Origin of the sequence: Shewanella saliphila (assembly GCF_014648295.1) — a bacterium.
Classification (GTDB): domain Bacteria; phylum Pseudomonadota; class Gammaproteobacteria; order Enterobacterales; family Shewanellaceae; genus Shewanella; species Shewanella saliphila.
This window is the reverse complement of record NZ_BMQV01000039.1, coordinates 1-49,883: the sequence shown is the minus strand read 5'-3', so window position 1 is coordinate 49,883 and position 49,883 is coordinate 1. Positions and strand designations below refer to the sequence as shown.

General features: G+C 41.9%; 40 protein-coding genes. 23 read left to right on the top strand and 17 right to left on the bottom strand.

Annotated features, from left to right (window positions below):
• Positions 1-275: 275 nt before the first annotated feature.
• A complete protein-coding gene (locus tag IEY48_RS15890; RefSeq protein WP_188922062.1) occupies positions 276-1,856 on the bottom strand; it encodes an isocitrate lyase in 1,581 nt (526 codons plus the stop codon).
• Positions 1,857-1,965: 109 nt separating this feature from the next.
• Between IEY48_RS15890 and IEY48_RS15885 the strand changes: the two genes are divergently transcribed.
• From IEY48_RS15885 to IEY48_RS15865, 5 genes are all read left to right on the top strand, one after another.
• On the top strand, positions 1,966-2,916 hold the full coding sequence (locus tag IEY48_RS15885; protein ID WP_188922061.1) for a LysR family transcriptional regulator: 951 nt from the start codon (positions 1,966-1,968) through the stop codon (positions 2,914-2,916).
• A gap of 286 nt (positions 2,917-3,202) precedes the next feature.
• Complete coding sequence (locus tag IEY48_RS15880; protein ID WP_188922059.1) at positions 3,203-5,383, top strand: malate synthase G; 2,181 nt, start codon at positions 3,203-3,205, stop codon at positions 5,381-5,383.
• Positions 5,384-5,642: 259 nt separating this feature from the next.
• Positions 5,643-6,368: a CBM9 family sugar-binding protein gene (locus IEY48_RS15875; protein ID WP_188922057.1), complete on the top strand. Its 726-nt coding sequence runs from the start codon at positions 5,643-5,645 to the stop codon at positions 6,366-6,368.
• Between the two features lie 73 nt (positions 6,369-6,441).
• A complete protein-coding gene (locus IEY48_RS15870; protein ID WP_188922055.1) occupies positions 6,442-6,912 on the top strand; it encodes an acyl-CoA thioesterase in 471 nt (156 codons plus the stop codon).
• Between the two features lie 346 nt (positions 6,913-7,258).
• A complete protein-coding gene (locus IEY48_RS15865; RefSeq protein ID WP_373293744.1) occupies positions 7,259-7,684 on the top strand; it encodes a CBS domain-containing protein in 426 nt (141 codons plus the stop codon).
• Positions 7,685-7,756: 72 nt separating this feature from the next.
• On the opposite strand, the gene IEY48_RS15860 is transcribed toward IEY48_RS15865, so the two are convergent.
• On the bottom strand, positions 7,757-8,326 hold the full coding sequence (locus IEY48_RS15860; RefSeq protein ID WP_188922053.1) for a MarR family winged helix-turn-helix transcriptional regulator: 570 nt from the start codon (positions 8,324-8,326) through the stop codon (positions 7,757-7,759).
• 48 nt (positions 8,327-8,374) lie between these two features.
• On the opposite strand from IEY48_RS15860, the gene IEY48_RS15855 reads away from it, so the two are divergent.
• Positions 8,375-9,562 carry a multidrug effflux MFS transporter gene (locus tag IEY48_RS15855; protein WP_188922050.1) on the top strand — a complete coding sequence of 396 codons (1,188 nt, stop codon included), beginning with the start codon at positions 8,375-8,377 and terminating at the stop codon, positions 9,560-9,562.
• A 144-nt stretch (positions 9,563-9,706) separates the two neighbouring features.
• Here IEY48_RS15855 and IEY48_RS15850 read toward each other — a convergent pair whose 3' ends face one another.
• Complete coding sequence (locus IEY48_RS15850) at positions 9,707-10,900, bottom strand: serine hydrolase domain-containing protein (protein ID WP_188922048.1); 1,194 nt, start codon at positions 10,898-10,900, stop codon at positions 9,707-9,709.
• Positions 10,901-11,087: 187 nt separating this feature from the next.
• Between IEY48_RS15850 and IEY48_RS15845 the strand changes: the two genes are divergently transcribed.
• A complete protein-coding gene (locus IEY48_RS15845) occupies positions 11,088-11,336 on the top strand; it encodes a DUF3297 family protein (protein ID WP_188922046.1) in 249 nt (82 codons plus the stop codon).
• Positions 11,337-11,606: 270 nt separating this feature from the next.
• The gene (locus tag IEY48_RS15840) at positions 11,607-12,245 is read left to right on the top strand and encodes a LysE family translocator (protein ID WP_188922044.1); all 639 of its coding nucleotides are present in this window, start codon (positions 11,607-11,609) and stop codon (positions 12,243-12,245) included.
• 60 nt (positions 12,246-12,305) lie between these two features.
• On the opposite strand, the gene IEY48_RS15835 is transcribed toward IEY48_RS15840, so the two are convergent.
• Positions 12,306-12,929 carry a DsbA family protein gene (locus IEY48_RS15835; protein ID WP_188922043.1) on the bottom strand — a complete coding sequence of 208 codons (624 nt, stop codon included), beginning with the start codon at positions 12,927-12,929 and terminating at the stop codon, positions 12,306-12,308.
• Between the two features lie 135 nt (positions 12,930-13,064).
• On the bottom strand, positions 13,065-13,262 hold the full coding sequence (nqrM, locus tag IEY48_RS15830) for a (Na+)-NQR maturation NqrM (RefSeq protein ID WP_188922042.1): 198 nt from the start codon (positions 13,260-13,262) through the stop codon (positions 13,065-13,067).
• A gap of 147 nt (positions 13,263-13,409) precedes the next feature.
• On the opposite strand from nqrM, the gene IEY48_RS15825 reads away from it, so the two are divergent.
• Entirely contained in the window at positions 13,410-13,907 is a 498-nt protein-coding gene (locus IEY48_RS15825) for a PaaI family thioesterase (RefSeq protein ID WP_188922041.1), read from the top strand.
• A gap of 101 nt (positions 13,908-14,008) precedes the next feature.
• Here the strand turns inward: IEY48_RS15825 and trmH are convergent, their stop codons facing one another.
• Complete coding sequence (gene trmH / locus IEY48_RS15820) at positions 14,009-14,719, bottom strand: tRNA (guanosine(18)-2'-O)-methyltransferase TrmH (RefSeq protein WP_188922040.1); 711 nt, start codon at positions 14,717-14,719, stop codon at positions 14,009-14,011.
• A gap of 323 nt (positions 14,720-15,042) precedes the next feature.
• On the opposite strand from trmH, the gene IEY48_RS15815 reads away from it, so the two are divergent.
• The 4 genes from IEY48_RS15815 to IEY48_RS15800 all read left to right on the top strand — a co-directional run bounded on the left by IEY48_RS15815 (position 15,043) and on the right by IEY48_RS15800 (position 19,871).
• Positions 15,043-15,429: a ribosome recycling factor family protein gene (locus IEY48_RS15815; RefSeq protein ID WP_188922039.1), complete on the top strand. Its 387-nt coding sequence runs from the start codon at positions 15,043-15,045 to the stop codon at positions 15,427-15,429.
• A gap of 296 nt (positions 15,430-15,725) precedes the next feature.
• Positions 15,726-15,935, top strand: coding sequence for a transcription antiterminator/RNA stability regulator CspE (cspE, locus tag IEY48_RS15810; RefSeq protein WP_188922038.1), 210 nt, complete (start codon positions 15,726-15,728; stop codon positions 15,933-15,935).
• Positions 15,936-16,423: 488 nt separating this feature from the next.
• Complete coding sequence (locus IEY48_RS15805) at positions 16,424-17,440, top strand: hypothetical protein (RefSeq protein WP_188922037.1); 1,017 nt, start codon at positions 16,424-16,426, stop codon at positions 17,438-17,440.
• 244 nt (positions 17,441-17,684) lie between these two features.
• Positions 17,685-19,871, top strand: a complete 2,187-nt coding sequence (locus tag IEY48_RS15800) for an OsmC domain/YcaO domain-containing protein (RefSeq protein WP_188922036.1) — start codon at positions 17,685-17,687, stop codon at positions 19,869-19,871.
• Positions 19,872-20,159: 288 nt separating this feature from the next.
• Here IEY48_RS15800 and IEY48_RS15795 read toward each other — a convergent pair whose 3' ends face one another.
• Both IEY48_RS15795 and IEY48_RS15790 read right to left on the bottom strand, forming a co-directional pair.
• Positions 20,160-22,640 (bottom strand): bifunctional diguanylate cyclase/phosphodiesterase, encoded by a 2,481-nt coding sequence (locus IEY48_RS15795; protein ID WP_188922035.1) that lies wholly within the window; start codon positions 22,638-22,640, stop codon positions 20,160-20,162.
• Positions 22,641-22,957: 317 nt separating this feature from the next.
• Complete coding sequence (locus IEY48_RS15790) at positions 22,958-24,448, bottom strand: CotH kinase family protein (RefSeq protein WP_229786521.1); 1,491 nt, start codon at positions 24,446-24,448, stop codon at positions 22,958-22,960.
• Positions 24,449-24,747: 299 nt separating this feature from the next.
• On the opposite strand from IEY48_RS15790, the gene IEY48_RS15785 reads away from it, so the two are divergent.
• Entirely contained in the window at positions 24,748-26,151 is a 1,404-nt protein-coding gene (locus tag IEY48_RS15785) for a hypothetical protein (protein WP_188922034.1), read from the top strand.
• Positions 26,152-26,276: 125 nt separating this feature from the next.
• Positions 26,277-26,525 (top strand): hypothetical protein, encoded by a 249-nt coding sequence (locus IEY48_RS15780; RefSeq protein WP_188922033.1) that lies wholly within the window; start codon positions 26,277-26,279, stop codon positions 26,523-26,525.
• A gap of 118 nt (positions 26,526-26,643) precedes the next feature.
• On the opposite strand, the gene IEY48_RS15775 is transcribed toward IEY48_RS15780, so the two are convergent.
• Positions 26,644-30,234 (bottom strand): FG-GAP repeat domain-containing protein, encoded by a 3,591-nt coding sequence (locus tag IEY48_RS15775; RefSeq protein ID WP_188922032.1) that lies wholly within the window; start codon positions 30,232-30,234, stop codon positions 26,644-26,646.
• Between the two features lie 359 nt (positions 30,235-30,593).
• Positions 30,594-31,796, bottom strand: a complete 1,203-nt coding sequence (locus tag IEY48_RS15770; protein ID WP_188922031.1) for an ammonium transporter — start codon at positions 31,794-31,796, stop codon at positions 30,594-30,596.
• Between the two features lie 351 nt (positions 31,797-32,147).
• Between IEY48_RS15770 and IEY48_RS15765 the strand changes: the two genes are divergently transcribed.
• The gene (locus IEY48_RS15765; protein WP_188922030.1) at positions 32,148-33,317 is read left to right on the top strand and encodes a lipid-transfer protein; all 1,170 of its coding nucleotides are present in this window, start codon (positions 32,148-32,150) and stop codon (positions 33,315-33,317) included.
• A 77-nt stretch (positions 33,318-33,394) separates the two neighbouring features.
• On the opposite strand, the gene IEY48_RS15760 is transcribed toward IEY48_RS15765, so the two are convergent.
• A complete protein-coding gene (locus IEY48_RS15760; RefSeq protein WP_188922029.1) occupies positions 33,395-34,489 on the bottom strand; it encodes a PepSY-associated TM helix domain-containing protein in 1,095 nt (364 codons plus the stop codon).
• 390 nt (positions 34,490-34,879) lie between these two features.
• On the opposite strand from IEY48_RS15760, the gene IEY48_RS15755 reads away from it, so the two are divergent.
• Both IEY48_RS15755 and IEY48_RS15750 read left to right on the top strand, forming a co-directional pair.
• Positions 34,880-35,425, top strand: a complete 546-nt coding sequence (locus tag IEY48_RS15755; RefSeq protein ID WP_188922028.1) for a carboxymuconolactone decarboxylase family protein — start codon at positions 34,880-34,882, stop codon at positions 35,423-35,425.
• Between the two features lie 213 nt (positions 35,426-35,638).
• Positions 35,639-36,286 carry a DsbA family oxidoreductase gene (locus IEY48_RS15750; protein ID WP_188922027.1) on the top strand — a complete coding sequence of 216 codons (648 nt, stop codon included), beginning with the start codon at positions 35,639-35,641 and terminating at the stop codon, positions 36,284-36,286.
• Positions 36,287-36,398: 112 nt separating this feature from the next.
• Here IEY48_RS15750 and IEY48_RS15745 read toward each other — a convergent pair whose 3' ends face one another.
• Together IEY48_RS15745 and fdhD are read right to left on the bottom strand one after the other, a co-directional pair.
• Positions 36,399-38,759, bottom strand: coding sequence for an FdhF/YdeP family oxidoreductase (locus tag IEY48_RS15745; RefSeq protein ID WP_188922025.1), 2,361 nt, complete (start codon positions 38,757-38,759; stop codon positions 36,399-36,401).
• Positions 38,752-39,561 (bottom strand): formate dehydrogenase accessory sulfurtransferase FdhD, encoded by an 810-nt coding sequence (gene fdhD / locus IEY48_RS15740; RefSeq protein WP_188922023.1) that lies wholly within the window; start codon positions 39,559-39,561, stop codon positions 38,752-38,754. The genes IEY48_RS15745 and fdhD overlap by 8 nt, the downstream gene beginning before the upstream one ends.
• A 147-nt stretch (positions 39,562-39,708) precedes the next feature.
• Between fdhD and IEY48_RS15735 the strand changes: the two genes are divergently transcribed.
• The 3 genes from IEY48_RS15735 (at position 39,709) to IEY48_RS15725 (ending at position 42,403) form a co-directional block, all read left to right on the top strand.
• Positions 39,709-40,623, top strand: a complete 915-nt coding sequence (locus tag IEY48_RS15735; RefSeq protein ID WP_188922021.1) for a LysR family transcriptional regulator — start codon at positions 39,709-39,711, stop codon at positions 40,621-40,623.
• Positions 40,624-40,778: 155 nt separating this feature from the next.
• A complete protein-coding gene (locus IEY48_RS15730) occupies positions 40,779-41,069 on the top strand; it encodes a VOC family protein (RefSeq protein ID WP_188922019.1) in 291 nt (96 codons plus the stop codon).
• 98 nt (positions 41,070-41,167) lie between these two features.
• Positions 41,168-42,403: a dicarboxylate/amino acid:cation symporter gene (locus IEY48_RS15725; RefSeq protein ID WP_188922017.1), complete on the top strand. Its 1,236-nt coding sequence runs from the start codon at positions 41,168-41,170 to the stop codon at positions 42,401-42,403.
• Between the two features lie 54 nt (positions 42,404-42,457).
• Here IEY48_RS15725 and IEY48_RS15720 read toward each other — a convergent pair whose 3' ends face one another.
• Positions 42,458-43,639, bottom strand: a complete 1,182-nt coding sequence (locus IEY48_RS15720; protein ID WP_188922015.1) for a GGDEF domain-containing protein — start codon at positions 43,637-43,639, stop codon at positions 42,458-42,460.
• Between the two features lie 260 nt (positions 43,640-43,899).
• Here IEY48_RS15720 and IEY48_RS15715 point away from each other — a divergent pair, with 260 nt between their 5' ends.
• A complete protein-coding gene (locus IEY48_RS15715) occupies positions 43,900-44,046 on the top strand; it encodes a hypothetical protein (protein ID WP_188922013.1) in 147 nt (48 codons plus the stop codon).
• Between the two features lie 604 nt (positions 44,047-44,650).
• Positions 44,651-44,971: an NUDIX hydrolase gene (locus IEY48_RS15705; RefSeq protein ID WP_188922011.1), complete on the top strand. Its 321-nt coding sequence runs from the start codon at positions 44,651-44,653 to the stop codon at positions 44,969-44,971.
• A 64-nt stretch (positions 44,972-45,035) separates the two neighbouring features.
• On the opposite strand, the gene IEY48_RS15700 is transcribed toward IEY48_RS15705, so the two are convergent.
• The 3 genes from IEY48_RS15700 to putP are packed head-to-tail and all read right to left on the bottom strand — an operon-like array spanning position 45,036 to position 48,896.
• Positions 45,036-46,283 carry a glutamate-5-semialdehyde dehydrogenase gene (locus IEY48_RS15700; protein ID WP_188922009.1) on the bottom strand — a complete coding sequence of 416 codons (1,248 nt, stop codon included), beginning with the start codon at positions 46,281-46,283 and terminating at the stop codon, positions 45,036-45,038.
• A complete protein-coding gene (proB, locus tag IEY48_RS15695) occupies positions 46,280-47,386 on the bottom strand; it encodes a glutamate 5-kinase (protein ID WP_188922064.1) in 1,107 nt (368 codons plus the stop codon). Before proB ends, IEY48_RS15700 begins: the two co-directional genes overlap by 4 nt.
• A gap of 13 nt (positions 47,387-47,399) precedes the next feature.
• Positions 47,400-48,896 (bottom strand): sodium/proline symporter PutP, encoded by a 1,497-nt coding sequence (gene putP, locus IEY48_RS15690; RefSeq protein ID WP_188922007.1) that lies wholly within the window; start codon positions 48,894-48,896, stop codon positions 47,400-47,402.
• Positions 48,897-49,883 lie beyond the last annotated feature (987 nt).

Sequence of the window (49,883 nt, the reverse complement as noted above, 5' to 3'; positions counted from 1 at the left end):
ATTCAGCAGTCGCTTGTAACTCTAGAGAAAATTCAGACATAAAAAAATCGGCCTCAGAAATAAATCTAAGACCGATTATGAAGCCTAGAAAAGATCGTTCAAGTCGCTTAAACGATCGGCATTAGCTTATTTTAAGCAGGCCTTTTGGGTTTAGTTTTCGCTGTTAGTCATGTTCACTTCAAAAACATCGCTTAAGCTAGTCACTATTTGGGTAAGTCACTTTCTACAAAAGTTATTTACAAGATCAGTCTACACAAGCAGTTATAAAAGCTGCCTTAGAACTGGTTCATTGTGTTGTCTTTACCAGACGCTTTAAGCGCTTGGTCACCAGAGAAGTACTCTTTATGTGCATCCCCCATGTCTGAACCTGCCATGTTTTGATGTTTAACACAGGCGATACCTTCACGGATTTCCTTACGTTGTACATTGGCAACATAACCCAACATACCTTGGTCACCGAAGTATTCTTTAGCCAAGTTATCGGTAGACAGTGCTGCAGTATGGTAAGTCGGTAGTGTAATAAGGTGATGGAAAATACCTGCTTCACGTGACGAGTCAGCTTGGAAGGTACGAATTTTTTCATCAGCTTGGATAGCAAGCTCAGTGCCATCGTAGTCAACACTCATTAATTGAGCGCGGTCGTAAGCTGATACGTCTTGTCCTGCTTGTTGCATCGCATCAAATACTTGCTGACGGAAGTTAAGCGTCCAGTTAAACGATGGCGAGTTGTTATACACAAGCTTAGCGTTAGGGATCACTTTACGGATTTCGTTAACCATGCCACCGATTTGAGATACATGAGGCTTTTCAGTTTCAATCCACAATAAATCAGCGCCATTTTGCAATGAGGTAATACAGTCAAGTACACAACGCTCTTCACCGGTACCAGAACGGAACTTAAATAAGCCATTTGGTAGGCGAGCAGGTTTGACTAATTCGCCACCTTGCTTGAATACCACATCACCGTTTTCAAGTGTTGCAGCATCAACGGCTTCAACTTCTAGGAAGCTATTGTATAAATCGCCGATATCGCCTTCTTCTTTAGTGACAGCAATTTTTTGCGTTAAGCCAGCACCTAATGAATCGGTACGCGCAACAATGACACCATCATCAATACCTAGCTCTAAAAATGCATAACGGACCGCATTAATTTTTGCTAAAAATTCAACATGTGGCACGGTGACTTTACCGTCCTGGTGGCCACACTGTTTTACGTCTGACACTTGGTTTTCTAATTGAATACAACAAGCACCAGCTTCAATCATTTGTTTTGCCATTAAGTAAGTGGCTTCTTCGTTACCAAAACCAGCATCAATGTCGGCAATAATAGGCACAACGTGGGTTTCGAAGTTTTCAATTTTTTGTTGAATCGCGGCTTTATCTGACTCTTTAGCATTATCTAGTTCGCGGAAAAGGCCACCTAGTTCACGTGCATCAGCTTGACGTAAGAAGGTGTATAGCTCTTTAATCAACGCAGCAACAGAGGTTTTTTCATGCATAGATTGGTCAGGTAATGGACCAAACTCACTACGCAGTGCGGCTACCATCCAACCTGAAAGGTATAAGTAACGACGCTTAGTAGTTAAAAGATGTTTTTTAATCGAGATCATTTTTTGTTGGGCGATAAAACCATGCCAGCAACCTAAAGACTGAGTGTACTGTGACGAGTCTTTGTCGTAGTTGTCCATGTCTTCACGCATGATCTTGGCAGTGTATTTTGCTATGTCTAACCCAGTTTTAAAGCGATTTTGTAGACGCATACGAGCGACTGACTCTGGGTTGATGGCATTCCATGCACTACCTTCTGAATTAATCAAGGTGGCAGCTTCATCGATATTATTTCTGTAGTGAGTCATGTGTTTATTCCTTAACAAATAGATTAGCGGCAATTGATTACGTTGAAAATAATAGTCAGATTTGGTTAAATAAACCTAATTTATGCTTACTATCTTCGGTATTCACCATATGAATGTATCTCGTATCGACTTGAACCTCCTTGTTTATTTAGATGTTTTACTACGTGAAAGAAATGTTACTAAAGCGGCAGATCAGCTTGGGATCAGCCAGCCTGCAATGAGTAACGGCCTAAAACGCTTACGAAACTTGTTTGATGATCCCTTACTTATTCGCACGAGTCAGGGGATGACGCCGACCGAACGCGCAAATGAATTACAACCCATTATTAGTGAGTTGATTATTGGGCTGGAAAAAGCCGTGCAACCGCGTGCCCATTTTGATCCACTCGAAAGCGATAAAGTCTTTCGTGTGATGGCAAGTGATTATGCTGAAGCGACGTTAATTCCGCCGCTTATTGCCAAGCTTCGTACTCAAGCACCTAACATTATTTTAGATATCATGACCCCAAGTGATGTCAGTTTCCCTGATGTAGAACAAGGAAGAGTCGATATGGTGATCAACCGTTTCGACAGTATTCCGCAATCATTTCATCAAAAAGTATTGTGGAGTGACGATTTTAGTTGCCTGATTAGTAAGGGTAATCCTGTTTTGAAGAAGTTTTCTTTAGACAGTTATTTAAAAGCTAAGCATGTGTGGGTGAGTAAAACGGGTATGGGTGTTGGGGTAGGGATGAACCCAGATGATGTTCAGCGTTTGGGGTGGGTAGATGAAGCGTTAACGCGAATGGGTGTAAAACGCCAGATCACCGTTTTTACACGCCATTATCAAGCCGCCTGTTTGTTGGCTGAGCAACAAGATTTGATCGCAACCATACCAAGTAAGATGGCACGTCATCATATCAATAATGAACAGGTGAGCATTATTCCGCCGCCTTTTGTTATTCAACCCATTGCCCTGACTATGGCTTGGAGCCCTTTGCTTCAACATAATCCTGCGCATCAATGGATGCGTCAACTGATCACTAAAACCGCAGAAGAGATAAATAGAGGCGATGTGTAATCGTACTGTTATTGTGACTTTTAATTACATATACGTTGTAAATTGACCAAAAAACGTCATTTTGCCATATCTTTGGTGAATAGTGGTGATAATAAGCATAAATTGGATAAATAAGATAACTTTGATATAGAGTAAAGTATTACTGCGTATGAAGAGTAAGCTGTTAACAGTGGAATGAGTTTGCGCTAGTGATTTGGGGCTAATGATTTATGTTTAATGATTTGGGGCTAATGATTTGGGACTGAGTTTTACAGTCAACGCACAGAAATTAAGGTAGGGATTAAAAATGACAGCACGTATTCAAGAAGGTGGATTACAAATAGCGCAAGCATTGTGGCAATTGGTCGACAGTGACATTTGCCCAGGTACTGGCATTGATTCAGCAACCTTTTGGGCAAAATTTGAGGACATTATTAATGAATTCTCTCCGGTTAATGTGAAGCTGTTAGAAAAAAGACAACAACTACAACAGCAAATAGATCAATGGCATATTGGCAATCCCACCAAAGATTTTGACCCTGCAAAATATAAAGCTTTTTTATTTGAAATAGGTTACCTGGTGCCTGAGGGTGAGGCTTTTCAAATTAGCACTGAAAACGTTGACCACGAAATTGCCGCACAAGCGGGACCACAACTTGTAGTGCCGGTTAAAAATGCTCGCTTTGCGCTTAACGCTGCCAATGCGCGTTGGGGCAGCCTGTATGATGCGCTATATGGCACTGACGCGATATCTGAAGAAGGTGGCGCGGAAATCACTAAACAGTACAACCCAGTACGCGGTAATAAAGTTATCGCTTTTGCCAAACAACACTTAGATACTGCTTCGCCTTTAGCACAAGGCAGCCATGCCGATGTGACCCGTTATTACATCGACGCGGGTGTGTTAAGGATGCAATTAACTGACGGCTCGACTACCACTTTAGCCCAAACCGATCAATGTGTGGGTTACCAGGGTAGTGCCGATGCACCCAGTGCTATTTTGTTAGTGAACAATGGTCTGCATATCGAAATTCAAATCGATCCAAGCAGTGTTATTGGCGGCAGTGATCGCGCTGGTGTTAAAGACTTACTGGTTGAAGCTGCTGTTACCACCATTATGGACTGTGAGGACTCTGTTGCAGCTGTGGATGCAGAAGATAAGGTTGAAGTTTATCGCAATTGGTTAGGTTTGATGCAAGGTAACTTATCTGCCTCGTTGACTAAAAATGGTAAAGAGATCGTGAGAGAACTTAATGACGATCGCGTATATACCGCTGCGAATGCCCAGAGTGCCAAAACCGTTACGTTACCCGGCAGAAGTTTGCTATTTGTGCGTAATGTGGGTCACTTGATGACCATTGATGCCGTGCTGGATAAAAATGGCAACGAAATACCAGAAGGAATACTTGATGGCATGCTCACTGTGCTTGCAGCAATGCACGACCTTAAAGGTAACAATAATGGTCGTAGTAATAGCCGCAAAGGTTCGGTGAATATTGTAAAACCTAAAATGCATGGCCCTGAAGAAGTGCAATTTACCTGTGACCTGTTTACTAAGATAGAAGATGCGCTCAAGCTGCCGCGTAATACGATTAAGGTCGGTATTATGGATGAAGAGCGCAGAACGACACTGAATTTAAAAGAGTGTATTAGGGCTGCCAAAGAGCGCGTGGTATTTATTAATACTGGCTTTCTTGACCGCACCGGTGATGAGCTGCATACCTCAATGTTAGCAGGCCCGTTTGTGCCTAAATCTGTGATGAAGCAGCAAAAATGGATTAGTGCTTACGAAGATTGGAATGTTGATATTGGGCTTGAATGTGGCTTACAAGGTCGCGCTCAAATCGGTAAAGGCATGTGGCCAATGCCAGATGAAATGGCCGCAATGCTTGAGCAAAAATCGGCTCATCCTAAAGCGGGTGCAAACACCGCATGGGTGCCGTCGCCAAATGGTGCCGTGCTGCATTCTATTCATTACCACCAAATTAATGTGGCAGATGTTCAGCAACAAATTAAGCAACGCCCACGTGCTAGCATTGACAGTTTGTTGACCATTCCTTTACTTGCTGAAGGGGTAACACTCACCAATGAACAAATTACTTTTGAACTAGAAAATAATGCCCAGGGTATTTTAGGGTATGTAGTGCGCTGGATTGATCAAGGCGTGGGTTGTTCAAAAGTGCCTGATATTAATAATGTCGGCTTGATGGAAGACAGAGCAACCTTACGGATTTCATCGCAATATTTAGCTAATTGGCTTGAACATGACCTATGCAGTGAAGCGCAAGTGATGGCAGCGTTGAAAAAAATGGCCGCTGTGGTCGATACTCAAAATGCTGGTGATCCGCTGTACACTAATATGGCGCCTAACTTTGACGGCATCGCCTTTAAAGCAGCATGCGATCTGATTTTTAAAGGCAAATCTCAGCCTTCTGGTTACACAGAACCTTTGCTACATGCTTATCGAATTCAAGCTAAAGCAGGTTAATCAGTACCGTTAATACTGGCTTTAAGCCTAGGTAGTCACGAAATAAATAAGCCCTGATCTTGCAAAGATTAGGGCTTTTTTTTGTGGTCATTTTTTAGTTGGTGTCAGAGTGATGTCAGAGTAAATTTTTAAAGTACTAGCTAGCCTACGAGGTTTTGATCAGATTGTTGGGCCGATTTATTTCAGGCATCGCCTGATTTACGCGGATTTGATATATGATTGTTTTCAAAGCCAGATTAACCGACTAGAGATGAGCCTGATGAAATATTCGTTATTTGCTTTAGGGTTACTGCTTAGTAGCCCGACACTGTTTGCTATGGATGTTGAATATACTGCAACGCCTATCGAGATTGACGGGGTTTCTGACTCTGCCTGGCAGAAAGCGAAGTGGCATACGATGCCGCATTTAATGGACGGGGTGTTGCCCGATTCTGCGAGTGATTTTAGCGGTAAATATAAGCTGCTGTGGGATGAGCACTATTTGTATCTGCAAGCTGAAATTACCGATGATGTATTGCTTGATACCCATGCCTCCCCAAGGGTGAATTATTGGGATGATGACACCTTAGAGGTGTTTATTGATAGCGATGCATCTGGTGGCGATCATCAATTTAACCACAGTGCATTTGCCTACCATATCGGCCTAGACAATCAGGCGGCTGATTATGGCCCAGACAAACAAGCTCACCTGTATACGTCGCATTTAAAGAGTCGTTGGCAGCGCAGTAGTGAAGCGCCTTACAATGTGATTTGGGAGGTGGCGATTAAGCTGTATCCTAATGATTTTAAACAAGGCCAGCAAGATAAGCCTTTGCTGTTAACACCGAATAAAATCATCGGTTTTATGCTCGCCTATTGTGATAATGATGGCAGCCCAGTAAGAGAGCATTTTATGGGATCTCATGAGATTACTCCGGTTAATGGCGATAAAAACAGAGGGTTTATTGATGCCAGTGTGTTTGGCAAAATAACCCTGAAACGCTAGGATTTGTATATGGGCTCCCCAATAAAATGAGTTTTTGCGTTTAATCGATTTTAATTACCAATAGGCGAAATGGATGTCCGATTCAAACAACTCTATTGCAGCTCAACAATGGCGGCATGCCGATCCTTTTATATTGAGTTGGACGGTTAGCCCAGATCAAATTGATCATTATCAACATGCCAATAATGTCGCGTATGTAAGTCAACTAGAGCAAACCTCTTGGGCACATTCTAATGCGCTAGGGTTAACGATTGAACAATATAAATCGTTAGATAGAGGCATGGCGATTAGCCGCCATGAGATTAATTATTTGGCGGCGGCTTACCTTAATGATGTTATTGATTGTGCCACCTGGATTGTTGAGTGCGATGGCAGACTGAAGCTGGCGCGCCATTTTGAGTTTATTCGCCGCAGCGACGGGGTGTCTTTACTCACGGCTCGCACCGAGTTTGTGTGTATTGCCTTATCTAGCGGCCGCCCAAAACGCATGCCTGAAATATTTGCTGATATTTACGGCCGAGCTAGCATTCAGATTAGCGAGTAGCATCACTGTATAGCGCTATGCTTATGAGTGTCGGTTGAGCTTGTTAGATTTAGATTGTGTCAGTTAAGGAGATAAACCATGAATGTGCGCGATATTATGACCCCTAATCCGGTGTGTATTATACCAATTCCATTAATTATCTGGTCATTCAGCGGGAGTTCTGTGTCTTCTAGGCAAGTAATAGAATTGTAGGCATAGTTGTTCTACGTCAAAATGCTATTAAGCAGCATAGAAGGCACAGAAACCCGCCTTGCAGGAGACACTCAGACCGTTCATTTCTTTGTTGCATTGTCTTAGAAGGGAATAACCATTATTTCAACAATGCGCCTCAAACTGAACAATCTGAGTGACTCTGATTGGTCACATAATTAATGGAATTGGTATTAGCCATGAGGCGAGCCTTAAAGATGCGCATCTGTTAATGCAAAGCCGAAATGTGCGTCATTTGCCGGTGGTCAGTGAATCCACTGGGGAATTTATTGGCATGTTGACACATAAAAAGATGATTGCCACGGTATTAACCATGCTCAATAAATATGGCCAAGGGGCACTTGATCGAAAAGAGCGTTACACCCCAATTGCTGAGGTGATGGACACTCAGGTGCAAAAGCTTGGTTTAGATGAGCCGTTAACCATTGTGGTGCAGTATTTTATCGACAATAAACACGCCCTAGGTTGTTTGCCTGTGGTCGATGAGCAAAACCAGGTATTAGGAATTGTCACCTCGTCTGATTTTGTCAAACTGTGCCAACGTTTACTGCTACAACCATAAACGCCAGGTCGTTATGATTTGATGATATTTATTATACGTATTGAATGTAATACCAGATTAAGCTACTACTGATTACATTGTTTCGTTGTTATGTGATTCCATTGTATTGAGTAGCTTTTTCAATAGCATATCAAGTTGAGTTTTTTCTTGTTCAGAAAAGCTTGCGTTCATTAACCTGTGACTTTCTTGTGCTTTAACAGCAATCTCTTCGATCACCTGTTTACCTTTTGCGGTTAACTGTACACGCTTTACTCGGCCGTCTTCTGAAGAGGGGCTTCTGGAGATTAGGGCTTTTTGTTCAAGTCGGTACAGTGCTTTGGTTAAACCACCGGAACTAATCAACATGTAGTCCATAATCTGTGTGGGCATCAGTAGGTGCGGGGCGGGGGTTCTTCTTAGTGCTGTGAGCAGCCCAAAATCAGAGGTCTGCAAACCATACTCAGCCATTACCTTGCTGCGTTTTGCTTCATTAATAGATTGAATTTTATCAATTAATGGCATTGAGGGCATCATGTTCTCATAGGCTTCTGGCCAGTTTTCTTTCATTAAAGAAAGAAAGGTTTCAAACTTCTCTATCATTGCTGTCGCTTCATTAGTATACGATTGAATAGCAATTGTATCTTGCCAGAAAGATAATTTCAAACTAATATATCTTCCTAGGAAGATAATAAATAATGTTGGTGAGGTGTTATGTCTAAAGGGCATTTTGTCTTTTTGATGGCGTTGGTGATGGCCGCTGGCCCTTTTGCGGTTGATGCTTATTTGCCAGGTATTCCCTCCATGTCAGAGTATTTGGGCGTGGGTATTGATTCTGTCGCCACGACGGTCAGTTTTTATTTTGTTGGCATGGCATTGGGGCAGCTTATTGGTGGCCCGCTTGCTGATCGTTTTGAAAAACGCAGCATTATTGTGGGTGGATTGTTGTTGTATGCTTTGAGTTCGCTGGTTATTGCCTCTGCCAGTGACCTTAATGTGATCCAAATTTCGCGGATATTTCAAGCTATAGGTGGGGGATTTGCAGGTGTTTGTGTTGCGCCGTTAGTTAGGATGAGAGAGAGCGGAAATGCCGCTGCAAAACTGTTTGGTTTAATTGCACTTATTATGGTGCTTGCTCCTGCTATTGCTCCAAGTATTGGTGCGCTGATTCTGTTAACGGGCCAATGGCAGAATATTTTCTATTTTACCGCGGGTTATGCTGTGTTTGTTGCAATACTGGTGGCTAAGTCTTTACCTAAGTGCCCCGCTAAAACTGAACAGGCGAAAGTCTCTGCCTATCGGCGTTATATGTTGGTGATGAAAAACACTACTGCCATGCGCTACTTGCTGGTACAGGCATGCGGCTACAGTGTCATGATGGTGTTTATCACTAATGCCTCATTTATTTATCAGGTTCAGTTTGGCTTGAGTGAACAAATATTCGGATTGGTGTTTGCCGCTAATACGTTAATGAATATTTTAGTGAATCGAAGCAATTCAACATTACTTAATCGTAAGCCGGCCCATACATTATTGCGATTGGCTATTTTGTGTCAGGGATTTTTTGTGTTGTTGTTACTCAGCTTTACCGCGTTTGATGCTTCGTTGTATCTGTTTGTATTTGGCATTATGGGAGCCGTGGGCATGCTTGGCGCTATTATGCCGAATGCCAATGCGTTGTACATGAGCCAATTTACAGAAAATACTGGTTCAGCATCGGCACTGTTAGGCGCTGGGCAGTTTACTGGTGGCGCATTAATGGGAGGGCTGACGACCCAAATCTATAACGGCACTTTATGGCCTGTGGTTTTGGTTATGGTGATGTTAGTTATCGCGGCCAATATTTTGCTGCCAAAAGGCAAAAAGGCACCTGCTTTAGATTGCGCCGAACACCAAGGCTAAGGTGTTTACTTAACAAAGGGTAAGTCAATCGCAGCGACATTCCATTGAGTTAGGTGTTGCTGAGCGGCCGTATTGCCCCCCCACACATTAATGAGCTAGCAAGTTAGCTCGTTTATGTGTGTGGGGCGGTGTAGTCGAAGCTCTTTATTGTAATGATGCGACGATTTCGCGGAAAAACGCGATGGTTTCATGCTTTGATATTAGCTCGTCTTGAAAGCCTAAATCGGCGCTGTTTTTTACAATAACCACATTGTGTTGTTGATTCACATAGATATATTGTCCATAAACCCCCACGCAAAAAAACTCACCTTGCTGTGCTTGTGGCGGTAACCAAATTTGGTAGCCGTAGCCGAGCTTGTCTGTTTGCGGTTTAAGGTAGTCGGCTTGCGGTGTAGTGGCGGCTTTTATCCAGTCGGCCGAGACAATTTGTTTGCCGTTAAACTCGCCATTATTAAGTAATAATCGGCCAAAGCGGGCGTAGTCGCGAGTGGTGAGGTTTAACCCGCCTAAGGCAAACTCAGCACCTTGGGAATCGGTCAGCCAAAATGCATCGCTTTCCATGCCGATGGTGTTCCATAAGTTTTGCTGGATCAGTTCAACTAACGATTTACCGCTAACGTGTCTGAGGATCATGCTAATTACGTGGGTGTCCATGCTGACATAATGAAAGGCTTCGCCTGGGGCTGATTCATTGACAAGCTCACTGGTCATTTGGTCTAGCGAGCCACCAATGGCTAGCACTCGGCCCATTTTATTAATGTCAGAAAAAAAGTCGTGGTAGTCTTCGTTCCACTTAACCCCTGACGACATTTGCAGTACATGTTTAACTTTGACGTTGCCATAACCAGAGTTAGCCAGTTCTGGTAGATAAAAGCCGACGGTTTTGTCGATATTAATGTTGCCTGCATCAACTTGCATACCAAACAAGATAGACACGAACGATTTGGCCATTGACCATGAGATACGTTTGTCGTCACTTTGGGTGCCTAAATAATATTGCTCAAAGGTTATTTGATCGTCTTTGATGACCAATAATGCTGTGGTGGCTCGGCGTGCTAAAAACGCATCGCTATTGGTGACTTGGTCTCGGTAGATAAATGATGCGGGTAATGGTTTGGGTGCCTTATTGAAAGTGTATGGGTTGCCTTGTTTAACGATTTTTTTGTTAAAAAACACATCCTTCATATGAGAGAAGTTATTCACAATTAATGCTTCATCAAATAGGCTAATGACGCTGTATAAGCGGTTAGCGCTTTGCCAATTGAGCGCCACAACAATGACGGCGATGCTGACAATCGCCAATACCGTTCCTTTAATATACTTTGACAACGTCGACATGAATTTCTCCTAATTGATTTATACTAACCTAAAGCTATCGTGGCTATAAATCAAACAGTTAACGCGTATATCTTTGCCGTGGCATTGATGGCATATTTAAGCCGCTCACATTTATGATCGCTGCTATTGAGCATCTTGCTGCTATTGCCTACAATGACGCACGTTTTATTAATTACAGAACATGACCATGAACGACACAACCGCTAAACCTGCTTTACCTGATCGCTTAAGCGTTAATCCACGCAGCCAACACCATGTGGCAGAAATTTTTGAATTTGATATTGGCATTAAAGTGAACGGTAAAGAGCGCTTTGATGTTGAAGAATATTGCATCAGTGAAGGTTGGGTTAAAGTGCCAGCGGGTAAAGCGTTAGACCGTCGTGGTCAGCCGCTGACTATGACAGTTAAAGGTACGATTGAAGCTTTTTATAAGTAATACACTTCAGCAGACCAACACGTAAAATGACAGGCTAACCAATGAGGTTAGCCTTTTTTATTTTTTTATTTGTCTGATTTATTTAAATTAGTTATCCCGAGCTCAGGTTAGTTAGGTTTTGTTTGATGTTTGTTCGATAACGTTATATTCGTAAACAATCCCTGCCAGTGTGATTCACCGTTAAAAGCCTAAGGGCTGCCATCATGACTTTCATTCATGTTCAATCGCTGTAAAATCCGCGCCGTGTTTTAGCGACTTATTTGCGAATGTATGATGATTGATTTGGCATTACTGCCTGTGTATTTAACCACTGTAGTGGCGTTACTGTTAATTCCTGGCCCTGATATGTTGCTGATTGCGAGTTCTAGCTTGAGTTATGGCCGCAAAGTGGGGGTGTATGCCAGTTTTGGTAATGCCACATCTGGGCTTATTTTAACCTTGCTTGCAGCGATGGGCGTGTCGGCACTGGTGGCCATGAACCCTATGGCATTAGAATTATTGCGAGTTTTAGGTGGCGCTTACTTACTTAAAATGGCGTGGGATTGTATCCGCAGTGATTCGGTTGATGCGCCTGAAATTGCAGCGCAGCATAACCTGGCAAAACTGTTGTATCGCCGTGCGGTGATGAGTAATTTACTGAATCCGAAAGCGCTGATTTTCTTTGTGTTATTTTTACCGCAATTTGTGTCAACTCAGCTCAGTGCCAGCTCTGGCGAGCAAATGTTAGCGTTAGGCTTATTGCTCAATGTGATGGGGTTAGCGTTTAACTTATTGCTGGTGGCCTTGGTTGGCAGTTTAGGTAAACCATTATTAAACAATGAAAAATTTCGTGCTTATCAAAACAAATTTATGGGGTTAGTGTTTTTTGCCCTAGCGATTTGGATATTGGCCTCGCAGGTGCAAAGTTAAATGTTGAGGTGAGCAAAACATCAAAACCACGGCTAATTACCGTGGTTTTTTGTTTTAAGCTTAATGCTTTTTAGGTTGCTGTATTGCGACTATCTCTTGCTCTATTGCGGCGACAACCTCTTGCGGATTTTTGAGGTATTGAGAGTGGTCGATGAAGATGGCGTTGTCATTGACAGTCATAACAAGTGCAGGAAAACTTGTTGTGCCAAGCATTTGTTGTATTTCGGCAATGGCTTCTAAAATGTTTTCTGCATCGACACTCAGCTCATCTTTAAACACTTTATTGCTTGGCGACAGCTTTAACTTTTCAACGATGGCAGTAAAGTCATGTTTAGTGTTGAGTGGATTACCTTCAACAAAGTGAGCCGTTTGCAACGCATTGAGCAGTGGCAATTGTTTGTTGGCTTGTTTGTCTTGCATCCAGGCCATTAAGTTTGCCGACTTAATTGAGTTTTTAGGGCTATTGGCATAACGAATATGGTCTCGGCCAAATTTAACGCCACTGGCTTTAGCTGCCGCTTGCATTTGTTCTTCGCCGGCGCTGTCTTTACCGATGTAATGTGCACTGTGTAGCAGATGTATTGTCATGTCTGGATAGGCTTGTTGTAATGCATTCACTAACGGAGTGGTGGCATAGCTCCAGGGGCAGTGCGAGTCGAAGATAAAATAAAGCTCAGTGGTCATGGTGTTGATTCTTATTGGCGATCGATGGGCCGATCCTAATGAGTTTAATGGCAATATTCAATGTTTGAGCTTGTGTTGTTTGCCTGAGTTAATCGCTGCGGCAGGGAGGAATACCCTTATGCCTTAACAAATACCTCATTTTTGGGTGGGTTCTTGTATTTGATATAGGGTTTTATGCTCATCGCAGGTGACTTCACAATCACAGCTCTTATCTATTCCTACATTTGCAAGCCCGGCACAGCTCCCTTGAATGGGTTTTCGTCCTAAAAATACACCTAATGCCATCACTGCAAAAAACACTAAAAACACCATAAAAGTCATTATAAATTGCATGCTGGTTACCTTTGTTGTTGCAATGATTGGCTTAAACATCACGTTTTAGCACGCATCAAGTTACTCAAATTGATATTGATGTGGTATTCTAAAATAATTAATAGCATATGCCAATAACGGTTTTGTGTTTTTATTTTGTGGGGTTTTATGAGTCAGCAGCATCAATCTGAAAAGGCGTTATTAATTGAAAGCTTAAGCCTGGTTTCTCCTGATACATCAGCCGATAATTTATGCGCAGTCGTCAAGCCATCGAGTCATCAGCATTGTATGTTGTGTGGCACGCAGAATTTATTAGGGCTTCATTTGCAATTTTTTAGTACGGCAGACCAACAGGTATGGGCGCGTGCCAAAGGGTCGATACATCAACAGGGTTACCAGGGGATTTTACACGGCGGCTTTTTATCGGCGTTACTCGATAGCGGTATGTGTCAGGCGCTTTTTCAGCAAAACATAGAAGCGGTCACTGCCGATATGAGTATCCGCTACTTACATGAAGTGCCGGTAAACAGTGATATTTTGATTAAAGGTAAGATTATCTCTTCACGGTATCCTCTGTATAAAGTGGAGGGTGAGTTATATGTTGCTGGCAAATTGGTGGTTAAAAGCAGTGCACGTTTTATGGCGAAGGGGTTTGGTAAAAAATAAAGTAACAGTTAGCACTGCATATTTTGTCAATGTGCTTGATGCTAGCATTGCTTGAGAATTTGCAGAGCAATGCCAGACTGAAGGTATTGTGGATAAGCGATTTAAGTTATTTGTTCTGTGAGAGCTTGTGGATCAGGGGCGCGCATTCTGTCCCACCAGTCTTTGTCGGCAACAATTTGGCCTTGATCATCAATGGCTGGGTAGGGGATTTGTTTGCGACGACACGCTTTGGCATAAACGGGATGGCCTTGTTCAAACAGCATTTTTTGGCAGTAGGCGTAATCTAGTTTGCGGGTACCGTACATATTGGCTTGTTCGCGCTGGCGCTGGGCTTCATACATCACTAAGGCCGAAGCCACAGACACATTGAGCGATTGCACCATACCGCGCATCGGGATAATGATGTGTTGATCTGCTGCTGCAATGGCTTCATCACTCACGCCATCACGCTCATTACCCATCACAATTACGGTGGGGCGAGTGTAATCAATGTCGCGAAAATCAACCGCGGTGTCTGAAAAGGTGGTCGTCAGTATCTGCATGTTTTGCGCTTTAAATGCTTGATGCGCCTCTGCAAAAGTATAGTGCTTTACCGTGCTAACCCATTGTTGGCTGCCTGAGGCGGTATTCCCCGATACGCGCATTTCAATGTCGGGCCATACGGCATGAATTTGATGAATGCCGACACAATCAGCCGAACGAATCACCGCGGCGATGTTGTTGGTCATATGCACTTTATCAAGACACACTGTGAGATCGACTTGGCGGTTATCAAGCATTTGGTTTATGCGGGCAAAACGTTCTGGGCTCATGGGGCAATTCTACTTAGTTTTATGCAAGGTTATTGATTACACTGACGCATAATCTCGCTAACGCTTGACTGATTCTTTACCGGGTTATCATTATTCGAGCGGTATTATATACCCAACCAACCTGAAGATGCTCGATTTCAGCAAGAATTTACACGCGTTTAGGCAAGGCATTGATTGCGGGTAATGGTTGTTCCCTTTCCAAAATCAGCTAAATTAACAAAAGCCGCAGCGTAAATGCGTGTAAAGCTTGCCCTTTGGGCGTTTCACCGTGTTCCCCTGATGATTAAATCAAGAGCCCAATTGTTAAGAGATACTGACTCAATATGAATGAACCTATCACTATTCGTTTGCCGTCGCTTATCCACCGTATCGGCAGTGGCAAAGCCAAACAAGCTAAAGCAATTGCGGTGCAATATGACTGTGAGCTTAAGCGTGTGCGTCGCTCTCGAAATTGGGCGCTTGTTGGTAAAGCGCTAAGTGTTCAAGCATTTGTGGCGGGCTTGCAAGCCCTAGGCGATGAAGGATTACGTTATTTGGTGAGTAAAGTCTCCACGGCATTGCTGGAGCACGCCGATAAGTTAGAGCCGTTAGACGTTAAGCTAAATCGATTAATAATCCAAAACCCTGGGGTCACACTGGCTGAATTAATGCAGTTAACCCAATGCACACTTGTTGAGGCTCGGTTGGCACGCTTTAATGCTGATTTATAAGGTATTGTTGCTAATCTGTTGCGGCCTTTATCTCTGGCGTAAGCTTATAATAATGTAATCTACTGCTTTGCCCTAAAAGAAAACCTTTACAATATTCAAAACTCATGTAACATCGGCCTCGCTCTGACATTCAGAGTTATTAATGAACATCAAGTAAAAGAAAAGCCTTAGAATCTTCGTTATCGTTGTTATCCTCTGTGTTTCCCTTAGCTTCATCGTGCCATTCAATAATTCAAGCTTGAGCGCATCGCATTTTCGCGACAGATTGATTAATTTAATTATATAAGGGACATAACATGTCTAAAACTACTGGTTTAGTAAAATGGTTCAACGAAGATAAAGGTTTTGGTTTTATCACTCCTGATAACGGCGGCGCTGACGTGTTCGTTCACTTCCGTTCAATCGCTTCAGAAGGTTTCAAAACTTTAGCTGAAGGCCAAAAAGTATCTTTCGAAGTTGAGCAAGGCCAAAAAGGCCCTCAAGCTGCTAACGTAGTAGCTGAGTAACTCTTACTTTGTAAGATAGCGCAAATAGTCTCGCGACTGTTTGCGCTTTTTTTTGCCTATCATTTACTGTGTTTAATCTTGTCTGTTTTACCCTATTGCTTAATACCCATTAACGCCCTGATTTTCGTATTTATTTTCCCCGCGGTTTTATCCTCTGTTTTTGTTTATTCTATTTAGCGTATAACTGTCTGTTATATAAACGCTAGTTAGCTATTTTTGCTTGAGTTGTGCAGAATGCTGAATAAAAAATGCCAATGTTCTCAATTTTACTGATGCACAAGGATATTGTTTAGCATAATGATATACATTGTTGATTTCTATCTTGTTAAATGTTCATTAAATAAAACTATCAAACGAGCTAAATGCGTTTTTAGAGATATTTTTATGTGATTTTTACATTGTTTTGGTCGATTTGTGAGTGACATTCTATTTGGGATCCGTTATTACTATTTTTGCACTTATAAACAAATGACATTTAAGGGAAAAACATGAGTCCATGGTTTACTAATGTTCAGCTTGGTTTTGATATGGCGACAAGTCTTACGATTGTTGGCGCTGCAATTACTTGGGTGATACGTGAAAAGAAGCAAGCAGAAGCAGAAAAAGCACGTGGAATTAACCAGCAAGTTCGTTCGACCAGTCTAAAAAAAGTGCAAGATGTACTGTTTGAGATGGAAGATAAGTTTTCAGTGTTGATTAATGAAACTCAAGCTTATGAAAATATGATTGATAACCGAGTGCGTAAAGTGAACGACCAATTAGACTTTACCCGTTTAAATGCAGCACTTAAACGAGACGAGAACTTTTTAGTTAAAGCCATTGACCGTCTACAAGCCATTCGTTTAGAGCTAGGTCAATTTTATGAGCTTATCCAGGTGAGACGTTATAGCTTAATTCCGTTGCTTGATGCGATTGAAGAGGGCGATAAGTACATTGGTGTGTTCCAGCGTAATATTGATGAAGTGGGTGATGCATACAATCAAATGACATCGGGTAATGTGTCATTGCTTAAAGAGTTACAGGCTGTTGTCACCTTACTTAATACTGAATTTGGTGATGAGCTCATTGATATCTCTGATGACGATAAGAAAGCGCTGTTTCAGAAGATTTCGAGTGACGAAAAATTCATGAAACCGATTCAGTCGATCATTTATGACGAAGATTATTTTTACTGGGTGCAACGTTTTGTTCCTGCTGGCAGAGAAGAAGACTACTTAGAAAAAGTCGTTAGACCGAGTAAAATTGAAGATAAAGATCTATGCTCAGAAGTGATGATTCACTTTATCTTAGCCTTGATTGGTAAAAACCATGAATTGCTTTCTCAAGTACTCAGAACCGCGTCTGGTTCGGTAATGAAAGCGCGGATCGAGTGTAAGGATATCTTGATAGCCTTGAGTGCGATTTCGCATAAATTGGTGATGGATAATAACAGCGATACGCTTGAAAAAGTGATTGAAAAATATGAGGCTGAAGAATACTTCGGCAGAAATATTACTATTCGCTAAGTTCGTTAGTTTTTAGGCGCTTGCTTGCGCCTATTGAGCTTATTTATCTAGGGGCAGCCATGCCCCTAATTATTCCCTATCTTCTGGTACTTAGGCTAACTTAGCCTCAATTTTGCTAGTAACCAATAAGCTAATTGCGCACTTTTAGGCAATTAACCCAAGACTATTGCGGCAAAAACACCGATAATTCCCCCTAATTTAGACAAGCTGGCCGTTTGGCTGTGCACGACTGTGGAAATATTCAATGGAAATCAAAGTAAATTTTCTCGACAATTTGAGACTCGAAGCCAAATTTGACGACTTTACCGTTACGGCCGACCAACCTATTCGCTACAAAGGTGATGGCTCAGCCCCAAGTCCTTTTGATTATTTCTTAGCATCGTCTGCATTGTGTGCAGCTTACTTTATCAAGGTGTACTGTAAGGCTCGTGATATTTCTACTGAGCACATCAGATTGTCGCAAAACAATATTGTTGATCCTGAAGATCGCTATAACCAAATTTTCCAAATTCAGGTTGAGCTACCAGATGATATATCGGCTAAAGATCGTGAAGGTATTTTACGTTCTATTGACCGTTGTACCGTTAAAAAAGTGGTACAAACTGGCCCTGAGTTTAAAATCGAAACCGTTGAAAACCTAGACTCTGACGCCAATGCGATGTTGATGGGCCAACCCGATGGTGACAGCAATACCTATATTTTAGGTAAAGACTTACCGCTGGAACAAACTATTCAAAATATGACAAGTTTGTTGGCTGATCTTGGGATGAAGATTGAGATTTCATCATGGCGCAATATTGTGCCTAACGTATGGTCTTTGCATATTCGTGATGCCGCATCGCCTATGTGTTTTACCAACGGTAAAGGTGCGACCAAAGAAAGTGCATTATGCTCGGCTTTAGGTGAGTTTATTGAGCGTTTAAACAATAACTTTTTCTATAATGATCAGTTTTTTGGTGACGAGATCGCCAATAGCGAATTTGTCCATTATCCAAATGAAAAATGGTTTGCGCTTGAAGACGATGACGCGCTACCTACAGGCTTATTAGATGAATATTGCCTAGACATTTATAACCCTGATGAAGAGTTATGCGGCTCGCACTTAATTGATACTAACTCGGGCAATAAAGCTCGCGGTATTTGTGCGATTCCGTACACGCGTCAATCTGACGGTGAAACAGTGTACTTCCCGTCTAACTTGATTGAAAACTTGTTCTTAAGCAATGGTATGAGTGCGGGTAATAACCTGCAAGAAGCTCATGTTCAGTGCTTGTCTGAAATTTTTGAGCGCGCAGTAAAACGTCAAATCATTGAACAAGAAATTGTGCTGCCAGACGTGCCAATGGCGGTGTTAGAGAAATACCCAAGTATTTTAGCGGGTATCAAAGGCTTAGAAGAGCAGGGCTTCCCTGTTGTGGTGAAAGACGCGTCATTAGGCGGGCAGTTCCCGGTAATGTGTGTCACCTTAATGAACCCACGTACTGGCGGTGTATTTGCGTCATTTGGCTCCCACCCTAGTTTTGAAGTGGCATTAGAGCGTAGCTTAACTGAGTTATTACAAGGTCGCAGTTTTGAAGGCTTAAATGATGTGCCAAAGCCGACCTTTAATAGTATGGCTGTGACCGAGCCTGAAAACTTTGTTGAGCACTTTATTGATTCTACTGGGGTTATCTCTTGGCGTTTCTTTAGCAACAAATTTGATTATGAATTTTGTGAATGGGACTTTAGCGGCACTAACGAGCAAGAAGCTAACGCACTGTTTGGCATTTTAGAAGACATGGGCCGTGAAGTGTACATTGCAGAGTTTACAGACTTAGGTGCATCGGCGTGCCGTATTTTAGTGCCTGACTACTCAGAAGTGTACCCGGTTGATGATTTGATTTGGGATAACACCAACAAATCACTTAACTACCGTGAAGACATTTTAAATCTGCACTCGTTAAGCACTAAAGCCTTGTCTAAGCTTGTTAATCGTTTAGAAGAAAGCCAATTAGATAATCAAACCGATATCCCAACCTTGATTGGCATCGTGTTTGATGAAAACACCGTTTGGGGTCAGTTAACCATTATCGAATTGAAGATTTTGATTTATCTTGCCCTTGGTGAGCATGAAGACGCGTTAGAGCTTGTAGAAGAGTTTTTACAGTTTAACGACAACACAGTACAGCGTCGTTTGTTTTATCAAGCAGTCAATGCGGTGCTTGAAGTGACCTTAGATGAAGACTTAGCACTTGAGCACTTTATTGGTAACTTTACCCGCATGTTTGGTCAGGAAGTAATAGACAATGTGGTGGGCTCGGTCAATGGCACAGTACGTTTTTATGGCCTAACGAAAACCAGCATTAAGCTTGAAGGTATTGAACCACATTTACGTTTGATTGAAAGTTACAAAAAGCTGCATCAGGCCCGCAAAATTAAAGCGGGTTTGTAAAAGCTCTGAACAGGTTCTAATGCTCTGATATGAAATGTTTATTTTCATTTCTTATCTTGAGTTCAGGTTAGGCTAACGTTTATTTGAATCAAGAGCCCGTCTCGATATTGACGGGCTTTTTCGTTTTAAGCGAGGGCTGTATTTGCTCGGTCTCAATCCGTTGTTATCAACTCCTGTTTACATGCCATGTGAGTTACCGCTTACTTGCTGTGTGTGGGCTCATTAACGTTTAACTTGTTTGAGGTATTAAGTATTAACCTCTCTTTAAGCATCATAAAGGTTAAATTGTTAACGCTTTAGGCAGTTTTTTTGCAATTTGGCTAAGGTTAACGGTTTGTCAAAGTAGAAGCCTTGAATTAAATTACAGCCAAGCGTTCGCAGTACAGTGAGCTGCTCTTTTCTTTCTACACCCTCTGCCACCGTTATCATTCCGTATGCATCGCTTATGGCTAAAATGGATTTGATCAGCGCTTTACTTTGCTCATTTACGGTAATGTTATTAACAAAACAGCTGTCTATTTTGACTTCATCAAATGGCAGCATATTTAAGTAACTGAGTGATGAAAACCCAGTGCCAAAGTCATCGAGTGAGATACAAAAGTCGCGCTTTTTCAACTCGGTTAAAATGTTATATGTTTTCCCTAGTTCATTAAGCATGACATTTTCGGTTATTTCTAAGGTTATCCTGCTTCGATTAAGGCCTATTTCATCGGTAATTTGAGTCATAGAGTCAATAAAATCGGGTGACATAAGCTGGTTGGGCGAAATGTTAATTGAAACTTTAAGCGCATTTTTGCCGTTAGGAGAAACACTTAATATGTCTTTGCAGGCCTGGGTAAATACAAATAAACCAATTTGTTTAATCAGTCCTATTTCTTCAGCGATAGCGATAAACTCATTCGGTGAAATGGTGCCAAGCTTTGGGTGTTCCCATCTTGCCAGAGCTTCGACTGCGACTATCTGTTCAGTTTTAGTGTCAATTTGTGGCTGATAAAGCACATATAGTTCCTTGTTGCTAAGTGCTCCCCTTAACTCGTTTTCGAGTAAATACTTGTATTGCAGTTCTTCATTTAAGCGGTGGTGATAAAAGGTAGCACTGCCTTTGAGTTCTGTTTTAGATTTATAGAGTACGATATCTGCTTTGCGGATAAGCCCTTCGGCTTGATGGTCATCAGATGGGTACATGCTTGCGCCAATACTGCATTGGGCTTTTATTTCGTGTCCATGGACAATGAATTTATCTTCAAATAACTGCTGTATTTTCTCTATTTTTACATAGGCTTCATTAATCGTATTGAGTTGCGGGAAGCAAAACACAAATTCATCGCCACCAAAGCGTGAGACGGTGTCTTTTGCCTCGAATGCATGCTTAAACCTTTGCCCAATGGATTTTAATAACTCGTCACCCGCGGTATGTCCATTACAGTCGTTCACTTTTTTAAAGTCATCAAGATCGATAAATACTACGGCAACGAGTTGATTGTGTTTTTTTGCAGATTCAATCGCCTCATTTATTTTATCCATCAATAACATGCGGTTTGCTAAACCCGTTAATGCATCATGCAAAGCGATGAAGTGCAGTTTTTTCTTTGAGGTTTCTAAGGCATTAATATTGTGTTCAATACGTTGCTGAAAGCGGTTAAAGCGTCGGGTAATTAAGCTGCTGACGATGAGTGAGGTTCCCACCATAAATAGCGTCGAAAACACACTTAATATTATGATGTTAAATAATTTTTTTTGATTTAGAACCTGTGCTTCTTGTTGCTTGATTTCGATGTATTTATTGACCTGACTGGAATTGAAGTAGGAGCCAATGACCCAATCCCAACCTTCAATTTTTCTGAGGTAGCCTATTTCTGTTTTGTTTTTATTGGTTTTGTTAGCATCCAGTTTATCTAAGGTCATAAAGCTGCCTGCTGTGTGCGCTTCAGAGGCAATTTTTTTGGTGAGTGTTGCGTTGGAGTGGGTTAACAATGCGAGATCACTTTCTTTGGCTTCATTTGCCAGTATGTTGCCTTGATTGTCGATGATAAATAAGCTTTGATTTTCAGTGTGTTCAAAGTCAATAACCGATTTTAGCAATGATTCTTTTAGATCGTTTTCAATATCGGCAATATACTCTCCCGTACCGATAAACCAGTCATAGGGGGCGAAATATTTTCCAAATCCAATTTTTTGATATTCTTTTTGTAAAGGCTCCCCTGGTTTTTGGTACCACCAATGATAGAAAGCCTCGCCATCTTGTTGTTTTATTAGATTGATATGTTCTCTAAGGATGTATGCTCCGCGAAGGTCTTGAGCATCCCAGGCTGACACGCCTTCAAGATAAGGTTTAAGCCCATGCAAGATGTTAATGCCATCCATTTGAAAGATAAAAAAGTAACCTCTGCCTTGGTAAAACCTGATTGGGCGAAGTGCATCAGTGATTAACTTGCTGACTGTGGTTTTGGGTTGGTTTTGGTTGTTGTTATAGATACTCGTGGCGATTGCATATGCTTCACTCACGCGTTGTTGAGACAACGTTTTAAGCTCATCAATGACCCTTTTTTTCTTATAAAGAATATAATTAGCCGCTTTGTCGGTTGATAGTTTGATGGCGCTTTTATTATTGTCGATGATGTCTTCACGAAGGGATTCGATACTTGCATTGGCTTTATCTTGATTGTCTTTAATGATAATGACATTGACCGTGATAGCGAAAAAACCAACGATAATACTTGGGGTATATTTTATGAGGTTAACTAATTTTTTATCATTTAAGATCATCATGGAAGCTTAGTAAATTCCTTTTTACTGTTGATTGGATATCGATATAACAGATAAGTATAGCTGGTTGTTTTTTTACCTGCAGAATTTATGTGTTTTATTGATGTTATACCATTGCGCGTTAGTAAATGATCTCTCCGCGAGAATTTAAAAGGGCTTAAACCGAACTAAAAAGGATTGAGGAAGAGTTTTTATAGCCTGATTAAAACGCTACCGCTGAATCTTAAGCCAAAGCCTTATATTTTCAGGCTAAAATGAAAAAGCGAACCAAACAGAGATGGCTCTGCTTGGTTCACTTTGTTAATCGATAAATATTGTCATTACTGGGTATCTAAGTATTTATCAACTGCGGTGGCGCGGTCTTCTGCGTGTTCTAACAACTCATCGATGGCATTATAAAAGTCGTTGGTGCTTTCTAAGAAGGTGTAGCCAGATATCTCTGTTGTGGCATAAGGTGCAACCAATGCGGAATAGGCATTATAGTTGGCTTGCATTTTATTGGTTTCAAATGCATCGCTAATCACATCAAGTATATATTCGTTATATTGCTCACGATATACATCATCTGCGTACAGTTTTGAGATAAGCGGCCAGCTGCTTGAATTAAGATCTGAGAAGTCTAATGCCAATGCACCACCTTGATTACCGTCTTGTAACGCTTCGTTGTTGTCCCATGGGATCCAAGTTAACTTTGAAGTGTCAGGGTCGTTATACAAGTAATAGTTGTGCGGCATGATGCCATAAGTATCCCAGTTTTGAATGATGCCATTGACCGCTAAGTATTTTAAAAATACATCAACATCAAATACCGCTTCAAGGTTGGTGCGCCAGGTTGCACGATCGCTGGTATAGGTGTCGTCATGCAGTGCGCTAAACAGTGCTTCAATGTCAGACCAGTCTTCATCGTCTTCGTTGGTTTTTTTCTCAAAATCGTCTTCGTTAAATGAACCTTCGACAAACATGGCGCCATCATCTTCGGGCTTGTATAAATTGCCATCGTCGCTTGAGAATTGCGTGTCGATTACGGTGTCATCGACTTCTTCCACTAGGGTGTATAAACCAAAATATTCTGGGCCGTCGCCATGGTCGACATATAAGGTATAAAAACCGGTGTGTGATACGGCTAATCCCGCGTCTTTAAATACGTCAGCAGCAACTTTTTCACGAAGCATTGATTCGTCGTTATAGTTATTTTTTAAACTAAACTTTTTAAACCCGTAAAAACGTTGGTTATCAATTTGCGGGTAATCATCTTCGTATTCATCAAAGTCGAGTTTGAAGGCAAGTTTTAAAATACCTTGCTGCCAGCTGGTTTGCAGTGATGAGTTACCTTTAAAGCGGATCCCAACACGATACCATTCAGTGTCGTTATAAAACACTTCAGCGGGCACAAAAATAGGATCTTCATCGGTATCGCTTAAGCTACTTGATGAGCTTCTACCAAATTCGCCATAGAGTTCTGTCATGTTATCTAACATGCTTTGCCAGCGCGCCTCGGTGACGACAATGTCAAAACGCTTTACTTCGGTGTCGCTAAACACTTCATCAAAATTGGGATCGACATTTTTACTGTGGGTTTCATCTGTCCAATCTGTGGCTTCAAAGTCAGCATCATCTACTTCTGTATCAGTATCTGTATCTGTATCCGTGTCTGTTGTGCTGGTTACGTCTGTGGTGTCGGTAGTGCTATCGCTAGCGCCACCATCACAACCGCTAAGCATTAACATGCTAGCCAGCATGATGATTAGCAATAACATCATCGGCTGATTTAATAGTCGATTGTTGTTATTAAACTTATTGATAGTAAACATCAAATTCTCCTAAGTCTTATCTTTTACGTAGTGAGGTTTCGGTTGATTCACTGAAATAAAATCGTTAATAAGATGTTACTTCTGAAAGGTGTAAAAATTGTGCAGAGAAAAAGGATATATAGAGCAAGTTGATAGAAATGATGAAATAGTAGTAGGGGGCTTATTTATTCATTTTTAGATTATCTTCCTAGGCATCAATAACGCCGATGAGTTTACAGTCACCATATTTCACATTAGGGTAGAGTCACTTATAAGTGTTATCGCAATATAAAAACACGTATTTAACTCAAGGAAGATTCATGAAGTTTTCACATTATATTGTTTGTTTAGCGGCTTTTAGCCCTGCCACATTTGCCAATGAATTACCGCCTATTTTAGATTTTTATCCCCTTTGCAGCCCGCAAACTATCAATACCGCCAATGATAAAATGGTTTACGACATTGACCCTGATTTACTGAAATCCTCTAATGGTGACGTATTGTCCCATCGTGATGCGTATGTGCAGCAAGCCTTGGTGGAAATACAACGCAAAGCCTCAGCAGCTGGCGCGGATGCGGTTATTATTGATAGATTAACGGTGGGCGGAATTGACCGAAGTATTGCTCTGCAAGATGGCAGTAACCGAGCTAAGTCGAACACCCAACAAATCCATGTGATTACCACTGCGCAATACGTTAACTTGTGTGACGATACGCAACTTAGCAGCGACCCCACGCCTTATAACAGTAAGGGTAAAGCTGTTTCGTATACCCAAACCACTGTTAAGTTGACGATGCCAAACGAGGGCAATGTATTAAAGCAAGCGCAAAAACATCAAGCACCTGATGCGCTTATTACTACCGACAGTGCCTATGGCATACACATTGGTGACTCAGTTGATGATTTATTACTTGCATTAGGCCCTCACAGTATTCAATTGCAACTCGACAATGGTGCCAGTGTTTATGGTTATGGGCGCAGTTTATGGTTTGTGATTAAAGACAATCGTGTCGCGATGATTACTCAAGATTTGGGGCTGTTAAATGGTCATGGTCAAAATCAAATCCCTTTAAGTGAAAACTATGACAGCGATAATTGGGTGATTGCAAACAAGGTGCATCAAGGTGATGAACTCAATAGTGTTAAAGCGCATTTAGCGCTTAAAAAACAAGGTGATGTTTACAGTGTTTCAGGTAAAAATAGCCGCTTGTTATTAACTTTTGAAGACTATAATGAAAGCGTGTCTCAAGAGGCGGTTTCTCGGCTGAACAGCTTTGCTATTTTACCGTTAACAACAATCGATGAGCATCAGGTTAACTTCGGCAATTTTGATAATATTGATATCGCAACACTACTGACATTAACATCACCACAAGCTTATACCTTGCAACCACAGCAGCTCAGTAACCAAATTCAATTAATTGAAAGTGGTGCAAAAGTGTTGGTCAATAGTAATGTGTTATTAGGGTTTGACCGCCAAGGTGTCGTTAACTCAATCAAAATTACTGAGTCGATGTTTGGCGCGCAAACGATGAGTGAATTTAATGCAGTGCTTGCTAGTTACAACTTGCCCACTATTAAGTCTGAATTGTTAGCGCGATACCCAAATGCAGAAGATAATTTTGATAACATTATGCTGACTGAAGGGGGGGTAATGTTGTCGATTAATTTTGATTCATACGATGATGATGCGCAGTTAATTGATCTCACGTTACACTTTTAACTTAGATATTCATGAAAGAGAAAAGTGACGTTAAGGGTGAAACTGCCACGGATAAAGAGAAGATTATTGTGGTTTAATGCGCTAAAGTAGCGTCCAAGTTCTGATATAAAGTGGTTAGGAAGTATATGAATATTGAAAATGATGTGATTGATAATTTAGCCGATTTAGAACGCTTTTTAGTGTTAGTTGAAAAGGGCGGTTTAGGTTTAGAAGGTGTTGCTGGCGTTGGCATGGCAACCAGTAATGCTGATGGTCGTCATTTTGTTGCGGTATTTGGTGATAACCATAAGCTTTTACTTGGCCGCTGGGTGACCCCTGAAATTTTTGAAACAGGTCAAGATATGGTTAAAAATGGGGTTAAGTCTAAGCACTGATGACCCTAGGTCAAATCAAGACGAATACCGTTTAAACAAAAAAGGCAGAATCGATATTCTGCCTTTTTTAATGGTTATGGTGCTGCATTATCCTAAGGTTTATTATCCCTTGCTAAAGTTAATTAATTAGATACATTGCCTTGTTGGTCGACAGCATCAGTTCAACTCCTTTATTACTTGAATAACGTGCTTTAAGCCCTTGTTCAGATGGTTGGCCAATTAAACTTGGGCTTCTCCAAATCACATTGCTGTTAACATCATGTTTTTCAATATGATAATCAGTATCTTCTTCGCTGTAGTATGCTTGCCCGACTTGCACGGCGACAAAATAGCCTTGGTTACTGCTGGTGGTCTCATCGATAGCAATACCATAAATTGAACGCTTGATGGTTTTAGTGTCTTTTTCAACAAGCGTTAAGTTGGCTATTTCGTATGTATAGATATCACTGTTATTTTCATAATGATCAGTGTTGATACACATGAGTTCTTGTTGTGCATCGCTGTCTTTGTTAATTAACGTTAAATACTGGCAGTTTTGATTTATAAACGATTGCTCTGACAATGAACTCGTGTTTAACGTTAAAAGGCTTACGATATTATCTCGAGCCACAATAACGGTTTTTTCATTGATGACAAAGTCGGTAATATTGCTTTCAAAACTGTATTGGGCAATCAAGCTTTGATCTTCAATATTAACGATTTTAAGTGTCTTGCCATCGGCATAAATGGCATCTTCAAAACCATCCTGGTTAATATCAAATGCTTTTATCACGCCAATATCAGATTGGCTGCTGGTGGTAGATTGCCAGTGGAAGCTATAGTCAAATAACTGCATGACACCCATCCGTCCGTCGTAATAATCAGTCGTTGGTAATAATAAATCGCCAAAACCGTCGTGGTTATAATCAGTGGTTACGGTATGGAAGCTCTTGTCCCAGTTCGAGGATATTTGTTCACTCAATTGGTAAGAACCATCTGTTGCCATGCTAAGGACTCGGCTTCCGTCATAACCACTTCCGGTTTGCGGGACAAAGAATACGGCTTTTTCATCATTATCAGTGATGGTTGACCACCCAGCACTGCTAAAGGAGTCTAATTGAATCGTTGGGAGTGTTTGTTTAATGTCGATGGTATTGATACCGATATCAGCCACAATAAAACGGTCTTCGCCGGTGTCCATTGTGCCAAGCCCCCACTGAAGTTCGTCTTCACCATCATTATCAGAGTCGCCGACAGTTAACGAACTTACGCCAGAGTGTGGAGTATATAAAGACCATATTTCTGAGAGCTCATTATTATTTAAGTTATAAGCATGCACTTCTCCAGACTGACATTCGCCCACCACTAATTCGTCGGCGGCGTCATCATCTAAATTCATGGTATTGATTGAACAAGTATTAAATACTTCAACTGTGGCTAATTGCGACTTATTGACAGCTGAGTAAATACTGACCGTAGACCAGTAATTACCGCCGGCAATCTCATTAACGCCATCGCCGTTGTAGTCACCTATAGTCAGAACTCTGTCTCCAAATGGCATGCTGTTAGCCCATTTGTTTTGCCAAGTTTGAGTATCATAAACCAAACCGCTATTGGTAATAAGTTCAAGACCTGCTTGCAGATCTACATTAGCAAAAATGACCTGTTGAGCATCAATGTTGACCGAAAATAGTGCCTCAGAAGGCGCTGACATGCTGATAACACTGAGCAGAGATTCAGCATCGTAGCCACTTAACTCTCGGGTATGTAAATAAGCAATTTCTGGGATCCCGTCATTATCGATATCATCGATTGCAGCACTGAAGATCGTATCATCGGTCGAGAATAATTCGTATGACAACGCATTTAAATCATTAATTACGCTGATACCGTGTGTTGTAATCACCACAATATCATCACGATTATCTTTGTCGGTATCAAAAACCAGAACTTGTTGTATTCTGCCTTTAGTGGCTAATTTAAATGGATAAAACCAAGTTTGTATGTAACTGCCATTTTGTTCGGTTAACATAAACAGCCTGTTATTATTATCAGTCGATACCAACTCGTTGTTACCGTCACCATCAAAATCTCCCATCCACATTGATTTTTCGTTACGAGGGACTTCAATGCCTGAGCGAGTTAATGGTAAAGGTTGGTCTGCGTTTACATCGAGTGAAACCGACGCCGATTCGAGGATATTGCCATTTGAATCGGTAAGAGCAAAAACAAAGTCGACACTTTGTAGGGGAAACATATAGTCGTTGCCTACTTGCCAGGTAACAAGACCTTGGCTGTCGATGGTTGCGCCGCTCGGTCCTGAAATTAACGAGCCAATTTTAGATGGATCTATATTGTCTGGATCGGTGAGTAATGCACTAAATTGCACGGTTTGGCCCGATTGAATGTGGCTTGGGAGGTTAACGGCATTAAATTGTGCGGGTGAGTCGTTAATAGTAAAGAAAAAGTAATCACTCTCCACAGTGTTAATACCGTCAAAGACGACCATTGCCACTTTAACTTCATCCCCATAAACAGCAATATGAGCTGGCAGAACGTAACTGGTTTGCCCGCTAACAAGCTGGCCATTAATGTACCAGCGGTAACTGACAGTGAGCTGATCATTGCTGTTATCTGGATCGTAATAATGCCCAGGTGACACTGTCAGTGGTGTTGATGTATATAGCTGGTAATTGTTACCGCTCGGCGCATAAACTTCAGGAGGCAATGACATTTTTGTCACATCAACAAGCTGTTTATTTGATAAGTTGCTGTTAATTAGGTCATTAATAGATGAAAAGTAAGTGCCTACATCATCAATGCCATTATTGTCTGTATCTTGAGTGTATTTTACCGGACCATTCCAAAACTCCAATGTAGACGAATTAGTGCCCTTAAATATGATCTTTCCTTGTTCTAAATTTCCGCCTAAGGCATTAGTCGATATGTTGAATTGGCCTAAAGCACTATGAAAATAAGCTCCTGAAATGACCCAATTAAATTGGTTATTTTGATAGGATTGAGTTTCAGTGACCTTGAAAAGCGCTTGAGTTTGATCTGAGTAGGTATAAAGCAGATTGGTTTTGATGCTATTACTGTATTGGTCTGTATTGGGTGTTTCTTGGCTATTAATCCCATAAGTGCCTGTCAGCGAAGTTGAGATCGAGCCTTCTTTCCAAGATAAATTATCAAAGTTAAAACTAAAATTGTATTGGCTGTCTGTGGCCGTTTTTATCGAAAAAGCCATATTGCCAGTTACATTTTTGCTATAGCTGTCGCTACAATTATTGTAAGTAACGGCAAGGTTACCGGTAAATTGGCTACTTAACTGACCTTTAAATTTGATACTGCCTGAAGTAGAGCACTGTGCTGTAAAATCCACTTTACCAGAGTCATTAATATTATAATCAAGCTCTTCTAAATGTAAGTTAGGCAGTAAAACACCTTCCCCAACAACCACTTTTTTAAACACATGTTGGGTATTTTCGAGGGTTAATGTCGTCAATGATTTGCTGCCAGTGTAGCGTGCGTCGACTAATTGTGTCGCAGCGTTTTCGAGCTCAATGGCATTATAGTTATTGGCATTTTTAATAATATCAGACTGTGAGCTTGTGCCCGTTGGATTATCTGGTGTTTCAGCAGAGGTGTCAGAGGAGTCTCCGCCACCGCCACAAGCTGTAAGGGAAAATAAAATCGCAACGGCGAGCGAAGTGTGGGCTTTCGTTAACATTTTTCATCCTTGTGTAATGCCGAAAAAGTACATGTTAAATGTAAATTTTGTGTTGGTTTTTTGTTGAGTATACTAGGGTTAAGCCATATTCTTTGCAATGTAAATTTACGCTTAAAACAGTAATTTTATTAAGTCCAATGGCACTGAATGCAAAGCTGATATGCCGTACAAGTTGACGTGTTTATTTTGGGTGAGCCTGGATGAATAATGTGATTTTTAAGGCTATGATTTTTAATGCTTAAACTTATTTTTAGCCGTGTTTATCAATAGGATGGTTGGGTGGCGATCTAACGCTGGGACGATAAGTTAAGCGACAAAAAAGGCAGAATCGATATTCTGCCTTTTTTATGATGTGTTAACTACTTGTCTGAATTGGTTGAACCAATTTTATGGATGGCTAAGTCGGCGCCAATAAATTCGTCTTCCTGGCTTAAGCGCAAGCTGGCGACTTTATTGACGATACCGTAAACAATAAGACCGCCAACTAAAGCAACAATCACACCGGCCACACTGCCAATAAGCTGCGACATAATGCTTACCCCGCCAAGGCCGCCTAATGCTTGTTGACCAAAAATGCCTGCCGCAATGCCGCCCCACACACCACATAAACCGTGAAGTGGCCATACACCCAGTACGTCATCTATTTTGCTGCTGCGTTGTAATTTAGTGTACACCCACACAAATAAACCGCCCGCGACACCGCCGACAACAAATGCGCCAACAGGGTGCATTAAATCTGAGCCTGCACACACGGCAACTAAGCCTGCCAATGGTCCGTTATGGATAAACCCAGGGTCATTTTTACCGACAATCAGTGCGATAACCGTGCCGCCGACCATGGCCATTAAGCTATTGACTGCCACTAAACCGCTAATGCCATCGAGTGTTTGTGCTGACATCACGTTAAAGCCAAACCAACCCACAATGAGTACCCATGAACCTAATGCTAAAAAGGGAATGTTAGACGGGGCGAACGCAATACCGGGTTTACGACCACGGCGAGCGCCAAGTAAATAAATGGCCACTAGTGCAAGCCAGCCGCCCATAGCGTGTACCACAACTGAGCCGGCAAAATCATGAAATTGCGCACCAAATTGATTTTCTAACCAGGCTTGAAAGCCATAATTACCATTCCAGATAATGCCTTCAAATAACGGGTATACAAAAGCAACAATCATGGCCGAGGCAAATAAGAAGGGCCTAAAACTACCGCGTTCGGCAATGCCGCCTGAGACAATGGCTGGAATTGCGGCAGCAAAAGTGAGTAAGAAGAAGAATTTGACTAACTGATAGCCGTTATCAGCCCCTAATGTTTCAGCGCTGGCAAAAAAGTGGCTGCCGTATGCGATTTGATAACCAATGACAAAGTAGGCAATAGCTGAAAAAGCAAAGTCCGTTAGAATTTTAACTAGGGCGTTAACCTGGTTTTTGTGTCTGACGGTACCGACTTCTAAAAATGCAAAGCCAGCGTGCATGGCTAACACCATGATTGCACCAAGTAAGATAAATAAAGTGTCAGCACTTTGTGCAATAACCCCAATTGCATCACTAATATTGTTCATTTTAGTTCCCAAAAAAACATTTCTCTGTTGAAATTCATGCTTTTATAAAGCAAAAGCCATTCCTAAATCGCAAAGGTGCTGAACACTTATCGACCCTTTGTGGTGCAAATGTCTGAATATGTTGCTGAAATGTTCGTGATAATGCTCAATGGCGGTGCGTTTGGTGAGCGTTTTAGGCGCTAAAAACACGGAGGTAAACTAATGCTCTTGCATTTAATGTCACGTCTTGGTGCGCTGTCGCGCCAATGTGGTGCGCTATGAAAGGGCGTTTTTAACAATGCATTAACTTTTGAGGGCGTATCGAGTATTCTGAACTCAGCATGAAAGACTAGCTGTCTTAACGGGAGTGATATGAACAAAGTGAGAGTCGCTGGGGTGGGCATGATCCCATTTTGTAAACCGGGCCAACAACCGCCGTATCGGGTCATGGCAGCCGAAGCCATTAAGTTGGCATTAGCCGATGCGGGTTTACATGCTAAGACAATTGGCCAGGCGTATGGCGCTTACATCTATGGTGACAGTACCTGTGCCCAGCACGCCTTTTATGATGTAATTCAAAGCGGTATTCCAATTATTAATGTGAATAATAATTGCTCGAGTGGTTCAACCGCGTTGTTTTTGGCTCGCCAGGCGGTGTTATCGGGTCAGGTTGAGTGTGCATTAGCGTTTGGTTTTGAAGAAATGCAGCCTGGCGCGTTAGGTTCACACTGGCAAGACAGAGAAAGCCCATTTGAGCGACTCGATCCTGTTTTACAGCAATTCAATGCGCCACAAGGGCCAATTGCCTTACGTGCGTTTGGTGCAGCAGGCCGCCATTATATGGATAAATATCAAGTGGACGCCGACCTTTTTGCTAAGGTGGCCGAAAAGTCACGTAGGCATGCCATTAATAATCCATACTCAATGTTTTCAACGCCATTAACTTACCAGCAAGTGCTCGACGATAAGGTGATATACGACAATTACCTCACGCGCTTAATGGCGTGTCCGCCAACATGCGGCGCAGCAGCCACCATAGTGTGCAGCGAGACATTTGCCCGCCAACACGGCATCACATCTAAAGTAAACATTATTGCCCAAGCGATGGCGACCGACACCGAGCTTTCGTGGCAAGACCCTATTAATGCAGTTGGTAAAGCCATGACTCAACAAGCGGTTGAGCAAGTGTATTGCGATGCCGGTATTGGCCCTCGCGATATTGATGTGATTGAATTACATGATTGCTTTACCCCAAATGAGGTGATTACTTATGAGGCTCTAGGGCTGTGTCCTGAAGGTGAGGCTGCGCAATTTATTGCCGATGGAGACAATACTTATGGCGGACGATATGTGATTGGGCCATCGGGTGGTTTGATGTCAAAAGGGCATCCCATCGGGGCAACGGGGCTTGCACAATGTACCGAACTAACCTGGCATTTGCGCGGGCAAGCAGGTAAACGACAAGTTGAAAACGCGAGGCTGGCACTGCAACATAATGTTGGCCTAGGCGGTGCAGTGGTTGTGACATTATACGGGTTCTAGGTATGTTTATGCGCCGTAAAACCGCCAATGCTGCGCGAAACATATCGCACAGCATTGTGGGCTAACGTTAGACCCCGTTAAGCGGCTTTTTTCGCTTTATTGCCAAATTTACGGCGACAAAAAGTCACCAGACTAAACGATAAAATACCTGTGCCAATCAATGAGACTAATGTAATAAATGCTACATAACTGGCCGGCATATTCAACCCATCGTGCAGTGGGCGTACAAAGCTGGCAACCCTGCCCGATAAAGGTCTATCACTGTGTTTTAATGCCGACTCAATAACGCCCGTTGTATGGTTAATACTAATGCGATCGGCTTCTCTTAACCAAACGCCTGGATGTTCGTCAAATTGAATTGAGAATATCTGTGCCACTGGTTTGTTCGCATTGGCCTGCATTTTGGGGTTCGTTTTTTTACCTCGTTTTGAGCGAGGTTTACTTACTGATACTAGCTCTGCGTTTGGCCAAACTTGTTGGGCACTCGTGAGTTGGCTTAACCAATTATTGCCCTGACTTACCGGAAATGACTGGACGGCCGGCTTTTTATTTAACGCCCCAGTCCATAAGCTATTGTAGGTAATTAAAAATCCGCTCACACATAAAATAAACAATGGTATTGAGATAAACAGCCCCAATTGAATGTGGCTTTTAAGCAAGCTGCTTGAACGGGTATTTTTGGGCAACGTTTGCTTTAAGCGAAAGCCATTACGTACTCGCCACCATAAATAAATCCCAATCAAGGTGACCATACCACCAGCCAAAGAGGCCCATGCATTGATGTATTTACCGCCGTTGTCGATTAAAAAATTACGATGCAACCAAAAGGCGGTTTCATAAAAAGGCAGGTCAAATGAAGCGCTGCTAGCAAGCTCATTGAGGTCGTTATCTAATGCGATAGCTTTACCGCGTGTACTGGCTTGGATATAAGGTGTATGTTGTGTTGGAAAACGTACCGTGCTCATTTCAGGGTGGCGTTCAAATACCGTTGCTACCGTCTCGGCTTTTTGCTCTAGGGTCAGCGGGGTAAAGGTTTGCCCTAAACTGTCTGTGCGTTTTAATAAATCTACGCTGCCTAAATAAACCCCTGTAGTCAGTACTATTAACATGGTGATGCTAATAACAAAGCCTACCCAGTTATGAAGCCATTTTAATGCCGAAACCATATTCATGTTGTGTGCTCAAATTACATTACAAAAAGCTGATTTTATTGCGTTTTTATACTGTGATTGTGGTAAATAAAAAGTGGCGGTAATGATAATTAATCTCAATTAAATGTTCAATTAAAGAAGTGTAAAGATCGCTGGATAACAGCAAAATAGCTTAAACAACAGAACTTAAGTGACATATTGAGGTTTATGGACATAAGTGAACATATATTTTTCAACGCAGCTTTTCTCTAATACCCTAATTTTTATATTAAATTATTCATTCAATTCCTATTTTAGATATGTTCTTGAGTGATCGATCAAAATAAACTTGAGCGAATGTTCAAATTGTTTTATAGTGAACTCAATTCGAAACGCAGCACTACAATTTATTAATCGACACGAGAGAATATTATGACTTCATTTACTATCCATACTGCAGAAAGCGCCCCACAAGAAAGTAAAGCAATCCTTGAAGGTGCTAAAAAACAAATGGGCATGGTACCTAATTTGTTTGCCGTATTAGCTGAATCACCAAGCACATTAAAAGCTTACCAGCAGTTACATCAGTTCTTTTTAGACTCGTCATTTGACGCAGAAGAGCTAACCGTAGTGTGGCAAACCATTAACGTTGAGCATGAATGTACTTATTGTGTTCCTGCACATACCGCTATTGCCAATTCAATGAATGTTGACCCAGCGATCACGGAGGCATTGCGCAACCAAACTGCTATGCCTACCGCTAAATTACAAGCGCTACACGATGCCACATTAAGCATTGTGCGTAGCCGCGGTAATATTTCGCAGGCTGAACTTGAAGCCTTTTATGCAGCAGGTTACGGACAGCAACAAGTGTTAGAAATCATTTTAGGCTTGTCACAAAAAGTGATCAGTAACTACACCAACCATGTTGCCCACACTCCAACTGATGACGTATTCAAAAAGTTTGCTTGGAAGTAAAAGTGATCAGTAACTACACCAGCTATTCCAATGATGTTGCCCACACTCCAACTGATGACGTATTTAAAAAGTTTGCTTGGAAGTAACGGTTAGCGACACATTCAGCAGTTATTGTGAATAGATAAAATGAATACCAATGTCAGCGTTATCGCAAAATGGCATTGGTATTTTTTATTCGAGCATCGTAAAAACTCTAGCGACGAGGACAGTAAAATGACCACAAAAATTAAGCTCGATATTATTTCAGACGTAGTATGTCCATGGTGCATTGTGGGTTTTAAGCATTTAGAGGCGGCAATCAACGAGCTTGGACTACAAGATCAAGTCGATATTGAATGGCAACCTTTTGAGTTAAATCCAACGATGCCGCCAGAAGGTGAAAATCTGCGTGAGCATTCGGCCAGAAAATACGGTACGACCCCAGAAGGCAGCATTCGTGCCCGAGCCAATATTACCCAACAAGGTGCTGAGCATGGCTTTGTTTTTGACTATTTTGAACAGATGAAAATGGTTAATACCTTAGATTCGCATGTGTTGTTGGAATATGCCAAAGAGGTAGGTAAGCAAACTGAGCTAAAAATGCGTTTATTTAGTGCCTTTTTTACTGAGCATAAAGATATTTCAGACCGCAGTATTCTTGCTCAAGAGCTTAGTGCAGTGGGGATTGATGCTAAAGAGGCATTGAGCCTATTAGACAATAGCGCTGTGGCTGAGCAAGTCCGCGCTAAGGAAGCACATTGGCAACAACTTGGTATTTCGGGCGTACCGACGGTTATTTTTAATCAATCGAGTGCTTTAACCGGAGCGCATCCAGTAGAGGCTTATAAGCAAGTTCTGACTGATTTGATTGCTCAGCGTTAATGGCCCTGCGTTCCTGTTTATACATTTAGCGTTTATACGTTTAGTCATTCATCGATACAACCCAATGCAAGCTGCACAAGGTTGTATCGATAACCAATTACCTGGCTACAACTTACACTTGCGCCACATTAATCACCGGTTTGGTGGAAGGTGTGATGACTACCGGGATAGATTTAGAGGTAGGGGTGTAAGAGTCTATCCCGACACTGTTGATTGATACCAATGGGTTAGTCTCGGGGTAATAGGCGGCAATATTACCTTGTGGAATATCGTAAAGTACCACGCTAAACCCAGACACTTTACGCACGATATTGTCATTAGCAATAGATTGTAAATCAACTAACTGCGCTTCAACCAGATTGAGGTTTTGTGCATCTTGTGGATTGATAAACAGTACATTTCGTTTGCCTTTAATGCCTCGGTATCTGTCATCCATGCCGTAAATTGTGGTGTTGTACTGGTCATGTGAACGTAAGCTTTGCAGCAATAATATCGGCTGTTGTGTGCTTTGTGAACCATGTAATTGGGCATCACTTGAACAGTCGGCAATCACTGAGTCTGGCAAGTTGCTCGGGTTAAACTCTGCGCGTTTGGTTTGAGTGTTCCATACAAACCTGGCGGCGCTGTTGCCAAGGTAAAACCCGGCAGGTTGTTCAATACGTTGATTGTAGTATTCAAAGCCATTTATGGTGTTTTGAATTAATTGGCGGATCAGTCCGTAGTCATCTCGTAATGCTAACCAATCAATTTTTGTGGCCGCGCTTTGAGTCTTAGCCTGTTGAACACCTGCAAAGTGGTGATAATCTCGATGATGGAATGTGGCGTTGGCCATTTGGGCGACGATGTCTATTTCAGACAAGCACAGCTCTGACACTGGCTCGGTCATGCCCGTTGAGGCGTGTACCATACTAAAGGTGTCTTCAACGGTAATTTTTTGAATCTCGCTGCGTTGAACATCTAATTCTGTTCTGCCTAGGCAAGGCAAAATAAGTGCATCTTGTGTCACTTGTAAATGGCTGCGATTAAGTTTGGTGCTGATTTGCACGTTAAGCTCTGCATTGCGGATGGCTTGATAGGTAAAGTCGGTATCGGGTGCAGCTGCAGCAAGGTTGCCCCCAAGGCAGATAAGCACTTTACTGTCTTTTGTTTGTAGCGCTTTAAGCGCTTCTACTACGTTGTGACCAGCCTGGCGTGGAAAGCGAGTATCAAAAAAGTTATCAAAGTGAGCAATAAACTCATTCGATGGTTTTTCGTTAATCCCCATGGTGCGATTTCCTTGCACATTACTGTGGCCTCGTACTGGACACAAGCCGGCACCCGGTTTACCTATTTGGCCGCACAACAAATGCAGATTAATCACTTCGCGGATGATGTCGACAGAGTGCTTGTGCTGGGTTAATCCCATTGCCCAGCAACTGATCACGGATTTACTGCCGCTAAATAAGATTGCCGCTTTAATAATATCTGCTCTAGTGAGTCCTGATTGTTGCTCAATCTGCTGCCAACTAGTGCGCTTAACACTCTGTTGATACTCATTAAAAAAGGCGCTGTGTTGCTCAATAAATCCATGATCAATTTTGTCTTGGCGCTGTTCAATAATGTACTTTGCCATACCGCGCACCGCGGCCATATCGCCGCCAAGTTTAGGGGTTAAATATTGATGGCTAATGGTGGTGGCTGCAGGGGTTAATAGTTCGATTGGGCTTTGTGGGCTGGCAAACTTTTCTAAGGCGACTTCTTTAAGATTATTAAAGGTGACAATTTTACAGCCATGTTTAGCGGCTTTACGTAACGCATTCATCATCCGTGGGTGATTTGTCCCAGGATTTTGGCCAAACACAAAAATGGCTTCAGCGGCATCAAAGTCATTTAATACCACAGTGCCTTTGCCTATACCTATGGCTTTTGTTAGTGCGACGCCACTGGCTTCGTGACACATATTGGAACAGTCTGGAAAATTATTCGTGCCGTATAAACGGCCAAATAATTGATAAAGGTATGATGCTTCATTACTGGCGCGGCCAGAGGTATAAAACTCTACTTGGTTAGGGCTAGACAAGCTGTTGAGCTTGTCGGCAATAATGCTAAAAGCGTCGGTCCAGCTCACTGGCTCATAATGATCGGTTGCGGCGTTGTAGCGCATCGGTTCGGTTAAGCGGCCTTGATACTCTAGCCAGTAATCGGTTTGCTTAGCTAATTGGCGTACCGAATGCTGAGCAAAAAACTCACTACCAACGCCTTTGCCCGTAGATTCCCATGCAACGGCCTTGGCGCCATTTTCACAAAATTGAAATGCGCCGTGCTTGTTGTCACCCCATGCACAACCTGGGCAGTCAAACCCATCGGTTTGATTAACGCGTAATAAATTTTTGAGATTTTGCTTGGTGCGTTGGCTACGTAATACATGGCTTAATGTGGCTTGTATTGAGGGAAAGCCACCGGCTTTGCTAGGTTTTTCGATATGGTTAGACATTAATGGCTCCGAATGGACTAACAGGCAAACTGCTTAAATTGATGTTGGCTTGAAAATTAGAGTAATAAATGGGTGCTGAATACTTGGGGATATGAATAATATTGAGGTTGTACTTTAACGCCAGTTTTACCGCCAACTGGCTGGGTGACGCTAAACTAATTAAGTTATTTACGCCCAGTTGCACCGCTTTATGAATCAACTCACTGCTGCAACGGCTGGTCATTAATAATGCGTTGCACTCAGACAATGAGCTTGGCTGTCTAACTAACATACCGATTAATTTATCTAAGGCATTGTGACGGCCGATGTCTTCACGGCAAGCAATGATGTTGCCCTGGGCATTTAAGGCTAAAGCCGCATGAATGGCACCGCTTTGTTGAGCTTTGAGTTGATGCTCTTCAATTTGCAGTTTGAGGGCGTCGACATCTAATAATTCAATTGGGCGAGTGGCAGGTAATATGGTTAATTCTGGCAATGCATGGGTGATAGCTTCAACCCCACAAATACCGCAACCTGTGGCCCCGACTAATCGACGCTTCTTGCTGTTTAATGCGTATAAACAGCGATTTGCGATTGTGACATCGATATTAAATCCATGTTCTGATTTACTGACTTGAATGTCGTGAACATCATGGTCATGTTGAATAATGGCCTCGGAAAACAAAAAGCCAATGGCAAAGTCTTCAATGTTGTCTGGGGTGATCATCATTACAGCATAATTGATGCCATTGAGATTAATTGCCGCGGCGGCTTCTTCTACCAAGTGTTCAATTGACGGTGACCATTTATATGACGCATTCATACTTTTAGCCTTAAAATTTGAAGTGGGTCACATTTTATGGAGAGCTAAAATACAATTCCAATCAAACTATTTTATAGATTGATAGTTTTTATCTATTAATAAGGTTAAATTGATAGCTTGATTTTATATTAGAGGTTGCGTGGTTAGATGAATTTGCGGCAGTTACACTACTTTCATGAGTTGTCTAAACATAAGCATTTTGCTAAAGCGGCTAAGGCTTGTCATATTACCCAGCCAACGTTATCAGCCAGTATTAATGCGCTCGAAAAACGCTTTGGCACAGAGCTGGTGGTCCGTGGTAGTCAATTTGTGGCGTTAACTGAAGCGGGCAGTGTTGTACAGCTGTATGCAGAAAAGATGCTGTTAGATGAGGCTGCATTAAAGCAAGAGATCAGTGCTTTTACTGGACCATTAAAGGGGTCGCTTAATATTGGCATTGTGCCGCAATCCAGTGTTGATATTATGCCAATCATTAAACACTTTACTCAGTTACATCCGCATATATCGATTAAATTACACGTCACCACTAACGAAAAGCTGCTAGAACAACTCACTTTGCATCAAATGGATATTGGTTTAGGTTTTGATGAGAGCATCAGCGAATCAAGCCGCAGACAGCTTCAGTTTTACCCTCAACCCGGTCATCCTTTGGCGGTTTTGTCGCTTAAGCCTATGCTTCTTGATCTAGCCGCGCCACAACATGTCATGTCACAACAAGCGTTACCATTAACTCAGCTTAAATCTGTGCCCTTGATATTATTAAGTCAAAACATGCAATTTAGGCAATACATTGATAATGCGATAGAAAAAGCTGGAGGCGGCTTTAATATTGTATTAGAAACCGACTCGCTGTTTCATCTCGTCAGTGCGGTAAAACAGGGGCTAGGGTATGCGATTGTGAGTGGCGGAATAGCTAAGTCGGCTAAGCAATTACATAACCTTCATGCTCAAACATTATTAGATGTTGAGTCTGGCGATACGGTATTTATGGCCCGTAAATATAGCGTGTCAGTGGCGATGAAAGCGTTTATCCGTTTGATTGAGGTTAACTCGACGCTATAGCCTATTTGCGGTTTGTTCAGTTGATTATCTATTTAGGGCGTTTATTGCGTTGGATAATCTCGACGTCGAGCAATTATGTCCACAATTATCCGCCTTGCCTAATGCCATTTTAGCTCTCAATATAAAAAATAAACAAAGATAAACACGCCTTAGGATTGACGCATGGGCGCCGGCCTCGTTTAGGCTTTAACAACTATTTTTTGTTTGCTGGCGATAAAGATGTCATCCATATTTTTGCTAACCATCAGGCACCAGCCACCACTGAGCAAGAGCAAAATATTGTCCATCATGTCAGCTTTTCTAGCGACAATTATCAGGAAACAATGCAGCGCATTGCTAAGCTCGATTTAGCGTTTTCAATGGGCGAAGTCCCTGGCACGTTAATAAAACAAATTTTTGTGCGCGGATCTGAAAACCTGATTATCGAGATTCAGGCTCAACCTTAATTTTTTGCGATTGGTATCACTTTAGATTTGTGTCATATTTTAACGTCATTTAGCTTATCTGCTATTAACCTTGTATTTTTCATGTTTTAGGAATTGATATGTTGAGAAGCCTACGTGCTTATCGCTCGTCCATTATTTTATTAAGTGCGTTACTCATAGGCGGTCTATTTGGTGGTTTGTTTCCTGAGTGGGCGATTAAGCTCAAACCCATTGGGCAAATATTTTTAAATTTGCTGTTTATGATCATCGTGCCATTAGTTGCGGTGAGCGTGATGTCGTCGATTGCTCATATGACCGACTTAAAAAAGTTAGGTTCCATATTAGTGTCGATTATGGCGGTGTCGATTGTCATGGCGATTGTGCCATCCGTTGGCGTCGTGCTATTAGCGCTCGCTTACGATCCGGCTCAAGGCGTGACCTTAGATTTGGCTAATACGGTCGATGCTGCATCAGGCAGTATGGATTTTGTGAGCTTATTAACCACCAATGATTTTGTCGGGTTATTGTCTAAGTCGAATATTTTGGCGTTAATCATCATGTCGGTGATTGGCGGCGTAGCCATTGGCCAGTCTGGTGAAGATGGTCTCGTAGTCAGCCGTATTTTGGATAGTGTTAATACGGTTATTATGAAAGTCATTTCAATATTAATGTACGTAGCACCTATTGGCTTAGGGGCTTACTTTGCTGCAACCATGGCCAGTCAAGACACTGAGTTAATGGGCACATTTGCTCGGGCTGTGGGGTTATTTTTTGTTGCCATGGCGCTGTATTTAACCGTAGGCTCAACGCTATATGCGTGGATTGGCGGCGGGGTAAAAGGGGTTAAACAATTTTGGCAACACATGCTTGAGCCTGCCGTGACCGCTTTGGGTACCAGTTCATCATTAGCCACCTTACCTGTGACGATACGTAGCGCGACAAAGATGGGATTGAATGAGCAAATTGCTGAAATCAGCTTGCCGTTACTGGTTAATTTAAACAAAGGCGGTGCCGCGGCGATTACCGCATTAAAGATTGTGTTTATCTATTCTTTATTGGGACTCGATTTCACTACTGATGTATTTATGCTGACCATTTTGATTTCGGTGTTGTCGGCTTTTGTGATTGGCGGCGTACCGGGTGGGGCATTTTTAGGTGAGATTTTTATTGTGACCACCTTAGGGTTACCAATGGAGGTGATCCCGATTTTAGTCGTGATTGGTGCGATTACAGATGCCACCTCTACTGTGATAAATGTGGTGCATGACCTAACAGCAACGCAAATTATTGAGCGAATTAATGGCAAACATTATGCGGTGAAAATACCTGATAACGGACTAGGTGAGCTGGATTAATTGTGAACTTAAACGTGTTACACCAAAGATCATTGCTGACTTTGGTGTGATTTCTTAGGCTACAGCGACACAATTACGTCCTCGAAACTTTGCTTGGTATAAGGCTTTATCTGCACGATCTAATAAGCTGTAAGCACTATCATCTTGGCCGTATTGGGCTATGCCTAAGCTGATGGTTAATGCCATGTCTTGAATATTGTGCTGGGCGATATGTAGACGTAATCTTTCGGATAATTCTGTCGCATCTGCCAACGTGGTATTGGGTAATACCATCACAAACTCTTCCCCGCCCCAACGCGCTAATAGATCATCATTGCGCATTTGACCTTGTAGTAAATTTGCTAGCTCACACAGGACTTTATCACCGATTAAATGACCATGATTATCATTAATACGTTTGAAATGATCTATATCGATAATGGCGATAGAAATGGGATACTCAGAAGTCACCGATTTTTCGGTGTCGTTGATTGTCATGTTGTCAGTTTGGTTCGAATGAATAACCGACGAATCTAGTGAGCTAGATTTTGAGATATTAGTGGCGCTATGAGTACTCTTTGTATTACTTTTTAGCGCAGACATTGCCAATAGTTTATCGAGTACGTTATCCAACTTCTCGCGGTTATATAATCCTGTCAACTTGTCTAATTCTGCCATTTTTTGAATTTCTAAATTACGTAAAGTTAATTTTTGATAAGCTGAAAAACGCGTTTTTTCATAAAATCGAAATAGTAAAATTTGGGCTATGCACACTTCTATAACATTAAACAAGGAGCCATTTCCAAACGTCACTGGCTCAGGATTTTGAATTTGCTGAAAAACTAATAAGGCGCAAATGACAAAACTTAAGCCTGAAATAAAAGAGCCCCAAGTTCTACCGATAAGAAAAAATGAAAATGGCGGAATAAGCGTTGCCCAAAGGAGAGTGTGGGCATGTCCCTTCGTTGAGATTACAAACAACATAATTAAGCCTGTCAGCATAAGAGTGGCAGCCCATGCAGTGACTTTTACTTGGCCTGTTTGGCGAAATCTGAAATAAATACCTAATGAGAAGGCTAAACCTGAAGCATCTAACAAGGCGTATTTAAAGCCTGAAAACAAGAATATATTGATTAAAGTCAGTATAAGAAAGTAGCAACTTGTAATAAGCAAAGCATGCTCTATAAATCTGATCCGCCAATAATCTGGATGATCAGATGGATACTGAGGAAATTGTTTGTACCAAAATTTTAGCATAGATTTACATTCATGGTTTGTCAGCTCATGTTATTGATGAAGCATTGACTTAAGTCAATGTTAAAAGTTTAGTTGAAATTGAACATTTGGTCATATATTCCCATGAATACCAGTTAAGAGTGAATAATAAAGTTGCTTTTGCCTTAGGCATCACAAATCGTTTTATATAATACCAATCCTTATTAATTCCATACAGTAAACTTGAAGCGAGTGTATCAGCATCGTATCATGCGCCTTTTATTGCAATGAGCTCTTAAATAATGCGCCATTTAACCACGAACTATCATACTGAAACGCCTGTCGATTTCATCAACAATAATCCATCGACCATGCTAACGCGTTTGGCCGCACGAGCGATTGTGCTGCGCGGTAATCAGATTTTGATGTTGGATACCCAATCAACCTGAAGATGCTCGATTTCAGCAAGAATTTACACGCGTTTAGGCAATGCATTGATTGCGGGTAATGGTTGTTCCCTTTCCAAAATCAGCTAAATTAACAAAAGCCGCAGCATAAACGCGTGTAAAACTTGCCCTCTGGGAGTTTCACCGTGTTCCCACTACGTTGTTGCGCTAATTTTTAAGGTACCTACATTACTACATTAACGCGCCTAGTATTGAAAACACGGTGAAGCTCTGAAACACGTATCTTCAAGTCGATTGGGTATTTACCCAAACGCTATCATGATTACTCATTACCCGGTGGTGGAGTTGATGACGGTGAGCATATTGAGCAGGGCTTAATTCGTGAGTTATACCATTCCGCATTAATAAGTGACCACTCAGAATGCGTCCAGCGGTTTTTGATTAAGGCGTCGCTATGTAGTAATGGTTGTTCCCTTTCAAATAGCGAGAACGCAGAGCAAAAGCCGCTGGGGCATTCCTTTCAGGCGAGTTTTAAAAGGGCTTATACTGCGTTGCATGACTTCGAAAGAGAATAACTATTCATTCAGTCATTCGCCTTGTTTAAGCCCTTTTAAATTCTCGCTGAGAAATCACTTACTAACGCGGAATGGTATTAGAAGAAACCGGCGCGCAAGTGGTGGGTGATGTCATTCCGTTTGGCTTGTATCAAGAATATCGTCCGTGGCGCAGAGATGGCTTTGAGTCGGTAAACATGCTGTCTTACTGTTATGTGTGCACAATTGCTGATGAGCTCGCTGAGCCACAGTTTGAAGCGCATGAAATTAGCAATGGGATGACACCAGTTTGGATGGATATTGATGCCGCGATTCAACATAACCTCGACACCATGACAAACAGCAACAAAAAAGGCCCCTCGATAGAACGAGAGACCTTTTTATTAAAGCTAATTAAACAAGAACTGTTATAGGGTTATCACCCTTGTATCAGCTTGTATTTATCAGTCTGTGTTAACAGACTGATGTTAGATAAGATTATGCGCGCACCTGGCCAACACCACTCACTAGGTACTTTTCAGTGGTGAGTGACTCTAGTCCCATAGGGCCGTAAGCATGCAGCTTACTGGTAGCAATACCAATTTCGGCGCCAAGACCCAGCTCGCTGCCATCAGAGAAGCGAGATGATGCATTCACCATCACTACAGAGGCATCAACGGTGCGTTGAAAGCGTGCTGCAGTCAATTCATTTTGAGTACAAATCACTTCAGTGTGATGGCTACCAAAACGACGGATATGATTAATCGCACCGTCAAAGTCATCCACTTGCTTAATGGCAATTTCAAGGTCTAAGTACTCTTGACCAAAGTCATCATCATTCATGACGTTACAAGCGTCAAAGTATGACTTTGCCTGCTGACAAGCGTTAATCGTTACCTTGTGTTCGGCCAGTGCTTGAGCCACTTTTGGTAAAAACGCAGCAGCCACATCTTGATGAACCACTAAACCTTCTAGCGCGTTACATACGCCGGTACGCTGGGTTTTACCATTGAGTAATAATGCCATGGCAATCTCAAGATCGGCATCCTTATCAACATATAAATGGCAAACACCTTTAAAGTGCTGAATAACCGGCACCTTACTGTTGTCGGTGACAAAGTTAATTAAGCCTTCACCGCCACGTGGAATAATCACATCAATATAATCACGTTGCTGCATCAGTTCCATCATTAAGCCGCGATCAGGATCGGGTACTACCGTAATGAGCGCAGGAGGCAACTGATACACTTCGAGCACTTTTTGCAAAATAGAAGCAATCATTTTACTTGAGTGCAGCGCTTCTTTACCGCCACGTAAAATTACCGCATTACCTGATTTAAAGCATAAGGCACCGGCATCAGCAGTTACATTTGGGCGCGCTTCGTAAATCATACAAACCACACCTAATGGTACGCGCATTTTACGAATGCTTAATCCATTTGGACGTTGGCCTAAATCGCGTTCAATACCGACAGGGTCGGGCAGTGATGCTACGGTTTCAATACCAGCAGCCATTGATTCAATACGGTCGTTATTCAATGTTAAACGGTCTAACATTGCCGAGCCCATGTTGGCGCTTTCAGCATTGGCTAAATCCAATTGGTTAGCCTTAATAATTTCATCACTGTGCGCACGTAGTGCACGTGCCATGTCGAGTAAAATGGTGTTTTTTACTTGCTCGTCTAAAATGGCAAGTGATTGTGCTGCAATAGCGGCATTTTGAGATAAGGTCTTTATTAAGCTCATGTTTTCTCCAAAATGGCGATGTTCTTGTCTGAAATTAAAGGGCCCGTTTTCTGCTGAGCATTATTAGCAAACTCTTGGTCTTCTTGATCAGAAATAAAATGCAGTAAGCAACTGCTGTAATTTGATTTGGCTTTTGCCAATCTAGTGCCATCGCCTTTACGCACTAAAATGGTATCACCGACGGAAAAGTTACCTTTTACGGCGACTACATCGTCACTGGTCAGCTGCGAATTTTGTTCTTCGAGGTCACTGTCAAAATCATTTTCGACAATTAATTCACCCTGCACTTGAGAGGTATGAGTCATCCAATGCAAATGTTCCTGCATCGGTTCATCATACGGGGTAAATAAAGTCCCTGGATTTTGACCTTTCAGAAGTTGGTTAAACGTATCAGCATCAAATCCATCAACAATCATGGTTTCAATACCGTGTGAAATGGCTTTTTCAGCCGCCTGGATTTTGGTGCGCATTCCACCAGTACCTACGCTGCTGGTTGCGCCGCCTGCCATAGCATAAATATCTGGGTTGATATCGCTCACTTGTTTGATGAGTTTGGCGTCATCATGCAAATTAGGGTTTTTGGTATACAAGCCTTTGACGTCTGAACAAATAATCAGTGCATCAGCATCTGCGGCCGCCGCGACCATGGCCGATAAGTTATCGTTGTCGCCAACACGTAGCTTATCGGTTGTTACGGCATCGTTTTCATTGATGATGGGTAACAAACCATGATCTAACAGCGTAAAGATGGTGTCTTTAATACTGACGTAGCGCTCACGATCACGTAAGTCTCCGTGAGTCACTAATAACTGTGCAGAAGCAAAATCAAATAGCTTGTCCCATGTGGCCATCATGTCTGCCTGGCCTGCTGCAGCCATCGCTTTTTTGAGTGAAACACTAGGTTCTGCAATATCAGAAAAACGGTGTTTGCCTGCAGCAACTGAACCCGATGAGACTAATACTACCTGGCAGCCCTGGGCGCGACACGTTGCGATAAATTGGGCTATACCTAATAAATAATGGCTACTACAGCCTTGTTCATGAGGCGCAATAAGTGCACTGCCCACTTTAACGACAATGCGTTTCCAATGTGAAGTTGACATCATATCCTCTTAATTATTTCTGCTCAGCTAATACGCGGCCGGCTTCATGGAAGGTATCAACTGTTTTCTTACAAGGGTCAGTATCTAATGCACTTGTTACCCAAATAACAACACTGCTTACAATGAAGCCTGGGATCATTTCGTACATTAAGCTAGAGAGCGCTTTGCCATCGGCCAGCACAGGGGCATATATCCAAAATAGGACGGTAGCCGCACCTGAGACAATACCTGCAACGGCAGCTTTGTGGGTTAGGTTGTGCTTATAAAGGCTAAACAAAACAAGAGGACCAAATGCAGCGCCAAAACCAGCCCAAGCATTACTGACTAACGATAAAATGCTGTTTGAGCGATCAAGTGCTAATAAACTGGCCACAATCGCAACGCCTGCAACACCGAAACGGCCCATTTTCACCATTTCTTGCTCGGTTGCTTCTTTCTTTGAAACCACACGGTAGATATCTTCAGTTAAAGAACTAGAAGACACTAAAAGCTGTGATGAAATCGTGCTCATGATTGCAGCTAAAATCGCTGCTAATAAAAAGCCGCTGACTAAAGGGTGGAATAACAATTCTGAAAACACAATGAAAATGGTTTCAGGGTCAGTTAATTTCATGTCGAATTTGTTTGCGTATGCAATACCGACAAGACCAGTAGCAAGTGCGCCAACAATCGTTACCGTCATCCAGCTCATACCAATTCGGCGAGCGGCTTTAATGTCTGATACTGACCGAATCGCCATAAAACGCACAATAATGTGTGGTTGACCAAAGTAGCCTAAACCCCAAGACAAGCTAGAGATTAACCCCAGCATGGTGACGTTTTGCATGCCTTCAGAAAACTGTGGAATTGACTCATAAGCAAAGCTCATCATTTTGTCGGCGTTAGAAAACTCTTGATATGCCACAACAGGCACCAAGACTAAAGCGACAAACATAATACAGCCCTGAACAAAGTCAGTGAGGCTGACGGCTAAAAAGCCACCGAGTAAGGTGTATGACACCACCACAGCTAAGGTTACGATTAGGCCTAGTTCATAATTGAGATCAAACGCTGACACAAATAATTTACCGCCAGCCACTAAGCCTGCTGAAGTGTATAGGGTAAAGAAGATAACAATAATAACCGCGGCAATAATACGGATATGACTGTTTGGAGCATGGAAGCGTTTAGCAAAAAACTCAGGGATGGTCAGGGCGTCATTTGCCACTTCGGTATACACCCTAAGCTTAGGTGCAACCAATAGGTAATTAACCATGGCACCAATTAATAAGCCAATCGCAATATAGAGGGTTTCAAAACCCACTAAAAACATCGCACCAGGTAAACCCATTAACATCCAACCACTCATGTCAGATGCGCCTGCAGATAATGCAGTAACTTGTGGGCTCACTTTACGGCCGCCAAGAATATAACCAGACACGTCGCTGGTTGACTTCTTAAAAGCAAACAGACCAATGCAAAGCATAACGATGAAATAAATAGCTAAAGAGACATACGTTAAATAATGCATGAACTACTGGCCTCCTAACGCTTTGTTATTTTGAATCCCATTAGGTTTCAACATGACAAAGAGATAGGTACTTAAGATGGCAAATAAGCACAATAGTTGTGTTGCATATGTGAGCTTCGAAACTGATTTATGCCAAAGTTTTGTGATGAGATTTTCTTCCGTCTGAATGTCAGTCGACATTGTGCCCTCCTGAGCGAATAAATATTGGTGTTAGCAATAAATAGTTAAAAAATAGCAATAAAAAAACCACTAAATTAGTTAGTGGTCTAATTATATTAACACTATTTGCCTGCCTGATTCCAATCGAATGCACCTTAAAGCACAGCTTTTGGACTAAGTTACACTCATTGTGCTGGCTCACACCCCATAGCCTATAAGGGCAAGCGCCACATTATTTTTTATAAATGATTTTTTCTAATCTATTAGTATTCTTGGAGAGAATCGGCGTTTTTAACGATAAAACCGACTCTTAAAGGTTAAATTGTTCGATCAAATTCGTTTTTTATCAAAGGGATTTGTCTGCCACTCGCACCGTGTTTGAATGTTTTTTAACCAGTACGGCCGAGTATTTAAGCCAATCACTTTAAGCGGAATTAAGTGTGTTTGTTACACCTCAAATTATTATATCTGAAATGATTTCGACACAAACTAATTGGGCTGTGATATGAGTATCATCAGGTGTTTTTGGGGCTGCTGATGAATCACGAAAATGTGAGTTTTATTGCACCATTACATGATTTTTAATATCGAACATTGCTATTTAATAGACGTTCGGTCTAATATGTACTTAATGAATGTAGAAAACGCCAAACCTCGCAGAGGTCGACCACCAAAAGTATCTCGAGAAAATCCAGATACTCGGGCTTAATGCCGCTCGCTTAACAGTGAGCGGCTCTTTTCTTATGGGGGTAGCGTGGTGCTTTATATAGCACTTGTCTTGGAAATGGTTTCCGCTTTCTTTTTTTCGGTAGGATTAATCGCTTTCCG

What these genes read in the sequence shown, in the direction of transcription:
- IEY48_RS15890 (WP_188922062.1), bottom strand. Translation starts at nt 1,856, where the DNA reads ATGACTCACTACAGAAATAATATCGATGAAGCTGCCACCTTGATTAAT.
- IEY48_RS15885 (WP_188922061.1), top strand. Translation starts at nt 1,966, where the DNA reads ATGAATGTATCTCGTATCGACTTGAACCTCCTTGTTTATTTAGATGTT.
- IEY48_RS15880 (WP_188922059.1), top strand. Translation starts at nt 3,203, where the DNA reads ATGACAGCACGTATTCAAGAAGGTGGATTACAAATAGCGCAAGCATTG.
- IEY48_RS15875 (WP_188922057.1), top strand. Translation starts at nt 5,643, where the DNA reads ATGAAATATTCGTTATTTGCTTTAGGGTTACTGCTTAGTAGCCCGACA.
- IEY48_RS15870 (WP_188922055.1), top strand. Translation starts at nt 6,442, where the DNA reads ATGTCCGATTCAAACAACTCTATTGCAGCTCAACAATGGCGGCATGCC.
- IEY48_RS15855 (WP_188922050.1), top strand. Translation starts at nt 8,375, where the DNA reads ATGTCTAAAGGGCATTTTGTCTTTTTGATGGCGTTGGTGATGGCCGCT.
- IEY48_RS15850 (WP_188922048.1), bottom strand. Translation starts at nt 10,900, where the DNA reads ATGTCGACGTTGTCAAAGTATATTAAAGGAACGGTATTGGCGATTGTC.
- IEY48_RS15845 (WP_188922046.1), top strand. Translation starts at nt 11,088, where the DNA reads ATGAACGACACAACCGCTAAACCTGCTTTACCTGATCGCTTAAGCGTT.
- IEY48_RS15840 (WP_188922044.1), top strand. Translation starts at nt 11,607, where the DNA reads ATGATGATTGATTTGGCATTACTGCCTGTGTATTTAACCACTGTAGTG.
- IEY48_RS15835 (WP_188922043.1), bottom strand. Translation starts at nt 12,929, where the DNA reads ATGACCACTGAGCTTTATTTTATCTTCGACTCGCACTGCCCCTGGAGC.
- nqrM (WP_188922042.1), bottom strand. Translation starts at nt 13,262, where the DNA reads ATGCAATTTATAATGACTTTTATGGTGTTTTTAGTGTTTTTTGCAGTG.
- IEY48_RS15825 (WP_188922041.1), top strand. Translation starts at nt 13,410, where the DNA reads ATGAGTCAGCAGCATCAATCTGAAAAGGCGTTATTAATTGAAAGCTTA.
- trmH (WP_188922040.1), bottom strand. Translation starts at nt 14,719, where the DNA reads ATGAGCCCAGAACGTTTTGCCCGCATAAACCAAATGCTTGATAACCGC.
- IEY48_RS15815 (WP_188922039.1), top strand. Translation starts at nt 15,043, where the DNA reads ATGAATGAACCTATCACTATTCGTTTGCCGTCGCTTATCCACCGTATC.
- cspE (WP_188922038.1), top strand. Translation starts at nt 15,726, where the DNA reads ATGTCTAAAACTACTGGTTTAGTAAAATGGTTCAACGAAGATAAAGGT.
- IEY48_RS15805 (WP_188922037.1), top strand. Translation starts at nt 16,424, where the DNA reads ATGAGTCCATGGTTTACTAATGTTCAGCTTGGTTTTGATATGGCGACA.
- IEY48_RS15800 (WP_188922036.1), top strand. Translation starts at nt 17,685, where the DNA reads ATGGAAATCAAAGTAAATTTTCTCGACAATTTGAGACTCGAAGCCAAA.
- IEY48_RS15795 (WP_188922035.1), bottom strand. Translation starts at nt 22,640, where the DNA reads ATGATGATCTTAAATGATAAAAAATTAGTTAACCTCATAAAATATACC.
- IEY48_RS15790 (WP_229786521.1), bottom strand. Translation starts at nt 24,448, where the DNA reads ATGTTTACTATCAATAAGTTTAATAACAACAATCGACTATTAAATCAG.
- IEY48_RS15785 (WP_188922034.1), top strand. Translation starts at nt 24,748, where the DNA reads ATGAAGTTTTCACATTATATTGTTTGTTTAGCGGCTTTTAGCCCTGCC.
- IEY48_RS15780 (WP_188922033.1), top strand. Translation starts at nt 26,277, where the DNA reads ATGAATATTGAAAATGATGTGATTGATAATTTAGCCGATTTAGAACGC.
- IEY48_RS15775 (WP_188922032.1), bottom strand. Translation starts at nt 30,234, where the DNA reads ATGTTAACGAAAGCCCACACTTCGCTCGCCGTTGCGATTTTATTTTCC.
- IEY48_RS15770 (WP_188922031.1), bottom strand. Translation starts at nt 31,796, where the DNA reads ATGAACAATATTAGTGATGCAATTGGGGTTATTGCACAAAGTGCTGAC.
- IEY48_RS15765 (WP_188922030.1), top strand. Translation starts at nt 32,148, where the DNA reads ATGAACAAAGTGAGAGTCGCTGGGGTGGGCATGATCCCATTTTGTAAA.
- IEY48_RS15760 (WP_188922029.1), bottom strand. Translation starts at nt 34,489, where the DNA reads ATGAATATGGTTTCGGCATTAAAATGGCTTCATAACTGGGTAGGCTTT.
- IEY48_RS15755 (WP_188922028.1), top strand. Translation starts at nt 34,880, where the DNA reads ATGACTTCATTTACTATCCATACTGCAGAAAGCGCCCCACAAGAAAGT.
- IEY48_RS15750 (WP_188922027.1), top strand. Translation starts at nt 35,639, where the DNA reads ATGACCACAAAAATTAAGCTCGATATTATTTCAGACGTAGTATGTCCA.
- IEY48_RS15745 (WP_188922025.1), bottom strand. Translation starts at nt 38,759, where the DNA reads ATGTCTAACCATATCGAAAAACCTAGCAAAGCCGGTGGCTTTCCCTCA.
- fdhD (WP_188922023.1), bottom strand. Translation starts at nt 39,561, where the DNA reads ATGAATGCGTCATATAAATGGTCACCGTCAATTGAACACTTGGTAGAA.
- IEY48_RS15735 (WP_188922021.1), top strand. Translation starts at nt 39,709, where the DNA reads ATGAATTTGCGGCAGTTACACTACTTTCATGAGTTGTCTAAACATAAG.
- IEY48_RS15725 (WP_188922017.1), top strand. Translation starts at nt 41,168, where the DNA reads ATGTTGAGAAGCCTACGTGCTTATCGCTCGTCCATTATTTTATTAAGT.
- IEY48_RS15720 (WP_188922015.1), bottom strand. Translation starts at nt 43,639, where the DNA reads ATGCTAAAATTTTGGTACAAACAATTTCCTCAGTATCCATCTGATCAT.
- IEY48_RS15715 (WP_188922013.1), top strand. Translation starts at nt 43,900, where the DNA reads ATGCGCCATTTAACCACGAACTATCATACTGAAACGCCTGTCGATTTC.
- IEY48_RS15705 (WP_188922011.1), top strand. Translation starts at nt 44,651, where the DNA reads ATGGTATTAGAAGAAACCGGCGCGCAAGTGGTGGGTGATGTCATTCCG.
- IEY48_RS15700 (WP_188922009.1), bottom strand. Translation starts at nt 46,283, where the DNA reads ATGAGCTTAATAAAGACCTTATCTCAAAATGCCGCTATTGCAGCACAA.
- proB (WP_188922064.1), bottom strand. Translation starts at nt 47,386, where the DNA reads ATGTCAACTTCACATTGGAAACGCATTGTCGTTAAAGTGGGCAGTGCA.
- putP (WP_188922007.1), bottom strand. Translation starts at nt 48,896, where the DNA reads ATGCATTATTTAACGTATGTCTCTTTAGCTATTTATTTCATCGTTATG.